37 protein-coding genes, 2 tRNA genes, 3 rRNA genes and 3 pseudogenes (1 of these 45 running past the window's edge) are annotated in these 46473 nt (G+C 40.0%); 27 read left to right on the top strand and 18 right to left on the bottom strand.

Going from position 1 to position 46473, the window contains the following annotated elements; translation table 11 throughout:
- The 6 genes from INQ00_RS01885 to mazG form a co-directional block, all read left to right on the top strand.
- Positions 1–2203 (top strand): 23S ribosomal RNA (locus tag INQ00_RS01885); it begins 697 nt to the left of the window's first position.
- Between the two features lie 147 nt (positions 2204–2350).
- Positions 2351–2466, top strand: a 5S ribosomal RNA gene (gene rrf, locus INQ00_RS01880).
- Positions 2467–2516: 50 nt separating this feature from the next.
- Positions 2517–2632 (top strand): 5S ribosomal RNA (gene rrf, locus INQ00_RS01875).
- Between the two features lie 14 nt (positions 2633–2646).
- A tRNA-Asp gene (locus INQ00_RS01870) sits at positions 2647–2723 on the top strand.
- A 15-nt stretch (positions 2724–2738) separates the two neighbouring features.
- Positions 2739–2814 (top strand) — tRNA-Trp (locus INQ00_RS01865).
- A 99-nt stretch (positions 2815–2913) separates the two neighbouring features.
- On the top strand, positions 2914–3702 hold the full coding sequence (gene mazG, locus INQ00_RS01860; protein ID WP_197547134.1) for a nucleoside triphosphate pyrophosphohydrolase: 789 nt from the start codon (positions 2914–2916) through the stop codon (positions 3700–3702).
- Between the two features lie 36 nt (positions 3703–3738).
- On the opposite strand, the gene INQ00_RS01855 is transcribed toward mazG, so the two are convergent.
- On the bottom strand, positions 3739–4533 hold the full coding sequence (locus INQ00_RS01855) for a sulfite exporter TauE/SafE family protein (protein WP_197547133.1): 795 nt from the start codon (positions 4531–4533) through the stop codon (positions 3739–3741).
- Positions 4534–4746: 213 nt separating this feature from the next.
- Here INQ00_RS01855 and INQ00_RS01850 point away from each other — a divergent pair, with 213 nt between their 5' ends.
- The 9 genes from INQ00_RS01850 (at position 4747) to INQ00_RS01810 (ending at position 15062) form a co-directional block, all read left to right on the top strand.
- On the top strand, positions 4747–6459 hold the full coding sequence (locus tag INQ00_RS01850; RefSeq protein ID WP_197547132.1) for a solute:sodium symporter family transporter: 1713 nt from the start codon (positions 4747–4749) through the stop codon (positions 6457–6459).
- Between the two features lie 49 nt (positions 6460–6508).
- On the top strand, positions 6509–7954 hold the full coding sequence (locus INQ00_RS01845; RefSeq protein WP_197547131.1) for a sulfatase family protein: 1446 nt from the start codon (positions 6509–6511) through the stop codon (positions 7952–7954).
- A gap of 39 nt (positions 7955–7993) precedes the next feature.
- A complete protein-coding gene (locus INQ00_RS01840) occupies positions 7994–8581 on the top strand; it encodes a Crp/Fnr family transcriptional regulator (RefSeq protein ID WP_197547130.1) in 588 nt (195 codons plus the stop codon).
- Between the two features lie 21 nt (positions 8582–8602).
- Positions 8603–9748: an anaerobic sulfatase maturase gene (locus INQ00_RS01835; RefSeq protein ID WP_197547129.1), complete on the top strand. Its 1146-nt coding sequence runs from the start codon at positions 8603–8605 to the stop codon at positions 9746–9748.
- 37 nt (positions 9749–9785) lie between these two features.
- Positions 9786–10115 (top strand): DMT family transporter, encoded by a 330-nt coding sequence (locus INQ00_RS01830; RefSeq protein ID WP_197547128.1) that lies wholly within the window; start codon positions 9786–9788, stop codon positions 10113–10115.
- Positions 10116–10247: 132 nt separating this feature from the next.
- Positions 10248–11912: a bifunctional metallophosphatase/5'-nucleotidase gene (locus INQ00_RS01825; protein WP_197547127.1), complete on the top strand. Its 1665-nt coding sequence runs from the start codon at positions 10248–10250 to the stop codon at positions 11910–11912.
- A 173-nt stretch (positions 11913–12085) separates the two neighbouring features.
- Positions 12086–13558, top strand: coding sequence for a subtype B tannase (locus INQ00_RS01820; protein ID WP_420026375.1), 1473 nt, complete (start codon positions 12086–12088; stop codon positions 13556–13558).
- A gap of 145 nt (positions 13559–13703) precedes the next feature.
- Positions 13704–14375, top strand: coding sequence for a ribulose-phosphate 3-epimerase (rpe, locus tag INQ00_RS01815; protein WP_197547125.1), 672 nt, complete (start codon positions 13704–13706; stop codon positions 14373–14375).
- A 12-nt stretch (positions 14376–14387) separates the two neighbouring features.
- On the top strand, positions 14388–15062 hold the full coding sequence (locus tag INQ00_RS01810; protein WP_197547124.1) for a phosphoglycolate phosphatase: 675 nt from the start codon (positions 14388–14390) through the stop codon (positions 15060–15062).
- Positions 15063–15119: 57 nt separating this feature from the next.
- Here INQ00_RS01810 and deoC read toward each other — a convergent pair whose 3' ends face one another.
- Positions 15120–15794, bottom strand: a complete 675-nt coding sequence (gene deoC / locus INQ00_RS01805) for a deoxyribose-phosphate aldolase (RefSeq protein ID WP_014064305.1) — start codon at positions 15792–15794, stop codon at positions 15120–15122.
- A 110-nt stretch (positions 15795–15904) separates the two neighbouring features.
- Here deoC and INQ00_RS01800 point away from each other — a divergent pair, with 110 nt between their 5' ends.
- The 9 genes and pseudogenes from INQ00_RS01800 to INQ00_RS01760 all read left to right on the top strand — a co-directional run.
- On the top strand, positions 15905–16408 hold the full coding sequence (locus INQ00_RS01800) for a protein disulfide oxidoreductase (protein ID WP_197547123.1): 504 nt from the start codon (positions 15905–15907) through the stop codon (positions 16406–16408).
- A gap of 52 nt (positions 16409–16460) precedes the next feature.
- Positions 16461–17384, top strand: coding sequence for an ADP-glyceromanno-heptose 6-epimerase (rfaD, locus tag INQ00_RS01795; RefSeq protein ID WP_065244080.1), 924 nt, complete (start codon positions 16461–16463; stop codon positions 17382–17384).
- Between the two features lie 98 nt (positions 17385–17482).
- Positions 17483–18526, top strand: a complete 1044-nt coding sequence (gene waaF / locus INQ00_RS01790; RefSeq protein ID WP_197547122.1) for a lipopolysaccharide heptosyltransferase II — start codon at positions 17483–17485, stop codon at positions 18524–18526.
- Between the two features lie 17 nt (positions 18527–18543).
- A complete protein-coding gene (locus INQ00_RS01785; protein WP_197547121.1) occupies positions 18544–19128 on the top strand; it encodes a YcxB family protein in 585 nt (194 codons plus the stop codon).
- A gap of 28 nt (positions 19129–19156) precedes the next feature.
- Entirely contained in the window at positions 19157–20062 is a 906-nt protein-coding gene (locus INQ00_RS01780) for a DMT family transporter (RefSeq protein ID WP_197547120.1), read from the top strand.
- The gene (gene rfaC / locus INQ00_RS01775) at positions 20059–21012 is read left to right on the top strand and encodes a lipopolysaccharide heptosyltransferase RfaC (protein WP_197547119.1); all 954 of its coding nucleotides are present in this window, start codon (positions 20059–20061) and stop codon (positions 21010–21012) included. Before INQ00_RS01780 ends, rfaC begins: the two co-directional genes overlap by 4 nt.
- A 164-nt stretch (positions 21013–21176) precedes the next feature.
- Positions 21177–22256: a porin gene (locus tag INQ00_RS01770; protein ID WP_197547118.1), complete on the top strand. Its 1080-nt coding sequence runs from the start codon at positions 21177–21179 to the stop codon at positions 22254–22256.
- A gap of 197 nt (positions 22257–22453) precedes the next feature.
- A complete protein-coding gene (gene hslO, locus INQ00_RS01765) occupies positions 22454–23320 on the top strand; it encodes an Hsp33 family molecular chaperone HslO (RefSeq protein ID WP_197547117.1) in 867 nt (288 codons plus the stop codon).
- A 192-nt stretch (positions 23321–23512) separates the two neighbouring features.
- Positions 23513–23736 (top strand): annotated as a pseudogene (locus INQ00_RS01760) (transposase); the annotation flags it as partial.
- A gap of 54 nt (positions 23737–23790) precedes the next feature.
- Here INQ00_RS01760 and putP read toward each other — a convergent pair.
- From putP to INQ00_RS01735, 5 genes and pseudogenes are all read right to left on the bottom strand, one after another.
- Positions 23791–25281 (bottom strand): sodium/proline symporter PutP, encoded by a 1491-nt coding sequence (gene putP, locus INQ00_RS01755; protein ID WP_197547116.1) that lies wholly within the window; start codon positions 25279–25281, stop codon positions 23791–23793.
- Between the two features lie 13 nt (positions 25282–25294).
- Complete coding sequence (gene putA, locus INQ00_RS01750) at positions 25295–28747, bottom strand: bifunctional proline dehydrogenase/L-glutamate gamma-semialdehyde dehydrogenase PutA (protein WP_197547115.1); 3453 nt, start codon at positions 28745–28747, stop codon at positions 25295–25297.
- A 235-nt stretch (positions 28748–28982) separates the two neighbouring features.
- Positions 28983–29099, bottom strand: a pseudogene (locus tag INQ00_RS01745) (radical SAM protein); the annotation flags it as partial.
- Positions 29100–29192: 93 nt separating this feature from the next.
- Positions 29193–29342: pseudogene (locus INQ00_RS01740) on the bottom strand (7-cyano-7-deazaguanine synthase); the annotation flags it as partial.
- A complete protein-coding gene (locus tag INQ00_RS01735; protein WP_197547114.1) occupies positions 29339–30163 on the bottom strand; it encodes an alpha/beta hydrolase in 825 nt (274 codons plus the stop codon). The pseudogene INQ00_RS01740 and the gene INQ00_RS01735, both read right to left, overlap by 4 nt.
- Positions 30164–30420: 257 nt before the next feature.
- Here INQ00_RS01735 and pckA point away from each other — a divergent pair, with 257 nt between their 5' ends.
- On the top strand, positions 30421–32037 hold the full coding sequence (pckA, locus tag INQ00_RS01730; protein ID WP_197547113.1) for a phosphoenolpyruvate carboxykinase (ATP): 1617 nt from the start codon (positions 30421–30423) through the stop codon (positions 32035–32037).
- Between the two features lie 299 nt (positions 32038–32336).
- On the opposite strand, the gene INQ00_RS01725 is transcribed toward pckA, so the two are convergent.
- The 9 genes from INQ00_RS01725 to INQ00_RS01685 all read right to left on the bottom strand — a co-directional run bounded on the left by INQ00_RS01725 (position 32337) and on the right by INQ00_RS01685 (position 43020).
- A complete protein-coding gene (locus INQ00_RS01725; protein WP_178161704.1) occupies positions 32337–32612 on the bottom strand; it encodes an HmsD in 276 nt (91 codons plus the stop codon).
- Positions 32613–32615: 3 nt separating this feature from the next.
- A complete protein-coding gene (gene pgaC / locus INQ00_RS01720; RefSeq protein WP_197547112.1) occupies positions 32616–33857 on the bottom strand; it encodes a poly-beta-1,6-N-acetyl-D-glucosamine synthase in 1242 nt (413 codons plus the stop codon).
- Positions 33858–33866: 9 nt separating this feature from the next.
- Positions 33867–35783, bottom strand: coding sequence for a poly-beta-1,6-N-acetyl-D-glucosamine N-deacetylase PgaB (gene pgaB / locus INQ00_RS01715; RefSeq protein WP_197547111.1), 1917 nt, complete (start codon positions 35781–35783; stop codon positions 33867–33869).
- 21 nt (positions 35784–35804) lie between these two features.
- Positions 35805–38222, bottom strand: a complete 2418-nt coding sequence (gene pgaA / locus INQ00_RS01710) for a poly-beta-1,6 N-acetyl-D-glucosamine export porin PgaA (protein WP_197547110.1) — start codon at positions 38220–38222, stop codon at positions 35805–35807.
- Between the two features lie 210 nt (positions 38223–38432).
- Positions 38433–39200, bottom strand: coding sequence for a Fe(3+) dicitrate ABC transporter ATP-binding protein FecE (gene fecE / locus INQ00_RS01705; RefSeq protein ID WP_197547109.1), 768 nt, complete (start codon positions 39198–39200; stop codon positions 38433–38435).
- Positions 39200–40183: a Fe(3+) dicitrate ABC transporter permease subunit FecD gene (gene fecD, locus INQ00_RS01700; RefSeq protein ID WP_048953924.1), complete on the bottom strand. Its 984-nt coding sequence runs from the start codon at positions 40181–40183 to the stop codon at positions 39200–39202. The genes fecE and fecD overlap by 1 nt, the downstream gene beginning before the upstream one ends.
- Positions 40183–41172, bottom strand: coding sequence for an iron-dicitrate ABC transporter permease FecC (gene fecC, locus INQ00_RS01695; RefSeq protein WP_005695169.1), 990 nt, complete (start codon positions 41170–41172; stop codon positions 40183–40185). Before fecC ends, fecD begins: the two co-directional genes overlap by 1 nt.
- Entirely contained in the window at positions 41172–42062 is an 891-nt protein-coding gene (locus INQ00_RS01690; RefSeq protein ID WP_014064285.1) for a Fe(3+) dicitrate ABC transporter substrate-binding protein, read from the bottom strand. Before INQ00_RS01690 ends, fecC begins: the two co-directional genes overlap by 1 nt.
- Positions 42063–42153: 91 nt before the next feature.
- Entirely contained in the window at positions 42154–43020 is an 867-nt protein-coding gene (locus INQ00_RS01685; RefSeq protein ID WP_197542497.1) for a DMT family transporter, read from the bottom strand.
- 112 nt (positions 43021–43132) lie between these two features.
- On the opposite strand from INQ00_RS01685, the gene msrAB reads away from it, so the two are divergent.
- Positions 43133–44194: a bifunctional peptide-methionine (S)-S-oxide reductase MsrA/peptide-methionine (R)-S-oxide reductase MsrB gene (msrAB, locus tag INQ00_RS01680; protein WP_197547108.1), complete on the top strand. Its 1062-nt coding sequence runs from the start codon at positions 43133–43135 to the stop codon at positions 44192–44194.
- 9 nt (positions 44195–44203) lie between these two features.
- Complete coding sequence (locus tag INQ00_RS01675) at positions 44204–44680, top strand: redoxin family protein (RefSeq protein ID WP_197547107.1); 477 nt, start codon at positions 44204–44206, stop codon at positions 44678–44680.
- 43 nt (positions 44681–44723) lie between these two features.
- On the opposite strand, the gene INQ00_RS01670 is transcribed toward INQ00_RS01675, so the two are convergent.
- Positions 44724–45269, bottom strand: coding sequence for a carboxymuconolactone decarboxylase family protein (locus INQ00_RS01670; RefSeq protein WP_005695174.1), 546 nt, complete (start codon positions 45267–45269; stop codon positions 44724–44726).
- A gap of 104 nt (positions 45270–45373) precedes the next feature.
- Positions 45374–46447, bottom strand: coding sequence for an MBL fold metallo-hydrolase (locus INQ00_RS01665; RefSeq protein ID WP_197547106.1), 1074 nt, complete (start codon positions 46445–46447; stop codon positions 45374–45376).
- Between the last annotated feature and the right edge of the window lie 26 nt (positions 46448–46473).

Genomic DNA, 46473 nt, shown 5'->3' with positions numbered 1-46473 from the left:
AGGTTGAAGGTTGGGTAACACTAACTGGAGGACCGAACCGACTAATGTTGAAAAATTAGCGGATGACTTGTGGCTGGGGGTGAAAGGCCAATCAAACCGGGAGATAGCTGGTTCTCCCCGAAATCTATTTAGGTAGAGCCTTGAGCGGACACCTTCGGGGGTAGAGCACTGTTTCGGCTAGGGGTCCATCCCGGATTACCAACCCGATGCAAACTACGAATACCGAAGAGTGATACTCAGGAGACACACGGCGGGTGCTAACGTCCGTCGTGGAGAGGGAAACAACCCAGACCGCCAGCTAAGGTCCCAAAGTCTATATTAAGTGGGAAACGAAGTGGGAAGGCTTAGACAGCTAGGATGTTGGCTTAGAAGCAGCCATCATTTAAAGAAAGCGTAATAGCTCACTAGTCGAGTCGGCCTGCGCGGAAGATGTAACGGGGCTCAAATATAGCACCGAAGCTGCGGCATCAGACGAAAGTCTGTTGGGTAGGGGAGCGTTCTGTAAGCGGATGAAGGTGAATCGAGAGGTTTGCTGGACGTATCAGAAGTGCGAATGCTGACATAAGTAACGATAAAACGGGTGAAAAACCCGTTCGCCGGAAGACCAAGGGTTCCTGTCCAACGTTAATCGGGGCAGGGTGAGTCGGCCCCTAAGGCGAGGCTGAAAAGCGTAGTCGATGGGAAACGGGTTAATATTCCCGTACTTGGATAAACTGCGATGTGGGGACGGAGCAGGTTAGGTTATCGCACTGTTGGATATGTGCGTTTAAGTTTGTAGGTGGGAAGTTTAGGCAAATCCGGACTTCTATTAAACACTGAGAGATGATGACGAGGCTCTACGGAGCTGAAGTAACCGATACCACACTTCCAGGAAAAGCCACTAAGCTTCAGGTTTATCTAAACCGTACTGAAAACCGACACAGGTGGTCAGGTAGAGAATACTCAGGCGCTTGAGAGAACTCGGGTGAAGGAACTAGGCAAAATAGCACCGTAACTTCGGGAGAAGGTGCGCCGGCGTAGATTGTAGTCCCTTGCGGGCGAAGGTTGAACCGGTCGAAGATACCAGCTGGCTGCAACTGTTTATTAAAAACACAGCACTCTGCAAACACGAAAGTGGACGTATAGGGTGTGATGCCTGCCCGGTGCTGGAAGGTTAATTGATGGTGTAATCGAAAGAGAAGCTCCTGATCGAAGCCCCAGTAAACGGCGGCCGTAACTATAACGGTCCTAAGGTAGCGAAATTCCTTGTCGGGTAAGTTCCGACCTGCACGAATGGCATAATGATGGCCAGGCTGTCTCCACCCGAGACTCAGTGAAATTGAAATCGCCGTGAAGATGCGGTGTACCCGCGGCTAGACGGAAAGACCCCGTGAACCTTTACTATAGCTTGACACTGAACATTGAATTTTGATGTGTAGGATAGGTGGGAGCCTTAGAAGCAGTCACGCCAGTGATTGTGGAGGCGTCCTTGAAATACCACCCTTTAACGTTTGATGTTCTAACGAAGATTACGAAACGTGGTCTCGGACAGTGTCTGGTGGGTAGTTTGACTGGGGCGGTCTCCTCCCAAAGAGTAACGGAGGAGCACGAAGGTTTGCTAATGACGGTCGGACATCGTCAGGTTAGTGCAATGGTATAAGCAAGCTTAACTGCGAGACAGACAAGTCGAGCAGGTACGAAAGTAGGTCATAGTGATCCGGTGGTTCTGAATGGAAGGGCCATCGCTCAACGGATAAAAGGTACTCCGGGGATAACAGGCTGATACCGCCCAAGAGTTCATATCGACGGCGGTGTTTGGCACCTCGATGTCGGCTCATCACATCCTGGGGCTGAAGTAGGTCCCAAGGGTATGGCTGTTCGCCATTTAAAGTGGTACGCGAGCTGGGTTTAGAACGTCGTGAGACAGTTCGGTCCCTATCTGCCGTGGGCGTTGGAGAATTGGTTGGGGCTGCTCCTAGTACGAGAGGACCGGAGTGGACGCACCACTGGTGTTCCGGTTGTGTCGCCAGACGCATTGCCGGGTAGCTAAGTGCGGAAGAGATAAGTGCTGAAAGCATCTAAGCACGAAACTTGCCAAGAGATGAGTTCTCCCAGATTTAAAATCTGTAAGGGTTGTTTAAGACTAAGACGTAGATAGGCATGGTGTGTAAGCGGTGCGAGCCGTTGAGCTAACATGTACTAATTGCCCGAGAGGCTTAACTATACAACGCTCAAGGGTTTTGGGTGTTGAGAAGACGAAACAAACTCAGAGAAGAAAGAGAAGAAAGTTTTGAAGGTTATCAGCTTGTTTGGTTGTGAGCGCTAGAGATAGCGGAACAGAGAGAAATAGAAAAGTTATTAAAGGAATAATCCTGGCGGCGATAGAGCGGTGGTCCCACCTGACCCCATACCGAACTCAGAAGTGAAACGCCGATGCGCCGATGGTAGTGTGGGGCTTCCCCATGTGAGAGTAGGACACCGCCAGGTACTTTTTATTTTGTTAGTTTATTTTTAGAGTAAATTAACAAAATAAAAATTTTGGCAGCAACAGTGCAATGGTCCCACCTGAATCCATATCGAACTCAGAAGTGAAACATTGTTACGCCGATGGTAGTGTGGGGCTTCCCCATGTGAGAGTAGGTCACTGCCAATTATACCTCATTTAGCGGAGTGGTAGTTCAGCTGGTTAGAATACCTGCCTGTCACGCAGGGGGTCGCGGGTTCGAGTCCCGTCCATTCCGCCAATTCTTAATACCAATAGGGGCGTAGTTCAATTGGTAGAGCACCGGTCTCCAAAACCGGGTGTTGGGAGTTCGAGCCTCTCCGCCCCTGCCATTATTCCATATCAAATTATCTCTAATTTTTGTAAGAATATTGTCTATTTTGCTATTCGTTTTATACTAATCACATTTTTAGTATTTCAGAGATATTCTTATGCATTATTCCATTCAAGATTTTATCCAATTAATTGCGCAATTACGTAATCCTAATGGCGGTTGTCCTTGGGATCTTAAGCAAAATTATGAATCAATGATTCCTTGTTTAACCGAAGAAACTTATGAAGTCATTGATGCTATCCAAAAGAAAGATATTGTTAATTTAAGAGAAGAGCTTGGCGATCTTTTATTACAGGTTGTATTTTTCAGTCAGCTTGCTTCTGAAGATGGTTATTTCACATTTGATGATGTTCTTGATGATATTTCTAAAAAGATCGTGCGTCGTCATCCTCATGTGTTTGGAGATGCTACAGCTGGAAATGAAGAAGAGGCATTAGCTCGTTGGAATAGTATCAAAGCACAAGAGAAATCAGTTCAAGAAAAACGTTCTATTTTAGATGATATTCCGAATTCTTTTCCTGCATTGTTAAGATCACAAAAAATGCAAAAACAGTGTTCAAAGATTGGATTTGATTGGGATGACGTTGAATCTGTATTAGCAAAAGTTGAAGAAGAATTGCAAGAAGTTAGGGATGAAATCAATCAAACTCCTCATAATCAGGAAAAAATAGAAGAGGAAATCGGGGATTTATTTTTCGCAACAGTTAATTTGTCTCGACATCTCAAATGTAATGCAGAAGAGGCTTTGCGTAAGGCGAATAATAAATTTGAACAACGTTTTCGTAAAGTAGAAGAAAAAGCATTGGAACGAGGTTCATCAGTTAAAGATCTTTCTTTAATTGAAATAGATATCCTATGGGATGAAGTGAAAAGAGAAGAAAAATAATTGAAATGGCAGAGGGCGTTTTCCTCTGCCATTTTTTTATTTTATAGCATGAATAAGTAACATATAGGCACTGATCACCAATAGAATAATGCCTAATAGTTTTTTGACTAAGTGCGGTGATAATTTACCTCGAATTTTCATCGAGAAAAATCCGGTCACAAAAGCGCTGAGTACGACAATAATCACGATCGAAAAATTAACGTAACCGATTTGCCAACCAAAGTGATGCGGTGAGCTTTTTGAAAGATAGCCATAAAGGCTACCTAATCCACCAATAAACATCATTGCATTGGTATAAGGGGCAATTTGATGGGCTTTAACGGATTTTAGCTGTCCAATTAAAGGTGCCATGATTGAGCCTCCTCCAATACCTGTCATACCTGCAATAAATCCGCCTACCGTTGAAAGACTGATTCCTTTGATCATTTCATCTGCTGTAGATTGCTGAGTTATTGCGGTTTCTTTACTAAAAATAGTACGAATTGCCAATAGGGAAAGCGTAATAACAAACACACTGATAATAGCAATATCAGGTATATAAAAACTGGATTCAAATCCTAGTTGTACGCCAATAATCATGCCAACAGACCAAATGAGTATCGCTTTGTAATTAATTGATACTTCTTGTTTGTAGAAATAAATTAAGTTAATAAAGGATGATCCCATTACAATCGTCAATGATGTTGCAGCAATCATTTGTAGAGGAAATTGTGGGAATAAAGTGTAGAGAATCGGCACCATCAATACACCGCCACCAATACCAAAGATGGCCGACATGATATTCGTCATGACACCACATAAAATCAAAATAAGAATTAACTGTAAGCTCATTTCAAACTCCTTTTGTGTGGGAGTACGGCATTATTATTCTTTTGGATAAATAAATAATTTATGATCTTGCTCATAATTATCTATAAAAATAGACTTTATTTTAATTTTGTGATCCTTCTCACACAATCAGTATGACAATTATCATATGCTCTTTATACACCTAGCAGTAGTCTATAAATGGAATTTAATAATGGCTTCTACAAGGAGGAGCGTATGCTATTAACAGTTTCGAGTTTCCTCATCGTAACGGCTTTAGTGGCCTATGTTTCATGGCTACGTACTAAAAACGATGATTTAACCACCTCGAAAGGTTATTTCTTAGCGGGACGAGGATTAAGCGGTATTGTGATTGGTTGCTCAATGGTGTTGACCTCTCTTTCAACAGAGCAATTGATTGGCGTGAATGCTGTTTCTTATCAAAACAACTTTTCTATTATTGCGTGGACTGTGCCAACGGTGATTCCACTTTGCTTCTTGGCACTTTATATGTTGCCGAAATATTTGCGTAACGGTTATACCACCATTCCAGAATTCTTTGAAAATCGTTTTGACCGACAAACTCGTTTGATTATGTCAGGGTTATTCTTAGTCTTCTATCTTTTAATCGTTATTCCGACCGCACTTTATACCGGAGCGATTGCCTTTAATAAAATCTTCAATCTAGAAACTATTTTCGGATTAAGTTATGCGCAAGCAATTGTCTATACTGTAATTGCTATCGGTGTAGTTGGGGCGATTTATGCGATTTTTGGTGGGTTAAAAGCGGTAGCGGTTTCCGATACTATCAATGCCGTGATCTTAGTGATTGGTGCGTTGCTTGTACCTGTATTTGCATTGCTTTATTTAGGTAATGGCAGCATTTCAGAAGGCTTGAATATTATCACTACCACTCACGTTGAAAAATGGAACGCTATTGGTAGTTCAACAGACTCCACCCCTTGGCCGACAATCTTTACTGGTATTATGGTTGTTCACTTCTTCTATTGGACAACGAACCAAGCTATCGTACAACGTTGTTTAGGGGCGAAGGATTTAGCATCGGGTCAAAAAGGGATTTTAATTGCAGCACTTTTCTTGCTCACATTACCGATTATTCTTAATTTACCGGGTTTATTGAGTTTCCATATTTTAGGTGAAGGCTTAAATCCAATTGATACCTCTTATCCATTATTGGTCAATAAAGTGATGCCGACCGCATTACAAGGCTTCTTTATTGCGGCACTTTTCGGTGCAATTTTAAGTACCTTTAACTCATTCTTAAACTCTGCAGCGACCATTTATTGTAAAGACTTATTACCATCTATCAGTAAAAAACAACGTACCGATCAAGAGTTGATCGTCTATGCGAAAAAAGTCTCAACTGTTATGGCGATTGTGACCATGATTATTGGCCCACTTTTGATGTTCGGTACAGATGGTATTTTCTTAATCACTAAACGCTTTGCTGGTTTTGTGAATATTCCAATCGTGGCGTTATTTGCTGTTGGTTTGTTCAATAAAACGGTTTCAGGTTTAGCGGCACGTATTGCTTTACTTGTACACGTAGTACTTTATTTCAGTATTGTTTGGGTGTTCAATGTGAAAATTAATTTCGTGTATGTCATGGGCGGATTATTCGTATTTGATGTTGTCTTCATGTTGATTCTAGGTCAATTCTTAAAACGTGAGCCTTATGTGGAAAATACCGTCAATAAAGGCGACGTGGACTTAACCAATTGGAAATATATTAAAGTGACGTCTGTTTCATTGATTCTTGGTTTAATTGCGCTTTATGCTTTCTTATCACCAGTGGGTATTGCTTCACCAGATGGTAATCCAATGTTAGTGTTGGAAGTGTATGCGGTATTACAACTCATCGTGTTGATTGTCTTTAGACCAAAAAATGAAAAAACAGAACATCAATTACATCTTTCTAACCAACATTAAGCAGTCGGGCGTACATCACGTACGCCCTTAAAATAGATAAGGATTGTGTATGAACATTATCTATATTTTACTCGACCAAGTTCGTAAAGATATGCTGGGTGCTTATGGTCACCAGATCGTTAAAACCCCGAATATCGATCGTCTAGCTAAAGATGGCGTGCGTTTTAATAATGCTTTTACACCAGCTTCCGTTTGTGGACCCGCACGGACTTCACTTTTTACTGGTTTAATGCCGTCCACACATGGCATCATTCGTAATGGAGAAAAAGGCGGTACAGGTGAAGTGAGTGAAGATGCACCGAATATCGGTAAACTAGACGGCTATAATACCTATGTTGTGGGGAAATGGCACGTTGGGACAAAATCCGTACCGGAAGATTATGGAATTAAAGGGCATAACTTTGACGGCTATGGTTATCCGGGCAGTGGCGTGTATCAAAATTTAGTGTTCAACCAACCGCCGACACATTCCAATCGTTATAAAGAATGGTTAGATGAAAAAGGTTATGAGATCCCTGAAGTGAGTCGTGCTTATTTCGGTGATAACCCACATTTGCGCGTGCAAGAACTTTGTGGTTTGCTTTCAGGCACAAAAGAACAAACCATCCCGTATTTCATTATTGATGAGGCGAAAAGCTATATCAGCCAATCGCTTACTGAAAATAAACCGTTCTTCACATGGATTAATTTCTGGGGACCGCATACGCCTTGTATCGTGCCAGAACCGTATTATTCTATGTATAAAAAAGAAGATGTGGTACTAGATGAAAGCTTCTTCAAACCACTAGAAGGCAAACCAGGACACTATCGTACTATCTCTAAAATGTGGGGGATGTGGGAGGCGAGTGAAGATCATTGGAAAGAGGTTATCACAAAATTCTGGGGCTATATTACCCTGATTGATGATGCGATTGGTGAGCTGTTTACTTTCTTAGAAAATAAAGGCATTTATGACCGCACTTTTATTGTGGCAACTGCTGATCATGGTGATGCGATGGGCGCTCATCGAATGATTGAGAAAGGGGAGTTCATGTTTGATACCACCTACAACATTCCGATGATTATCAAAGACCCGAATTCAAATCGTGTTAATCAACAAGATGATAATCTTGTCTATCTCCATGATTTAACCTCTACGGTTTATGATTTGGCTAATCAGCCGATTCCTTCCGCCTTTGAAGGGGAAAGTATTTTGCCGATCGTTCGTCAACATCAAGATAATCAACGAAAAGGGATATTGGCACAGTTAGCGGGGCATTTCGTTTACTTTGAACAACGTATGTGGCACCGTAAAGACTATAAATTGGTGTTTAATGCATCGGACATTTGTGAGCTTTATGACGTAAAAAATGATCCGGCTGAAATGCATAATTTGTTCTATAGGCCAGAATATGAAGCTGTTAAAAAAGAGATGCTAGAAGAAATGCGTCAAGAAATGAAACGCTTAAATGATCCGCTAGAAAACTGGGTATATCGAATTATTCATGAAGTATAAAAAACAAAGAAAAAACTGACCGCACTTTGAAGGACGTTTATGGAAAATTGCTCAATCAAGCCTACTGAGTTATCACATTGCCAGCTCACCGAGTTACATCACTTACCGAAAGGTTCCTTCTTGTATCAACAAGGTGAGTCGGCACATGAGTTTTATTATGTGCAAGCTGGCTTGATTGGCTTATTTCATACCCTTGAAAATGGCAAGGAAAGCTTGGTGCGGTTATATTCCAAAGGGGATTATTTTGGTTTCCGAACCTTATTCTCCATGACGGATAAACACTATCATTGCAATGCAAAAGTCTTAATTGATGCAGAGATTACTCGCATCAAGCCCAATGTAGTGAGCGAGTTTTTTACGCATAATACGGTGATGAGCCAATGTTTACTGCAGATCTTGGCTGATGAACTACGTGAAGCCGAAGAGCGTTTAGCAAAAAGTGCCTATTTACGCACCTTAGATCGTGTGATGGATAGTTTATATTTCCTCAAACAAAACTTTCCTGATTATAATTGGACGTATCGCGAAATTGCGGAATATGCGGGCTGTGAAACGGAAACCGCCATTCGTATTGCTAAAGAGCTCAAACAAAACGGGGCATTTGATCGAATATCAGGTCATAAATAATGTTGTAACAAAGGATGGTTGATGTCTGTTTTTCTACCACAAGCTCATTTTCACTTAATGGCGAAACCAAGCAGTTTTCACTGTAACATTCAGTGTGAATATTGCTTCTATTTGGAAAAATCAGAACAGTTTGGGCAACATGCGCCTTTTATGTCGAAAGACACCTTAAAACATTACGTCAAAAACTATATTCAATCTCACGCCGGTAATGTGGTTGAATTCGCTTGGCAAGGTGGTGAACCCACTCTTTTAGGCTTAGATTTTTATCGACAAGCCGTTGAATATCAGCAGGAATTTGCTCAAGGTAAACAGATCACAAATGCCTTTCAAACCAATGGTATTGCACTTAATCAGCAATGGGCAGCATTTTTCAAACAACATAATTTTCTTATTGGGCTTTCTATTGACGGCTTAAGTGCCGTACATAATCGTTATCGTATTTCGGGTAACGGCAATCCCACCTTTGAAAAAGTCGTGAAAGCATTAAATCTGCTTCAAGAATATGGCGTGGAATTTAATACGCTTACCGTCATTAATGATCAAAACTGGCAAAAAGGAAGAGAAACTTATTTAGCACTCAAACAGCTTGGCTCGACTTATATGCAGTTTATTCCTATTGTCGAACGTCATGCACAAACACAATCTGTCACCGATTTTTCAGTACCATCAGAAGGTTATGGACAATTTCTCGTGGATGTCTTTCATGAATGGTATGAGCATGATGTAGGGAAAATTTATGTGTCGCAGTTTGATAATCTGCTTGGACAATGGCTTGGTTATCCTTCCACAACCTGTGTTCATCAACCTACTTGCGGGCAATCGCTTATCACGGAAGCCAATGGCGATGTGTATACTTGCGATCATTTTGTGTATCCCGAATACAAGGTCGGAAATTTAACTCAGCAACCTTTAACAGAGATTGTGTTTTCCAGTAAACAGCAACAATTCGGTTTAGAAAAATCACAAAAATTGACCGCACTTTGCCGTCATTGTGAGTTTCGTAAACTCTGTTATGGCGGTTGCCCGAAACATCGTTTTGTTTCTCTCGAAAATGAACCCAATCCACATAATTATTTATGTGCTTCTTACCGTTATTTCTTTGAACAAACGGCGCCTTATATGCAAGCCATGGCTCGCCAAATTCGTTTACATCCATCTGCCGCTTAAGATATAATGACACTTTCTGTTCTACTTTTTTATTGATATGAATCCTTGGACATTACTTGCTATTTCGATTTGCTTTGAAATTGTGGCAACGAATTTATTAAAAGTCAGCGATGGCTTTACAAAACTTTGGCCTACAGTTGGCTCATTAACCTTATATTCCGTTTCATTTTATTTTATCTCTATTGTCTTCCGTACGCTTCCTGTTGGCTTGGTTTACGCCATTTGGTCGGGTGTTGGCATTGTTTTGACTGCCATCGTGGCGTATTTCGCTTTTGGTCAGAAAATCGATACCGCTGGGCTGATTGGTATGGCATTGATTATCAGCGGTGTTTTAGTAATTAACTTGTTTTCTCAAACAGGACATTAATCCTCCAAATGAAATGTAATCAAGCTCACAAATTTTATTTTTCTTCAAAATAAAATTATGTTGGTAATCAATTCATCGCTATAATTCTCCGGCATTTTTAACCGCACTTTGTGCAACTTTAAAGGAAATTTTATGAAAAAATTACTTTGCTCATTATTTGCGCTTTCTGCTGTGAGTACAGCAATGGCACAAGAAGTGAATATTAAATTATTAGGTACTTCAGACATTCACGGTCGCGTTGTACCTTGGAGCTATGGCGCAGACGTAGAAGATAAATCTGGTTCTTATGCGCAAATCGCAACTTATGTGAAAGATGTGCGTAAAAACAACAAAAACGTGGTATTAGTGGATGTGGGCGATGCGATCCAAGATAACCAAGTTGATGTGTTCGCAAAAGATAAAAAATATTACAAAGATCACCCAATTCCAAAAGTATTAAATGAAATGAAATACGACGTTTTCGTACTCGGTAACCACGAGTTTAACTTTGGGATGAAAGCATTAGATGAAATCTTAAAAGACATCAAAGCGAAAAAATTAACCGCAAACTTCTATTATAAGAAAAACGATAAACGTTATATTGATGCAACAACCATCATCGAAAAAGATGGCGTGAAACTAGGGATTATCGGTTTAAGTACCCCAATGTCAGCAAAATTTGAAGAAGACACGGGCAACTTAAAAGACATGAAATTTACTTCACCAACGGAAGAAGCACGTACACAAGTTGAGAAGTTAAAAGCGAAAGGTGTCGATGCAATTATTGTTATCGCTCACATGGGTATCGACAATGAAAACAAGATTCCAGACACTGGTATGCGTGATGTGATCAATGCGGTAGACGGCATTGATGTGGTGATTGCAGGTCACATGCACAAAGATGTGCCAAGTGAAACCATTAAAAATACACTAATCACCGAACCACACCGTTACGGTACCGTGGTATCTGAAGTGGATCTCACTTTTGATATTAACGATAAAAAAGAAGTGAAATTGGTGAAGAAAGAATCTAAAACCGTTCCAGTTAAAGAACTTGAAGCGGATAAGAAAATTGCGGAAATCTACAAACCTTATCACGAGAAATTACGTGAATTAAACAACGTGGTGATTGGTCAAACTGAAAACGAAATGGTGCCACAAGAAACCAAACACGGTGTATCTGCTGCATTCTCAAAAGATACTGGTTTATCTTCATTCATTAATGATGTTGAACAACATTACAGTGGTGCAGATGTGGTGACTTTCTCTTTCGACCACCAAAAAGCACGTATGAACAAAGGCGATATCAAGAAAAAAGACATCATCTTTAACTATCGTTATGCAGGTGGTGATGTCACCGTTTATGAACTGACCGGTAAACAATTAAAAGAATATATGGAATGGTCGGCTAACTACTTCGATACCATCCAACCAGGTGACACCGAATATCGTTATAATGCGGAACGTAAAAAATCAAAATATGTGACTTACGACATTTTCGGTGGCGTAAATTACAAAATTGACTTACGTAATCCACAAGGTAGCAAAATCGTTGATTTAACCCTTGCTGACGGTAAACCGGTAACTGATGATATGAAATTAAAAGTGGGCATGAACTCATATCGTTTCGCTCAATTAAACGGTAAAGGTGGTATTTGGGAAGGACAACAAATTCCTGTACTTTGGGAATCTAAAGTGGCAATGGGCCGTGAAAAAGGCACGATCCAAAATATGATGATCGATTACATCACCAACGTGAAGAAAGGTAAAATCGATGGTCAATCTCACAACCGTTGGGAAATCATTGGATTAAACTAATCTAAATAAAACACCGAAAGCACAAGCTTTTGGTGTTTTTTTATGCGCATCCCGAACTTTCGTTTTTCCTGATAGTCAGACGAACAAGATTTATCAGTAAGGATATTTTTATGAAAAAAGCCACTTTTCTTACAACCTTTATTGCACTTACACTTTCAACCTCAACACTTGCTATGCCAAATAAACCCGATCCTCTAGCCAATACCCCTTATTTTAATCAAACAGACAAGGGATTCGATCTTAAATTTACCCCAAAAAACTACCGCACTTTAGAGGTAAAAGTCGGAGATTCATCAGTTAAATTCCGTGCCTTTGAAAAGATTGTGTACGTAGCGAATCCAATAGAGCCTGATTATCAAACCTTAAATATTTACGTTCCAGAAGCTTATTTTAAGGGTGAAAAAATAAATGGTTATTCAGCTGAAACGGTGCCGATCTTTTTACCTAATGCCGTTGGTGGATATATGCCGGCTAAGGCGGCAACCTATGATGCCAAAGGTTTTGGTAGTGGCGATAAACCGAATGCCATTGTGACCGCACTTTCTAAAGGTTATGTAGTGGCGAGCGTAGGCGCGCGCGGCCGTACTTTAGAAAAAGACGGGAAATACACCGGTAAAGCACCTGCAGCAATTATTGATTTGAAAGCGGCTGTTCGTTATTTACACGCGAATGATAATGTGATGCCTGGGGATGCGAAGAAGATTATTTCTAACGGTACCAGTGCTGGAGGGGCATTATCTGCTTTACTGGGTGCGAGTGGTGATAGCAACGATTATGCTGATTATTTAAAACAAGCCGGCGCAGCTGAGGCAAGTGATGCTATTTTTGCGGTATCGGCTTATTGTCCGATTACCAATTTAGAGAATGCAGATAGTGCTTATGAGTGGGAATTTAACGGTGTAAATGAATATAGCCGTATGGATATGAGCCGTTTGAATGCCAATAGCTATAATGACCGTTCACAGGTAGAAAAAGCTAAAATTGAAGGGACATTGTCTGCAGATGAAATCAAGGTTTCTGATCAACTTAAAGCGGCGTTTCCAGCTTACTTAAATAGCTTAAATTTAAAAGATGAAAAAGGCAACGCCTTAACATTAGATGCACAAGGAAATGGCTCTTTCAAAGATTATATGCGTTCAGTGATTGCTTCATCTGCAGATAAAGCCCATAAAAACGATGCCTCTTTTGAGGGTAAACCTTGGGTGAAAGTCAGCAAAGATGGCGTAAGCGATATTGATTGGGATGGCTATGTTCACTCAGAAAAACGAATGAAATCGCCACCTGCGTTTGACGCATTGAATTTGAGTTCTGGCGAGAATAATTTATTCGGTACGGAAACGGTGAATAATAAACATTTTACTGAATATTCACTGCACCACAGCACTGAGAAAGGTGAAATGGCGGATAAACAAATCGTGAAACTCATGAACGCCATGAATTATCTCGATCAGAGTAAAACGCAGCATTGGCGCATCCGTGCGGGAACATCAGATCGTGATACATCTCATGCGATTAGTGCGATCTTAGCAGTAAAATTACGCATGAATGGCAAGCAAGTTGACTATCAAACGCCTTGGGGTGTACCTCATTCAGGAGATTATGATCTCGATGAATTATTTCAATGGATTGATAGCATTTCAAAATAACTGAAAAACCAACCGCACTTTGAGGCAATCGAATCAAGTGCGGTTATTTTTTTCTTTGTTTTCAGCTAAAACTTGTAAATAATCAAGGTAAAATTGAGCTCAACGTAGTAAACTACAAGCACTTTTATCCTTTAGGAGATGACAAATGAAACCTTATTTAATCGCCCCTTCTATCCTTTCTGCAGATCTTGCTCGTCTTGGTGATGATGTGCAAAACGTGTTGAATGCTGGTGCGGATGTGATTCATTTTGATGTAATGGATAATCACTATGTGCCGAATTTAACCTTTGGCCCAGCTGTGTGCAAAGCTTTGCGTGATTATGGCATTAAAGCACCTATTGATGTGCATTTAATGGTGAAACCGGTTGATCGTATCATTCCTGATTTTGCCAAAGCCGGTGCGGATTACATTACGTTTCATCCTGAAGCCAGTGAACATATTGACCGCTCTTTACAGCTCATTCGTGATCACGGTTGTAAATCAGGTTTAGTATTTAATCCTGCCACACCATTAAGTTATTTGGATTATGTATTAGATAAGGTGGATGTGATTTTGTTAATGTCCGTGAACCCAGGATTTGGTGGACAATCCTTTTTACCTTCCACATTGAAAAAATTACAACAGGCACGTCGTCTGATTGATGAAAGCGGTTTAGATATCCGTTTAGAAGTTGATGGTGGGGTAAAAGTGGATAATATTGCAGAAATCGCTGCGGCCGGTGCAGATATATTTGTGGCAGGCTCAGCGATTTTTGGTAAACCAGATTATAAACAAATCATTGATCAAATGCGTGCGCAGTTAGCTTCAGTTAAATAGATGGTAGTGAGAATGAAGACTCAATTTAAAGTTATCGGTTTTGATTTAGACGGTACGCTTGTGAATAGCTTGCCGGATTTAGCGTTATCTGTGAATTCTGCTTTAGCAGACTTTGATTTACCCCAAGCACCAGAAGAGTTAGTGTTAACTTGGATTGGTAATGGGGCGCCTGTATTGATTGCACGAGCTTTAGAATGGGCAAAAGGGCAAACAGGTAAAGACTTTTCAGATGCAGAAATGGAGCAAGTGAAAGAGCGTTTTAACGTGTATTACGCAGAGAATCTTTGTAATGTGAGCCGTTTATATCCAAATGTAAAAGAAACATTGGAAACCTTGAAGGCTCGTGGTTATACCTTAGCCGTGGTAACGAACAAACCAACTCGTCACGTTCAGCCAGTATTAGCCGCATTTGGTATCGATCATTTATTCAGTGAAATGCTTGGTGGACAATCATTACCGGCGATTAAACCACATCCAGGCCCATTGTATTATTTATGCGGTAAATTTGGCGTAGAACCTCGCCAAGTGTTATTTGTAGGTGATTCTCGAAATGACATTCTCGCTGCTCATTCAGCAGGTTGTCCAGCTGTGGGTTTAACTTACGGTTACAACTACAACATTCCAATTGCGGAATCAAATCCAGATTGGGTGTTTGATGACTTTGCGAAGTTATTAGAGATTCTTTAATTGATGATTAAAAAAGGAGATTGAAGCATACACTTCAATCTCCTTTTTTATTATCGATTAGTAATTGCTTGAGGTATTAGCAGAAACACCTGTTACAATCGCAATGCCTGCGCTTGCGCCAATTCGAGTAGCTCCCGCTTTAATCATCGCTAGTGCGGTTTGAGTATCACGAATACCGCCAGAGGCTTTCACGCCAATGTTGCCTACCGTTTTCTTCATTAATGCCACATCTTCTACGGTTGCGCCGCCTTTATTGAAACCCGTTGAGGTTTTAACGAATGCTACACCTAATGCTTTACAGATTTCACAGGCTTTTACGATTTCTTCTTTAGTGAGTAAGCACGTTTCTAAAATCACTTTAAGTGGCACGCCATGACAAGCCGTTAATACAGCTTGAATATCATCTTTTACGGCATCCCATTTATTGGATTTAATTAAGCCAACATTAATCACCATATCGATCTCACCTGCACCCGCTTTGATGGCTTCTTGGGTTTCAAACGCTTTGACAGAGGATAAGTTGGCGCCAAGAGGGAAACCAACAACCGTACAAATTTTGACGTTTGAGCCAGCGAGTTTTTCTTTGGCTAAAGGAATATAACCTGAATTAATGCAGACAGAATAAAAACCGTACTGAATTGCTTCATCACAGAGTTTAAGAATATCTTGTTCTGTTTTTTCTGCGGTGAGCGCGGTGTGATCAATATATTGTGCTAATTGTTTACTATCCATATTTTTTCTCCTTATAAAATGATGTGATTATCATAACAAAATATCTGTAATTTTGACCGCACTTTTCTGATCGATTACAATCCATTTATCCTAGATCATGACATTTTATTGTGAAACTTAACACCTTATTAAAAAATACGATTTCGCTCCTGCTGACATTGATTATCGTGAGCAGTATTCTCGATTTTATTCGTAAACCCAATATTCCACCTGAAATCAATGCGACTGCACTTTATGATTTACAGGGGAATGCCTTCTTTTTACCCCAATTAGATCAAGCTAAGCCGACGATCATTTACTTCTGGGGAAGTTGGTGTGGTTATTGTCGTTATACTTCTCCAGCAATTAATTCACTTTCAGAAGAAGGCTATCCGGTAGTCTCTGTTGCGCTGCGTTCGGGGACAAATAAGGACGTGGAGGATTATTTACAAACGCATCACTATCAGTTTACAACGGTGAATGATCCTCAAGGCAAGATTGCGGATCAATGGCAGGTGAATGTGACACCAACAATTATTATTTTAAATAAAGGAAAAATGGATTTGGCCACAACGGGCTGGACAAGTTACTGGGGCTTAAAAGTGCGGTTGTTTTTCACAGAGTTTTTTGGCTAAGCGGTACAAAATCTATTACAATACACAGGCTTATTTTAAAGAGGACAGAATTATGATTATCGTAACAGGTGGCGCCGGTTTTATCGGCAGTAATATCGTTAAAGCATTAAACGATATGGGACGCAAAGATATTTTAGTGGTGGATAACTTAAAAGACGGGACTAAATTCATTAACTTAGTGGATCTTGATATCGCAGATTACTGTGATAAAGAAGACTTCATTGCGTCAATTATTGCAGGTGATGATTTAGGTGATATCGATGCGGTATTCCATGAAGGAGCTTGCTCAGCGACTACTGAATGGGACGGTAAATACATCATGCACAATAACTACGAATATTCAAAAGAGTTATTGCATTATTGCTTAGATCGTCAAATTCCGTTCTTGTATGCGTCAAGTGCGGCGACTTATGGCGACAAAACTGAATTCCGTGAAGAGCGTGAATTTGAAGGCCCATTGAATGTGTACGGTTATTCTAAATTCTTATTCGACCAATATGTGCGTGCAATTTTACCTGAAGCGCAATCACCGGTATGTGGTTTCCGTTATTTCAACGTTTATGGTCCGCGTGAAGGTCACAAAGGCTCAATGGCGAGTGTGGCATTCCACTTAAATAACCAAATCCTGAAAGGCGAAAATCCAAAATTATTTGCAGGCAGTGAACACTTCCGCCGTGATTTCGTTTATGTAGGCGATGTGGCACAAGTCAACATTTGGTGCTGGCAAAATGGCATTTCGGGTATCTTCAACTGTGGTACCGGCAATGCAGAGTCTTTTGCAGAGGTAGCAAAAGCGGTAATTAAATTCCACGGCAAAGGCGCAGTGGAAACGATTCCATTCCCAGAGCATTTGAAATCTCGCTATCAAGAATATACGCAAGCAGATTTAACGAAACTTCGCGCAACTGGCTACGACAAACCATTTAAAACTGTCGCGGAAGGTGTGGCTGAGTACATGGCGTGGTTAAATAAATAAAAATATTGAACAAATAATGTCGTTCAATACTAGAAAATGAATAAAGTGCGGTTAAAATTAGTCTTATTTTTAGCCGCACTTTTGTTATAAGGTCAAACATGAGGATTTTAATTATCGGCCCGTCTTGGGTCGGCGATATGATGATGTCGCACAGTTTGTATCAACAACTCAAACAGCAATATCCAAATTGCCAAATTGATGTGATGGCACCGAATTGGTGTAAACCACTTTTAGCCCGTATGCCAGAAGTGCGTCATGCCATTGAAATGCCGCTCGGACACGGCAAATTTGCCTTGTGTGAACGTTATCGTTTAGGTAAGGCATTGCGCAATCAATATGATATGGCGATTGTGTTACCAAATTCCTTGAAATCAGCCTTTATTCCCGCTTTTGCAAAAATTGCGGTACGTCGTGGTTGGAAAGGGGAAAGCCGTTATTTCTTGCTTAACGATTTACGCAATAATAAACGTGATTATCCTATGATGGTGCAACGTTATGTGGCGTTAGCTTTTGAGCAAAATGCGGTACCGAAAGCGGCTGATATTACTGTTCTAAAACCTTATTTAACCGTTGACTCAACTCAACAGGCGGAAACCTTAAAAAACTTTGAAAAACAGACCGCACTTTTAGGCGAGCGTCCGATTATCGGTTTTTGTCCTGGAGCAGAATTTGGTCCAGCTAAACGTTGGCCGCATTATCATTATGCTAAATTGGCTGAAATGCTCATTGAAAAAGGCTATGCGGTAGAATTATTTGGTTCACCAAAAGATGTGGAAGCAGGTGAGCAAATTCGCAATGCGTTGCCTGCCGAGCTACAACCATTCTGTTTGAATTTGGCAGGGCAAACAAACCTGAATCAAGCGGTAGATTTAATTGCTAATTGTACGGCAGTGGTAAGCAATGACAGTGGCTTAATGCATATTGCGGCCGCGACAGATCGCCCATTGGTTGCACTTTATGGTCCAACGAGCCCAATTTATACGCCACCATTATCAGATAAAGCCGTGATTATTCGTTTAATTGAAGGCGATTTAATTAAGGTGCGTAAAAGTACAGATAGCTCGGAAGGGTATCATCAAAGTTTGATTGATATTAAACCTGAAAATGTGGTAGAAAAACTGACCGCACTTTTAGACGTTTAAGAAAGAGAGAATATAAAATGGAAATTACCTATCAACCCATATTAGATAAAAATTATACTAAGGCAGTAAAAAAAATAAGCCGTGATATTTATAAGCACAATAAATTTCGCAAGATGATGAGTATTGGCGATTTCTTATTATCTTTATTCTTCTTGCTGCCAAGTATTTTTCTTGCTTTTGAACTGATGGATTGGGGAGAGTATTTGTATGATTGCTATGAAAATATCTTGGCCTATTATGCGGGATATATATTATTTGCTATCTCAATGCTTTCTTTTTTCTATGCAGTTTTGATACGACCTTATTTAAATACCAAAGCTTTTCAAAGCCAAGTATATGGGGAAGTTAATAAGGAAAAAAAAACCATACGAATTCAAGAAGATGGGTTATATTCTGAAATAGCTCTCTGCCAAACCTTATATAATTATCGGTACATTCATCATATCGAAAATCATTATGGTTACTTAATGATTCGAGTTGATACGGGCTTGTTTTTCTTAATTCCTCATTCAGCCTTTCAAGATAATGCTCATCGAGAAGCATTTGAAGCCGCTTTACGAGAAAAAATAAAAGCTTACCAAGCAGAGCCTTTAAGTAAATAGAAAAGGCCTAACAGGATATGTTAATGATATGAACCCTCTCCGCATACATTTACAATTAATTGGAATGGTGATTTTATGGGGCGCCTCTTGGCCTTGGGGACGAGTGGTTGCCCAAGCTATGCCGACATTTGTTGCTTCAAGCGTGCGCTTTTTTTTCGCCATTATTCCACTCATTATTTGGCTATATGCGGCAAATCGCTTCAAATATGCTAAACAACTAAACGCTAATCAGTGGATGGGGTTGTTTGTAACTGCCTTTTTCGGTGTTTTCGCCTATTCCACATTTTTTATCTGGGGGTTGAAATATCTTCCCGCGGGACAAGCGGCTGTTATTGTGGCGACAAACCCTGTATTTACCACGCTTTTGGCGATTTTTTTATTTAAAGAAAAATGGAATCGTTGGGTAATAATCGGAATGGTTATTGCCATGAGTGGAACATTATTGGCTCTCACAAAAGGGAATTTTTTACAAATGATGGATTCCTTTGGATTTGGGCAAATATTATTAATTGGTGCACTAATTTGTTGGGTCGTTTACACCTTATTGGCGAGAAAAGTACTCGCGGGCATTGATTCTCTCACCGCAACCACATTATCTTCCATTTTTGGTTTTTTATTGTTGTTTATTAGTGCTCTATGCGTGGAAAGCTCGGACGGTTGGCTGACAGTACTTAATTTATCACAAGGTGAGTGGATAAGTTTACTTGGTCTTGCATTTGGTGCAACGGTATTAGCCTATGCATGGTATTTTGATGGTGTGAAACACTTAGGGGCAGGCAATGCCTCGGCTTATATTATTCTTGTGCCTATTTTAGGCATTTTATTTTCAGCCGTTTGGTTGAATGAACAAGTAGATTCCTCCTTAATTATTGGAGGCATTTTAGCCGTATCAGGGCTTGGAATTATGCACTGGGGAAGAAGGTTAATTAAATGAAAGTATGTGTGATTAAGACTTCCTCTATGGGCGATGTGATTCATACTTTGCCGGCATTGACTGATGCACAGCGTGCTATTCCTAATCTCTCTATTGATTGGGTGGTGGAAGAGAATTTTGCAGAAATTCCACGTTGGCATTCGGCAGTGAATCAAATCATTCCAATTGCTTTAAGACGTTGGCGAAAATCGCCTTTTTCAGCTCAAACAAAAAACGAATGGAAATCTTACCGCACTTTATTACAAGCCAATCAATATGATGCCGTGATTGACGCTCAAGGGCTTTTTAAGAGCGCTTTTTTTGCGACACGATTAGCTAATGGCGTCAAACATGGCTATGATCGCAAGAGTATCCGTGAGCCGATAGCTTCCTTGTTCTACGATAAAAAATACGCGATTTCCTATCAACAACATGCGGTAGAACGTATTCGTCAACTTTTTGCACAAGCCTTATCTTATCCATTACCGAAAGAGAAAGGGGATTACGATATTGCGCGTCATTTTATTTCCGCAGATTTTATCGAACCTTACGTGATCTTTTTTCATTCTACGACAAGAGATGAAAAGCATTGGCTAGAACATGAATGGCGAAATTTAATTGAAAAACTGACCGCACTTTCTGTTCAAGTTCGTTTACCTTGGGGAAATGAAAAAGAAAAGGCGAGAGCAGAGCGATTAGCAGTCGGTTTATCTCATGTAGTCGTTTTGCCTAAACTTTCATTAAATGAATTGGCTTACCAAATAGCTAATGCGAAAGCCGTGGTATCGGTAGACACAGGGCTTGCTCATTTAACGGCCGCACTGGACAAACCCAATATTACGCTTTATGGCGCAACTGATCCGACCTTAATTGGTTGTTATGGTCAAAATCAGTGTTATTTAATTGCCAATTCGATGGAGAAAATTACCTCAGAGCAGGTCTTTTCTAGCCTAAATACATTAATTAAATAGTTTGTAGAATAATTGGAAATGTATTGATCTAGATTAATTTTAGTTAAAATATTGTCTATTTTCTGATAGTTGGGAAAATTTAAGATTGACACATTCAGGTTCTGGTGTATAGACTAAAAAAGTTCAATTTTTTATTAACTTCATTAAATCATAAGGAAAGCGTTATGAAAAAAACACTTCTTGCTTTATCTGTAGCTGCATTAGCAGCAGGTTCTGCACAAGCTTATAACTTCCATGTTGACCAAACTGGTACGGATGTCGATTTCTATGGTTCTTTACGTGTTAAGTGGGAAAGCACCTCTAACAAAACCAACTATGTAGCGGGCGGTGAAAGCAAAGAGCACATCAACCACGCAGTAGACAACAATGGTTCACGTTTTGGTATTAAATTAAAACAAAGTTTAGGCGGTGATTTCTACGCTTTAGGCCGTGCTGAATGGCGTATGCGTGGTGAAGCACCTTCACAACATGATTTTGACCATGTTTATACACACTTCCTTTACGCAGGTATTGGCCACAAACAATTTGGTGAGTTAACTTACGGTAACATGCCAACTATCACTGATGAAGTAAAACAAACCGACTTAGCAAATACTTACAGCTTATCTGATGGCTTATTAGATGGTTCTGCTCGTCGTGTAACTCAATACGTGTACAACGGTAACTATGGTGATAACAAAGTTAAATTTGGTGCGTACTACGGTGGTTCAAGCAAACGTAGCATGAAAAACCTTGATTTAACAAACAAACGTAAAAATGCTTGGGGTACAGGTCTTATCTTCAACCATGCAATTGATAGCATTCAAAATGTAACTGTAGCAGCAGGTTTTACTCGTGAAATTTCCGAAAATGCAAACAACACGTCATTATTCCGTAATGCTTATGGCTTAGGTTTAGCATATAACTTCGTTCACACCACTTATGGCTTAGATTTGGAGCGTCAAGTAACCAAAAACCAAGGTGACAAACGTACTAAAAATGAAGTGCGTGCGATTGTTCGTCAAGGTTTAAACGAAGATTGGAACGTTTATGCAATGTATGCATATAAAACAGATAAACACAGTAATAATACAGACAGAACTCGCCAATTCATGGTTGGTACTGAATACTATGTGTTTAACCAAGGTTCTTTAAAAGTGAAACCATTCTTAGAATGGCAAGCGACTCGTACTAAATACGAAAATAGCACTGTAGATCGTAGCCGTGATTTCAAAACTGTTATCGGTTTACGTGCATACTGGTAATTTATCAGTTTAATCTTATAAAACGAGCGGATAGTGAAAGCTATCCGCTTTTCTTTTTGGCTTGTAATTTTGATTTTCACCCCCATAATATCGCACAGGCACAAAGTGCGGTAACAAAACGACATCTTTTTTGAACGTTTACAATTTATTTTCAAAATTGACCGCACTTTTACTCAAAGAATAAATAGGAACAAATAATGAATTGCACTCAAGACAATGACAAACTTTACCGTTACCTTTTCCAAAACCGTGCTGTTCGTGGTGAATGGGTACGATTAAACCAAACCTTTACGGATACATTGAATACCCACCATTATCCAAAAGCGGTACAAAACTTATTGGGTGAGATGATGGTGGCGACTAATTTGTTGACCGCAACATTAAAATTTAACGGTAATATTACTGTTCAAATTCAAGGTGACGGCCCATTAAAATTAGCTTTAGTAAATGGTAATGACCAACAACAGATCCGTGCATTAGCCCGTGTGCAAGGTGATATTCAAGATGGCATGAGCTTGCATGATATGATCGGCAAAGGTGTGTTAGTGATTACGATTGCTCCTACTGAAGGCGAGCGTTATCAAGGCGTTATCGGTTTAGATAAACCAACGATTACGGAATGTTTAGAAGACTATTTTGTCCGTTCAGAGCAGCTACAAACTCAGCTTATTATTCGCACGGGTGAATATGAAGGCAAACCAGTTACTGCAGGGATGTTGTTGCAAATCATGCCTGATGGGCAAGGTACGCCAGAGGATTTTGAGCATTTAACCACTTTAGCTGCAACCGTAAAAGATGAGGAGTTATTTGGATTGCCAGCGGAAGAATTGCTGTATCGTTTATATCATGAAGAAGTGGTGGAAGTCTTTGAACCGCAAACTGTTTCTTTCTTCTGCGGTTGCTCACCTGAACGTTCAGGAGCCGCATTATTACTGATTCCAGAAGCTGAAATTGATGAAATCTTAGAAGAGCATAAAGGCAGTATTGATATGCAGTGTGAATGTTGTGGCACACATTACTTCTTCAATAAAGAAGCCATCAATAAACTCAAACAAGCACAATAAGAAAAATTCCCGTTCATGATCTGCACCCCAAAAGTTAGACTAAACTTCTAACTGATTAAGGTGCAGATTTTTTATGACTAAATATAATCAACTTTTCAAACAACAAGTCGTGAATTTCTATTTCGAACACACGAAAATCTTGCTTTAACATTAAAGCATTTCAACTTAGCGGCAAAAACCGTTAGATATTGGATTTCTCAAAGTATGTCACGAAAAGGAAATAGTTTGGATAATGCAGCAATGGAAAGCTTTTTTGGGCGAATGAAAACGGAGTGTTTTCAGGAAAATCGTTTACTGGCATTGATGAACTTGAAAAGGTTATCAATGATTATTTCCGGTACTATAATGAAGAACGAATCCAATTAAAATTAAAAGGACTGAGTCCGATACAATATCGAAAGCAGTCCTTTAAATAACAGTCTAACTTTTTTTGGTCAGATCATTTTGTTTAGGTTTTTTGTTAAATAAAGTTAGCATCTTGTTTCAAATTCTGCTAGGGCTTCATCAAATTGTTGTTGCACTTTCGGATGAACAGGTGCAAAGACAGATGATGTTAAAGTAATAAATGAGCAAACTAAGAAACCGGGAATAATCTCATAAAGTTTGGATAAATCGTCCCAGCCTAGATAGCGCATGAGTGGGCTCCATGCAACGACGGTGATAGAGCCAGATAGCATTCCCCATAATGCAGCTTTTGAGCTAATGTTACGGTTAAAGAGAGAAAGAATCACAACTGGTCCAAATGCAGCACCAAAGCCAGCCCAAGCGTACGAAACTAATCCCATCACTTTTGAGTTAGGGTCATGTGCGATAACGATAGCAATGACAGAGATGAGTAACACCATTAAGCGACCAACCCAAACTAATTCTGTGCTAGAGGCATTTTTACGGAAGAAACCTTTATAGAAATCTTCTGTAATAGCCGCAGAACACATCAATAATTGCGCTGATAAGGTACTCATAATTGCGGCAAGAATTGCAGATAATATGATGCCGACAATCCAAGGGTTAAACATGACTTTGGATAATTCAATGAATACAGATTCTGCATTCGCAAGGTCAATGTTTCTTTCAGTGAAATAAGCTAGTCCAAAATAACCGACAGCAACTGCACCACCTAAGCAAAGGATCATCCAAGTAATACCGATTTGGCGGGCTTTATTTAAAGAAGCAACAGAGTCTGCAGCCATAAAGCGAGCCAAAATATGTGGTTGCCCGAAGTAGCCTAAACCCCATGCCAAGGCAGACACTACACCAATACCAGAAACGTTGTGCAACCAGTTACTATAAGGAATACCTGTTACAGCAGATTTTGCTTCAAGTGCCATTTTGAGATCATCCCAACTGATCGTGAGAATAACCATCACAGGAGCAAGAATTAGAGCAAAAATCATCAATGAAGCCTGAATGGTATCACTCCAAGAAACTGCTAAGTACCCACCAATAAAAGTGTAGCTAATGGTTGCAATCGCACCAAACCAAAGCGCGGTAGTGTAATCCATGCCTAATAGGCTTTGGAATAATTTCGCACCAGCCACTACTCCAGAGGCACAATAGATGGTAAAGAAGAACAAGATAATACCTGAAGAGATGATTTTCAGTGCTTTTTTCTGACGTGGAAAACGTTGTGCAAAGAACTCCGGTAACGTTAAGGCGTTGCTATATTTTTCAGTAAAAATACGCAAGCGACCAGCAACAACACGATAGTTCAAATAAGCCCCAATAGTTAACCCAACAACAATCCAAGCTTCGGATAAACCAGAGAGAAAAATTGCTCCAGGTAATCCCATTAATAACCAGCCGGACATATCTGATGCACCAGCAGACATGGCAGTAACAAAACTGCCCATTTTGCGACCACCTAGAATATAGTCGTCAAAATTCTGCGTGGAACGGTAGGCATATAATCCAATGCCTAAAATAACGAGCAAATAGAGCCCAAAGGTAATGTAGATTTGCATAAATTACTCCTTCTTAATGTTCTTCAGAAGACATTAACGAGGTGTTCCCGCCAGCAGCTGTGATGTTGTAACTGCGAGAGAACTCATCGTATAACGGTAAAATATCTTGGGTAGTTTGCCAATCATAGCATTTAAAAATAGCTGAGCTGTTTTCAGCTAACCATTGGCGTCGTTCTTTACTTAATTCTGCTAAGTAGATACCTTTTTGGCAGTGGCCTAGTTTAGTATCAACTCGTACGCCCGCTTTACCAGATTTAGCTAATGGATGACTTGGCTCAACTAAAATCGTAAAGCCTTTTGCCAATAGTTTATTGGCAGCTTTTTCTGATGTAGCTAAATCGCCATTTAGAATTGCTACTTCAGAAGGCAAGTAAGCTAAAGAGTTGCGTTCACCAGTAATACTGTCTAAAACAGGTTGTGCATTACCTAGACTGTTTTCATCCCCAAATTGGCTGTAGTAGCGGTCTGTTTTTGTTAAACGTTGCAAATAGAATTCGCCACCGGCTTTCGGGCCTGTACCAGATAAACCATGACCACCAAATGGTTGTACGCCCACAACTGCACCAACAATATTACGGTTAATATAGAAGTTACCGCAGTGGAGGTGTTTTTCAACTAAGTCCATCTGTTTACGGATACGGCTATGGCAACCACCAGTGAGGGCATAACCTTTCGCATTAACTTCATTGAGTACGTTAACTAAGTTCTCTTTTTTATAACGCACGATGTGTAAGATTGGGCCAAACACTTCACGTTGTAATTGGTTAAGATTATCTAAAAGATAGACTGCTGGTGCGACAAAATGACCATTGGTTGGTGCCTCTAATTCGACATAAGCACGAGCGACTTTCCGCATATTCGCTTTATGATTTTCTAGATTTTGTTTCGCTTCTTGATCAATTACAGGGCCAATGTCTGTTGAGAGTAAACGAGGGTCGCCAAGGCTAAATTCGTTAATCGCTTCTGTAATCATTTTATAGTAATGATCTGCGACATCTTCTTGCAATAACAAGATACGTAGTGCAGAACAGCGTTGACCAGCAGAGTCAAATGCAGAGCTTAAAACGTCTGCAACAACTTGTTCTGGTAATGCAGAGGAGTCAGATACTAATACGTTTTGTCCACCAGTTTCAGCGATTAAAACAGGATCGTTATCCGCTTGTGCAATTCGTTTTTCAATCAATTTTGCAACTTCAGTTGAGCCAGTAAACACAACGCCATCAAAAGCTTGTTGTACTAATGCCGCCCCTAAATCGCCTGCCCCAAGCACCAATTGTAATGCCTCTTTTGGTACGCCTGCTTGGTGTAAAAGTTTTACTGCTGCATATGCAATAAGAGAAGTTTGTTCTGCTGGTTTAGCAATTACCGCATTTCCTGCTGCAAGGCTTGCAGCGACTTGTCCAGTAAAGATAGCTAAAGGGAAGTTCCAAGGCGAAATACAGAGAACTTTTCCGCGTGGTGCACCCAAGTGTTGATCTTTTGCGAGATATTCAAGCTGATTTGCATAATATCTGAGAAAATCGACCGCTTCTCGTAGCTCTGCAATTGCATTTGGTAATGTTTTACCAGCTTCAACAATGGCAAGTTTCATCAATAAGCCGAAGTTTTCTTCGTATAAATTGGCGGCTTTTCGTAATACATTTGCTCGTTCAGTTGCGCTTTGTGCTGCCCATGTCTCATTATTTGCCGCGTTAAACACAGCTTGTGCTTCAGTTGGGTTTAAGAAAGCAACTTCTGCTAAGTTCTCTTTCAGATTAGCTGGATTGACCACGGTATGCGCAGCTAAGTTTTCTGCATTAGCCAGCACCGTGAGTGATTGCGCATTTTCGATAGGTGCTTCGTTTAATGCTTGTTCTAATTTAGCTAACTCAAATTCGTTGCTTAAATCAAAACCTGCAGAGTTTCTACGATCATTAAATAGCTCAAGTGGATTGCGTACTAATTTATTCGGTTCACCATTAGATTTCTCATAGAGTTTCCAAGGCGGAATCACTAATTGTTCTACCGGAATATTTTCATCGACCAATTGATGAACAAATGATGAGTTTGCCCCGTTTTCTAATAAACGGCGAACTAAGTAAGCTAATAAGGTCTCGTGTGTGCCTACGGGGGCGTAAACACGGACTTGGCGATTAAAATTCTCTTTGCCAACAATGTTGTCGTATAAGCTTTCACCCATGCCATGTAAGCATTGGAATTCAAATTGTTTGCCTTGACCTAATTCGTGGATCGTACACATGGTTTGTACGTTATGAGTCGCAAATTGAGGGTAGATCACATCTTGAGCAGCAAGTAATTTTTTCGCACAGGCAATATAAGAGATATCGGTATGATTTTTGCGAGTATAAAGCGGGAAACCATCTAAGCCATCCGCTTGCGCCCATTTTACTTCGCTATCCCAATAAGCTCCTTTTACAAGGCGAATCATTAAGTAACCGTCTTTTTCTCGGGCAAGATTGATTAAGTAATCCAACACAAATGGGCAACGTTTAGAGTAGGCTTGAACAACATAGCCAATACCTTTGTAACCTTTGAGTTCTGGCTCATCTAGTAATTTTTCTACTAAATCTAGAGATAGCTCTAAGCGGCTAGCTTCTTCAGCATCAATGTTTACACTGATGTTATATTTTTGGGCGAGTAAGAAAAGTTCTTTTACGCGCGGATAAAGCTCGTCGATAACACGATCATATTTCGCACGCCAATATTTTGGATGGATAGCAGAAAGTTTAACGGAAACACTGTTACCATTATAGATAGTGCGACCTGCAGCATCTTTCCCCACACTTTCAATGGCATGGAGATAATCATTAAAATAACGATCTGCATCCGCTTGGGTCATGGCTGCTTCACCAAGCATATCAAAAGAGAAGGTAAAGCCTTTTTCATAACGAGGTTTAATGTTCGTTAGCGCTTCTTGCATGGTAACGCCAGCTACGAATTGTTTCCCTAAGATTTGCATGGATTTTACAATGAGCGTACGCATAATCGGGGCAGAGAAGCGAGCAAAGCTACGGCTTAACGCATTTGCGAGGCTTTTTTCGTCTAAATTTTCACTAATTTTTTTACCGAAAACTAAGCCATAACTAGCTGCGTTGATAAAAAATGAGTTAGCGTTACCAATGTGAGATTTCCAGTTACCATCACGTAATTTTTCATAAATCAAATCATCGCGGGTTTCTGCATCAGGAATACGTAACAGCGCTTCAGCTAAGCACATTAGTGCGACACCTTCTTCACTGCTTAATGAGAATTCTTGCATTAAGGCATCTGCGCCATATTGTTTTTGTTTAAGATGGCGAAGTTTGTTAATAAGTTTGATCGCATTGTTAGTAATGCGTTTTTCTTGTTCTTGGGTAAAATCTAAGGTTTTAAGCAAGTTATCTACTGCCGTTTTCTCATCTAAGCGATAGTTTTCGGTGATGAGTTGGCGTTCAGGACGGTAGGTTTTAGAAAGTTGGAAGGACATAGTAATCACCCCTTGTTACTTTGTTACAAGATTGTTAATGAACATAAAATCAACAGAGGGAAAAGTAAATGCTTTTTTCTCGAATTTGTGAATCACTTCACAGAATTGTGTGAAAATAATGCAAAATTCACGAAAATACTGAATAAATAGCGATATTTTTTAGTTTTTGAAGAAAATAGAAAAGCAAATTTGAGAAGAATCGCCTGATTCTTCTCAGAAAGATGTTAATAAGATATTACTCGATACCAATAATCTTATGAGTTTGGAGGCTTAACTGCCATTTAGGTTTATTAGCACGAAGATTTAATTGACCTAATTGAGTGATAGTTTCTAATAAATTCATTTTGTCATCATGCCCATTAAGCATATGTGCCGTATCAAAACTGAATTCTTTTGCAATTTTAAACATTTGCTAGTCCTTTTTCTGCTAATTATTCGTAAGCCCTTTTTCTAGCTCAATTGCATGACGTTGTCCGTATTGAAAGGTCATTACTTCGACATTTTCTTTGCCGAATTCTGCGATGGCCTGAAATAGGCAAGTTGTAGAGTCTTGGCCGCCTGAAAAAATCACAAGGACTTTTTTTGGACGTTTTATTGTTGCACTTGTTCCAAGCTATGTTTGATTGCGTCAGGAATTGAGCCACCGTGGTTTTTATTGGGAATGGAAATAAACGCCACGGAATTTCCTTGTTTGGTTAATATTTCCGCCAGTTGATGCGCATTGATTGTTCGCATTTGTTTCCGTTGATTAATACGCTGTAATTGCTCTTCAGTGATATTCGGATCCTGTTCAGGATGTTCTTCGTAAGAGCCTAATGTAATCAGAATATGTGATGGTTTTTGGGTAATCCAAGGTTCATGTTGAGGTAAAAATGAGCCATTTCCCCACCAAAGAGAAGGGCTTGCCAATGTGTAATGTTGAAATAAATCCGGTTGATGGAAGAGCACGTATAATCCAAACAACCCACCAAAAGAATGGCCAAAGAAATATTGTTTTTCCTTATTGATATCAAAATGCTGTTCAATATAAGGCTTTACATCTTCTTGAATAAAACGTAGAAAATCAGCGGCTTTCCCTCCTTTGGCAAATTCAGCTCCTTCTACAGGAAACGTGTAGTCTCTCATTCGTTCCTCAATAACGTAAGCTTTATCAGATACATAACCGATACCGACAATAAGAGGAAGCGGTTTATGAGGATTGACAGCATTCACTGCTATTGGAAATTGTGCATTGCCATCCAACGTGTAAAGTGCGGTCAGTTTTTGCGATGTTTTTGGTGGAACAGCAATAAACAAACGGTAATGTTTGTCTTCAAAGGTAAAATCTTTTTGTTGAATTTGATACATTTTTTTCATGCTTTCTTGAATAGGAGGAATCTTAAAGTCGGGTTCTGCTTGCGTACTTTGCGTAAACATCAGCAGGAAAAATAAAAAGGGTAAACGCAGAAATGAGAACATGGTTATCCGGTCTTAATTTGAGAATGGTTATCACTATATAGGAAAAGTAAAGGTGAAATCAACCGCACTTCATCTTGGCTCCCCAAAACACCCTAAAAATAGGTAGAAATTTTCAATGAATGTTCAAAAATTTGATCTAGTTAACATTTTTTTTCTGGTAATTCCCCTACAATAACCATAGGAAAAATTTTTAAACTTTAATCAAGAGGTGAACTATGACTGACATTAAAAATGTAATTAAAGAACTTGAAGCCATTGGTATTCATGATGTAAAAGAAGTGGTTTATAACCCAAGCTATGAACAACTTTTTGAAGAAGAAACCAAACCTGGCTTAGAAGGCTTTGAAAAAGGTACACTTACCACAACTGGAGCGGTGGCTGTTGATACAGGGATCTTTACCGGTCGTTCGCCGAAAGATAAATACATCGTTTTAGATGATACCACAAAAGATACTGTGTGGTGGACTTCTGATGTGGCGAAAAACGATAACAAACCAATGACTCAAGAAACTTGGTCAAGCTTGAAAGGTCTTGTGACTAAACAACTTTCTGGTAAACGTTTATTCGTGGTTGATGGTTTCTGTGGCGCAAGTGAACAAGACCGTATCGCAGTACGTATCGTGACTGAAGTAGCATGGCAAGCACACTTTGTGAAAAATATGTTCATTCGTCCGACAGAAGAACAATTAAAAACCTTTAAACCTGATTTCGTGGTAATGAATGGTTCTAAATGCACCAACCCGAACTGGAAAGAACAAGGTTTGAACTCTGAAAACTTCGTTGCATTCAACTTAACTGAGCGTATCCAATTAATCGGTGGTACTTGGTACGGCGGTGAAATGAAGAAAGGTATGTTCTCAATGATGAACTACTTCCTACCACTTAAAGGTGTAGGTGCAATGCACTGTTCTGCTAACGTAGGTAAAGACGGTGATGTAGCAATCTTCTTCGGTTTATCAGGTACAGGTAAAACCACCCTTTCCACCGATCCAAAACGTGAATTAATCGGTGACGATGAGCACGGTTGGGATGATGTAGGTATCTTCAACTTCGAAGGTGGTTGCTACGCGAAAACTATCCATCTTTCTGAAGAAAATGAGCCAGATATCTATCGTGCAATCCGTCGCGATGCGTTATTAGAAAACGTAGTGGTTCGTGCTGATGGTTCAGTTGATTTCGATGATGGTTCTAAAACTGAAAATACTCGTGTGTCTTACCCAATTTATCACATTGATAATATTGTTAAACCAGTATCTCGTGCTGGTCACGCAACGAAAGTAATTTTCTTAACTGCGGATGCATTCGGTGTATTACCTCCTGTGTCTAAATTGACACCAGAGCAAACTAAATACTACTTCTTATCTGGTTTCACTGCTAAATTAGCTGGTACAGAGCGTGGCATTACTGAACCAACTCCAACCTTCTCAGCATGTTTCGGTGCGGCGTTCTTAACTCTCCACCCGACACAATATGCTCAAGTGTTAGTTAAACGTATGCAAGCTGCTGGTGCAGAAGCTTACTTAGTTAATACTGGTTGGAACGGTACAGGTAAACGTATCTCAATCAAAGATACTCGTGGTATTATCGATGCAATCCTAGATGGTTCTATCGAAAAAGCAGAAATGGGCAAGTTACCAATCTTTGATTTAGCGATTCCAAAAGCATTACCAGGTGTAGATTCTGCGATCTTAGATCCACGTGATACTTATGCGGACAAAGCACAATGGCAAGCTAAAGCTGAAGATCTTGCAGGTCGTTTCGTGAAAAACTTCGAAAAATATGCGACTAATGCAGAAGGTAAAGCACTTATTGCAGCAGGTCCAAAAGCTTAATTAGATAAACAGCATCTAATTAAACATCTCTAAAAATAACCGCACTTTGGTTTTTAAATCAAAGTGCGGTTTTCTTTATCTTCAATTTTTTATGTGAATGACATCTTTCGATATGGGGGAATAGCAATTAAGCCAATATTACAGGGTTAATACAGAAAGTATTATGCTTTACGATAAATGAAGAACGTCTGTTTAGAGATGATGTATTCTCTGGTCTATTTAGTTAAAACTCCCATAAAAATAACCGCACTTTGATTTGAAAACTAAAGTGCGGTTTTTTTATATTAAGTTTTTGCGAGTTATTCTTTTGCTACGGTAAGAATAGACCAAATATAAGCCAATATAACCAATACCGCAGAAACAGAAAACATTATGCTTATCACATCAACGAAAAAGAAACTTTCCAGAATCGGTTTAGTGAAGATGCGTTCCGCATATCTCGCGACAAAAGTGATGATATAAGCCCATAAAGCCCAGGTGACTATATCTAGTACAAAGCTTTTGGCTTTAATCAGCAAGGGAAGGCTGCTACCTTTATTAATAACCATCAATTGTTGTAAAGTGGCGGTTGCCATTATTTAAACTCCTCTGTCAGGGCTTGTCCATACAGCTAGCTTGGACTTGTTTCTAAAAATCGCTTTTGGGATTCCAACGAGTAAGGTTACTGTATTGAGTAACCAATAAACGTAGGGATACCAAATGCAAGAAATTCCATATTGGATCAATCCTTTTTCATAACGAGAGTCGATGTATAAGCTCAAGAGACACTGTAAGAAGAAGGAAAAAAACATGAGCGAGATATTTGTTTCAAACAATTCCATGTTTTGAATGCCTATACCCAAAGTAATCTTGCGGTATAGTGCAAGCGCAACCAGTGCAACCAATAAGATTGCCCAAGTTGCGGTAACAAAATATTCGGCATACATTGGCCATAGACGGCGGTTTTTCCAGCGCCAGACCTGAGGAAAATATTTGATGATGGTTTCAGCGCCACCTTGCGCCCAGCGTAAACGCTGTTTGTATAAACCATAAAGACGTTCAGGCATTAATACCCAACATAAAGCACGGGGTTCATACATGATGTTGTAACCGGCTGTTTGAATTTTCCAACTGACATCAATGTCTTCCGTGATCATATTGGTGCTCCAGCCACCAATTTCTTCCATCACATCTTTGCGGAATAGACAACATACGCCGGATACGGTGAAAATGGTTCCCATTAGGCTTTGAGCGCGTTTGATTAAACCGATAATGGAACTAAATTCAGACACTTGTAAGCGACCTAAAATCGTACTGCGGTTACGTACGCGTGGGTTGCCTGTAACACCACCATAAGTGCGGTTTAATTCAAGGGATTGCACCATATAGTCGATCGCATCAAAATCTAATACCGCATCGCCATCAATACAGGCTACATATTCTCCTTTAGCGACCAATAAGCCATGGTTTAATGCGCTGGCTTTACCTTGATTTTCTTGATGAAGAGCTACAATTCGCTCATCTTCTTTCGCCCAACGTTCAATAATTTCGCCAGTGTTATCTTTACTCCCATCATTGATAAAGATGAGTTCATAGTTTGGATATCTGAGTTGAAGCAAGTAAGGAATGGCTTCATCTAAGTTGTCGCCTTCGTTATAGCAAGGCACCATAATGCTGACCATAGGAACGCGTTCTTTAGGCATTTGTTGGAAGGTTGGTTGCCCAAGTTTTCCTTCCATAAAAAGGTAATAGCAGAGGCTTGCACTGACCCAATATATTGCCATTCCAGCAGGATACATAAATACGAAGATACTAATTGCCTCTAAGAATTGTTGGTTCATAGTCAATCCTTAAGGTTTTCCCACATTAGTATTTACCGAAAAATACGGTTTCATTTTGTTCAGATCCGGTTGATTAGTTAAAAAGTTATCCGGATAGTAGCCATAGCTATAAATATGATTTTTTTGCAATAGCTTCATCCAATCAATCAACTCGGATTCAGGAATTGGTTTTTGAGTTCGCCAATTCACCGCTTGGAATTCAAACAAGACTTTATCTAATGGTGCTTGAGCTTTCACATTTTCAATGAGAGAGGAAAACCATTGATAGGCTTCTTCTTGTGAAATTGGCTGCTCATTTTCCATATATGGCATCGCCATGATGGCAGTGGTATCGTAATTATCAGTGAGCGTTTTTAAGTTCTGTGCCAACCATTCTTCTGCATTTGGATTGGTGATCACTGATGCATAAAGATTACGAGCTGTTTTAAGAGAATATGAACCACGCAAGAAATAAGGTTTTAACGCATCAGTGAGCTGATGGGTTAATTGGATTAAATCTTGTGTTTTTTGTTTTGCTTGTGGGCTAACCATACCTTCAGCATGATCACCTTCTGCGCCCTCAAAATCGGTTAGGAACACATCATCGTGGAATAAAATGCCATTAAATTTGGCGTAGAATGACAAATCGTTATAAATAGATTTAATGATTTCAACATTCTGTTTGTTATAAGGTGAAAGGCGTAAATAAGCCTTTGTTGAAGGCTTGCCCGTGCGGCTATCAATGACATATTCCGCCTCTTTTACGCCTTTTCGTAAATCAAAGGCGAGTACAGGCATCCAAGCGTAGACTTGTACGCCCGCGCGCGTTTGCAATTGCCAGGCAATTCGGCCAAAAATATCATCTCGTACAGGAAGGTATTTATTTGGAAAATACAAGGCATCCGCTACACCATCCCCATCGGGATCAGAGAATGCTTGAAGATAAACTGTCGTCACACCATAGCGATAGATGCGGTCGATTAACTTATCAAGGTTTTTGGCTTGCTGAGCTTTATCCGCATCATAGACATAATCTAAATCGACATGCAGTACTCGTTGAATTTGTTTGCTTTCATCAATGCCATCAAGATAGTTTTTAACGGTATTTAGATCGGTTTCTGCATTAAGTAATAAGCGTCCAATATGTTTATCGCCAACTTTATTGATGATTTTTTCACCTAATGAGAAGTAGTGTGGCATTCCTGCTTGTCGTGCAAGTTGCACAGCAACATCATTAAATTGTCCATACGGCCACACCATTACACGTGGTTTCTTACCGATATGATTGACTAACGTTTGAACAGAACGAGTGAAATCAGATTTCAATCTGTTTTTGTAGGCATCTTCAGTTTCATATTTTCCATTTTTATATTCAGGTGCAATCACTGAGGGTAATTGACCACCAGATGGGTTGGCATTTATACCGTTATGAAGATTATGAGTATGTGAGGCAACTTCAACGAGCCCACTTTGTTCCATTTCTTTGACTTGCGACCAAGTGGCAAAAACAGAACGATCCAGCATTTTATCGGCATAAGCGATTTTTTGATCTGCCGGCGTATCTAACCAGCCTGTCACTGGCGCAAAAACAGCAGGGTAGTTATAGGCCTTTAATAGAGGGAAGACCACGTTATACATAGTCTCATAGCCATCATCGAAGCTTAGCAACACCGCATTATCAGGTAATGTGCCTTTACCATTTTCAGCATCGATAACTTGCTGCCAACTGATCACGTTGTATCCGTTTTCTTTTAGCCAATTAAAATGGTTAATTAAGGTTTGGGCAGAAATCGTTTGAGGAAAATAATGTTTTTGATTTTCAGCCGCACTTTCATCTACAACAGAGTGATAAGCTAATACGCCATAACGATCTTGCGCAAAGGCAAAAGCCGAAAAAAGGGAAAGCGTGCAAATAATGATTTTTGCAAAATGTTTTAGAGATCTCATAAAGTTATACCGCTTAAGTATTTAATAATAAATAGAGAAGTTTAAATTTCCGAAATTGTTGAATTCAGCATTGCCGTCATAAATATTCTTTTTACGACCAATTTCATAAGACACGCCAAATTTTTTACCAACACGCCATTGATGTCCGTAGCTAATTGACCACATTTTTTCTCGACTGAGTTCAGCCTGTTTATAAGCACCCACACTGGCTTTCAGGTGATGATTTAAGACTAAGCCATAATTAAGTGGTTGGTAGTAACTTAAATCCGCACCAAATTCCAAGCTTGTCGCTTTTGATGGGTTGTAATATTCAGCAGAATCAATGGTTTTATTTTTGCTGTAATCGACTCTGAAATTGTTGGTTAGCGCCCAACGGTCATGTTTAAATGTATTGAGATTCAACCAGAAATTGGCTTCTTTTCTTAAGTTGCCGTCATCAAATTTCATGACGCCACCACCTAGTCCTGCTTGGAAAATATCGGAATAGGAATACGTGGTAGAGAAACCAATATCTTTGGTATACACACCCTTATTGATGGCTTTAACTGGAGTGCCACTACCATTAATATTGGCGTCTAAATTAAATGACCAATGCTGGTTGAGGGTATAATTTGCCTCTGTAGAGAAATAGGCTTTATCATTAAGCTTAATGCCTTTCCCACCTTCCATTTTTACTTGGAGTGGATAGAAATTGAGTTCAGTGCCTACACCGATTCGACGCGAAATAAGACTTTCTTTGTCATAAGGGGAGCGAGTTTCTAAGTAATGAACGTAGAGATCGTGCCCATTTGCTGTTTTAGGTGTGTAAATCGCATAATCTTGACTACTTTCATTGCTATAACTTATTGGTGAGGTGCGATGCTGTAAGCCGACACTCCCTACAATTTTGCCAGAACGTGCTTGTTCATAATGCTTAATAAGGGATTGCGCTGACTGACGTTGTTCTTCATTCATTGCATCAATCGTTTTTGAAACTGTTGGTAAATCATTTTGACTTAAGGCGGTTTCAGCCAGGTTATTACGAGCTTCTTGCTGATCATTTTTACTCAAAAAATAACCGGCTTTTTCCGCCCATAATTTAGCATCATCATAGTTGCCACGATTTCGCTCAAGTTCTGCTTTTTGCAACATCACCCATGGATCACCAGGCGTTTTGTTAAATAGACGATCATCAATAAGTTGCTGAGCTAATTTGCTGTTACCACGCCATAAAGCTAAACGTGCCAAACCAAAATAGCGAGAATCGTAGCCTGGATTCAGAATTTTTGATGTTCGGGTATAGTCATTGATATAAACATTTGAATTCATACGCTCTAAATATTGTTGCGCCAATTCAAATTTGCCCGCATCGCTTGCGGAGAGAGAGAGTTTATGAAGTAAACCATCACTCACAGCGAGTTTATTGGTTAAGGCTTGTTGTTCAATTGCTTGATAAATCGCTAATGCTTTGTGTGGTGAGCCTTTTGCTGCCCAATAATCCCCAAAGGCTTCTTCTAAATACGCAGGCACATTAGATTGAGCCTGTAATGTATTGAAGTCATCTTCTATTTCATCAAATTTATTCAAGCGAACACCCATCACAAAACGATCTTGCAATGCTTGTTGATACAGAGGATGCTCAGGATTAATTTTGCTCAAAAGTGCGGTCAATTCTTCAAATGATTTTTCTTGTTGTGTAGGCGTCGTCGCATTTTTTGAGGAGGTAATCGTCTTACCATGCTCAAACCACATCATATCTTTTTGATTGAATTGATCAGGATAGGCTTTTTGTAGTTTCTCTTGTAATGGTTGAAGGTTGTATTTCGATGCTAAACGATACAACTCTCTCATTAAGGTGATATTTTTCGGATTTTGTTCTAACTGACGTTGCCAACGGCCAAGTTTAGCCATGTCGGGTTCGGTGAAATCAAGCAAATAACTTTCTGCATCAAGATAAGCATTATCTTGTCCAAAATGTTGTTTATAAACATTCAGTGCATTTTTTGCCGCAGTGTAGTCTTTAGTTTCAGTGGAGGCTAATGCGCCACCAAGCCATCCATTTGGATTATCAGGGAATTGCTTTTGCAATTGGGAATAGAATGCAACGGCACGGTCGTATTGTTTTTCATTTCGAGCGGCTTTGCCTAAATTTTCCAGTTCATTTTGGGAAAATTGCGCTGGTGCGCAGCTTTCGCAAAGTGAAAGTGCTTTAGCGGATTGATTCGTCCTCAGATAGAGTGTAATTAAATCATCGCGCACTTTCACATCGTGCGTCCTCTTAAATAAGGCCTCAAGTTTTGGAATAGCTTGATTTAATTGGGCCTCTCCTTGACGAGAGAAAATGATGATATTTTCTCGTTCGGTATCAATAGAGGAATTTTGGGCATAGGCAACCTGTACTACTGAGGTGCTGATACCTACTAATAGCACTGCCTTAAAGACATGGGATAGAGACTTCATATTAACTTCTACTATGTTTAATTATAATTATTTATTGTGGACTCCATATTTATGACAATGTAAGGAAAGTATAAGTTTCGTAAAGTGGTCCGACCTCAAGTTGAGCTATAAAAAGTATTAGTTATGTATAACATCGAGTGTTTTAGGTGAAAAAATAGGCATTTTAGTAAAATAAAACGCCTATTTGATATTTAGAGAAGTGATTGAAAGTTATTTCAAAATAAACATCGGTGTGTTACTGATAGGATCACGATAAATGATGACATCCAAATCAAACACATCCTTCAGCAACTCTTCGGTCATGACCTCATCAGGTGTGCCTTGTGCCATTACGGCACCTTTTTTCATGACGATTAAGTAATCGCAATAGCGGCAGGCTTGGTTGAGATCATGCAATACCGTAATCACGGTTTTTCCGTTTTGTTGCATTTGTCGCATCATGCCCATGAGTTCAGCTTGGCGGTTTAAATCCAGATAAGTAGTGGGCTCATCGAGTAGCACTAATTCAGCATCTTGCGCAAGAGTCATGGCTAAAAATACCCGTTGTTGTTGACCTCCAGATAAATCAGAAACTAACTGTTCGGCGAGTTCGGCAGTTTGTGTTTGTTCCATCGCCCAATTAACCAATTCTTCATCTTTTTGGCTGAGTTTGCCCCAGAGATTTAAGTAAGGCGAACGCCCGTAGGCGATCAATTCCCGCACTTTAATCCCTTCTGGTACTAGGTGTTGCTGCGGGAGAAAAGCCAATTCTTGGGCATATTCTTTAGGGCTTTTTTGCCAAATGTCCTTGCCTTTATGGGTGATTGAGCCTTGCTTTGGCTTAAGCAAGCGAGCCACCGCTTTTAATGTGGTGGACTTACCGCAACCATTTGGGCCGATTAATGCAATCACTTTATTTCTCGGGAATTTTAGCGACAGATTTTTAACCACGAGTTTATCTTGATAACCTAAAGATAAATTATTGATTTCAATGCTCATTATTTAGTTCTCATCAATAAGTAGAAGAAATATGGCGCACCGATAATCGCGGTCAGAATACCCGCTGGTAGTTCAGTTGGTGGGTCAATCACCCGCGCCAAAATATCCGAAAGTTGTAATAAGAGGGCACCAATAATCAAGGCCGCCGGTAATAGAGTGCGATGTCTGCCGCCGACTAAACGACGAGCAAGATGCGGAGCAACTAAGCCTAAAAAGGCAATTGGACCACAAATTGCCACGGCTGTAGTAGAAAGGGCTACCGCTAGCACTAAAACGCTGATTTGCACTTTATTTACGGTCACGCCAAGGGTTGAGGCTTTGTTTTCACCTAAACCAAGGGTGTCGAGATCGCGACAGAAAATAAATGGTAAGGGTAGCAATACTACTAACCATGGCAATACCACATTCAAATAAGACCAGCTACGTCCCCATAGACTGCCGGTAAGCCATAACATAGCCGTGTTGATCTCGACCGGATTGGTAAGCATCAGATAATGACTAATCGCTGCCCATAACGCGGATAGTGCGACCCCAATGATTGCCATTTTGATAGGACGGAAGTTAAAACCGCACACGATCCATAAAATGACAAAAGAGAGCACACCGCCTAAAAAGGCAAAAATTGGCATCCAGTAAAATGCTAAGTTTGGTAAGAACATCAATACCGAAACAGCAACCAACCCTGCCGCATTGTTAATTCCTAAAATATCGGGAGAGGCAAGCGGATTACGCACCACACTTTGCACTAATACACCAGAAATCGCTAAGGCGCCACCCAATAAAATCGCTAACACTGCTCGCGGTAGGCGATATTCCATCAAGGTAAAATAGTTTTTATCGTCAGGCTGAAAGGCCGCCCAAATTTCCTCAAAAGAAAGCGTATAAGTGCCGAGGCGAATACTCAATCCAAAGAGTAGTACCATCAGGCTAAGCGTAATAACATAAAAGCCGATAGCGCGAAAAGATACATGAGAGGTTCGCATTAGTGTCTTCCTCTGGCAAATAATACAAAGACTGGTGCACCAATTAAGGCAAGCACCGCACCAGCAGGCACTTCACTAGGGAAGTTGACCGCACGGGCAATGGTATCTGCAGCGAGCATTAAAATTGCACCGAGTAACATCGCCATGGGAAGCGATTTTCGCAAGTCATAACCAATCCAATAGCGAGCAAGATGGGGCACGAGTAAGCCGATAAAGGCAACAGGGCCAGCAACACTCACGCTTGAACCCACAATCAATAATGCCATGATGTTAGCGTACCAGCGTAAACGGAAGAGATTGATGCCTAACGAACGCGCAGATTCATCGCTTAAATTGAGTAAATTCAAACGACTAGCAAAGAATAGACAGAAAAGTGCGGTCAAAATAAAGAATGGAAATAACGTCAATAATTCATTCCAACGCGCATGCGCAATGCCACCCGCTAGCCAACTCATAATACCAAAGGCATGATCTTCCGCGATAATGAGCACTAATTTCGTGAGGGCGGCACAAAGTAGTGATACCGCAATCCCCGCTAAAATCACTCGGCTACGATCTCCACTGTTGTCTTTCCAACCATTACTGATCAGCATTACCACAAACCAACTCAGACCGCCGCCGATACTGGCCACTAAGGCAATGCTATAACCAGAAAGAATCAAGGGGCTAAACGCACTGGCGGTTACCATGGCAAGACTAGCGCCTGAGTTCACGCTGAGTAGCGTAGGTGAAGCAAGCGGGTTGCGCGTAATGGTTTGTAACAACGCCCCCGCCACCGCAAGATTGGCCCCTAAAATCATGCCAACTAATGCGCGCGGCAGGCGTAAATCGGTTACGGTAATTTTGGCAATTTCATCGCCATCGGGGAGGAACGCTTGTAACGCTGCAAGCGGTCGAATTTCGATGGGATAATACAAAAACAGGCTTCCCCATAATAGGAAAGCCAGAATGATAAGGGGAAGTCCCCAACGGAAAGTGGACTTCATCATTATTTTTGTTTCACGAAACCTTCAATTTGTTTTGCCATAATTTTGCTTGCTTCTAAGCCGCGACCACGCGCCCACATGTCCGAGTCAACGCTGTAAACATGGTTTGCTTTGACGGCAGGAATGGCTTTCCAAAGTGGCTCAGCTTCCCATTTGCGGGCAATACTTTCATCACGATAATGGGCGATGAACAAGTATTCCGGTTTTTCCATTACTAATTGTTCAAGGTTGATTTCTACGAAAGCTTGATCACTATTGAGTTTAGTTGGGGCAAAACCTAATGTCGTTAAGAAACTACCCACATAGCCATTGTCATTTTGGATATTAAATTTATCTTCTCGGGAAGTACCAAATGAGGCTTTTTTGCCTTGCACACCTAAATTTTTTGCGATGTTGGCAATGTAATCATTATGTTCATTGATTTTTGCTTTCATTTCGCTACTTTTACCGACTAAATCACCAATTTTTTGCGCGGTTTCAAGATTTTCTTGATAACTTTCATGACGAGAATCGAACATCACCGTTGGCGCGATTTTTTTCAATTCTTCAAATACTGCAGTATGGCGAGATGGATCAGCAATAATTAAATCGGGTTTGAGAGAAGCAATCACTTCAAGACTCGGTTGAGAACGCGTGCCAACGGATTGCCATGCAGCAATTTTTTCGCGCACTTGCGGCAAAATACGATCGATTTTGTTATCGTCAGCCACACCCACTGGGCTTACACCGACTTGGGCTAAAGCATCCACAAAAGAATATTCCAATGCCACAACACGGCTTGGGGTTTTATCAAGGGTAAATTCACCTTTCGCATCTTTAACCGTCACTGCACTAGCAAATGCGGATACCATTAATAATGCAGAAGCTAAAGTGGTTTTGAATAATTTTTTCATATTGTGTCCTCAATAATAAAAAGCATTAGGATTATACATTCAAACAATGTTATTGGGAATAGTTATATTTTAGCTATTTGGTCGGATTTCTCTATTTTGCCCGCATTCTAGCAAGCAAGCTGACAGCGATAATGATGACTAATGAACCAATCCAGAAATTTAGGCTTGGTACGTTATCCCAGAAGAGCCAGTCACAGATGCTGGAGAAAATTACGCCAGTAAAAGCAAAAGGCGTAATGACATTGGCAGGGGCGTATTTAAAGGCACGAGTGAGTAATAATTGGAAAATAAGTCCGAATCCGCCTACTAAAAGTAACAGCGTAAACCCATGCAGTGTTGGCATTTTCCACTGTGCAATGAAAAAGAGCGGCAACAAAATCGAGCCTAATAAGTGAAAGTAAAACACGATATTTTTAGGTGAATTGTGTTTATTGAGTTCTTGTAAACTGATAAACGCCATCGCAGCCAAGACAGCAGCACCTAAGGCATAGCCTACATGGATAGGGTTGATATTCATTGAGCCGTTGGTCAGCATAATGATGGACACACCGACAAACCCCATAAAACTGCAAGCTAATACTTTTAATGGTGTTCTGACTTTAAAGAAAAACAGCAATAAAGGCACAAAAAGTGCGGACGTATTCATCAATAAAATTGCAATGGAAATCGGTAAATATTTAATGGCGTAGAAGGTTAGCAACATACTGGCAATGCCGGCGAGGTTGCGCAAAACGAGAAATTTCCATTGCGACATATCGACTTTGAAATCTCCATCTTTAATTAAAAAGGGGAGGAGAAACACAAAACCAATAAAGAAACGGGAAAATAAAATTTCACTGGACGGTAATTCATCAGAGGCGTATTTTACAAATACACCCATTAAGGCAATGCTGATGTAAGCTAACACCATACAAACAACAGCTTTTTGATAATTATTGCGGAGATGTATGTTTGGCATAAAGGTTCCTTGCACAAAGTGCGGTAAAAAAATTGCCTTATTTTGTAAGAAAATGGTTTTGTCTTCGTCTAATGAAATGTAGTTGAAGATTTTTCTATAATAAGGAAAGAAAATGAAATATACAAAAACATTTCTCATATTGACCGCACTTTTTGGCGGTTTGCAAAGTAGTTTAACGTATGCTGATAATCCAACCTCATCAAAGGAGCAAAAAATGACAATGGAAAGCAAACAAGAACAACGTATTATTTATCTTGCTGGTGGCTGCTTTTGGGGATTAGAAGCTTATATGGAACGCATTCAAGGCGTGACTGATGCGGTTTCGGGCTATGCTAATGGAAAAGGTGATACCACGAACTATCAATTATTGCATGCGACAGATCATGCTGAAACCGTGAAAGTCACTTACGATCCAAATAAAATTTCGCTAGATAAATTATTGCAATATTATTTCCGCGTTATCGATCCAACCAGTATTAATAAGCAAGGTAATGATCGTGGCAGACAATATCGAACCGGCATTTATTATCAAAATGAACAAGATAAAGCGGTTATTGAGGCAGCATTGAAAACCTTACAAAGTAAATATCAGGCACCGATTCAAATTGAAGTAGAACCGCTGAAAAATTATGTGGAGGCGGAAGAGTATCATCAGGATTATCTCAAGAAAAATCCGAATGGCTATTGCCATATCGACATCAAAAAAGCCGATGAGCCATTAATTGATGATAAAAAATATCCCAAACCTAGTGATGCAGAATTAAAGCAAAAACTGACCGCACTTCAATATGATGTGACGCAAGGCAAACATACCGAACGCTCTTTTAGTAACGAATATTGGGATAATTTCGCGCCGGGTATTTATGTGGATATCACCACGGGAGAACCGTTATTTTCTTCTAAAGATAAATTTGAATCGGGTTGCGGCTGGCCAAGCTTTACTAAACCGATTGCCGCTGAAGTGGCGGAGTATCAAAGAGACAATAGCTTTAATATGACTCGCATTGAGGTGTTAAGTCGCAGTGGTCATGCCCATTTAGGCCATGTGTTTGATGATGGTCCACGCGATAAAGGTGGCTTGCGTTACTGCATCAACAGCGCATCGATCAAGTTTATTCCATTAGATGAAATGGAAAAACAAGGTTATGGTGATTTGATTCCTTTTGTGAAATAAGAGGGCAAAATGAGAAAAATATTGACCGCACTTTTAGTGTTTTTGAGTCCATTGAGTTTTGCACAAGAAAAGGTGTCTTTGGCTGATGTTCCCTTGAAAACGTTGGATAATCAAACCGTCTCTTTATCACAATATCAAGGCAAACCGCTTTATATCAAAATGTGGGCATCTTGGTGTCCAATTTGCTTGGCAGGTTTAGCGGAAATTGACGATCTCAGTGCTGAAAAGAATCTTGATTTTAATGTGGTTACGATTGCCTCACCAGGACAAAAGAACGAACAAAATAGCCAAAAATTTATCAATTGGTATAAAGGCTTGGACTATAAAAATATCACCGTATTATTGGATGAAAAGGGTGAAATCATTAAACGAGCCAATGTATTAGGCTATCCATTTAATTTGCTATTAGATAAGGATTTAAACCTTATCAAAGCACAACCAGGACATTTGAATTCAGATCAAATTAAACAATTTGTGAAGGAATAAAAAAGTGCGGTCATTTTTGACCGCACTTTTAATATTGGCTTGATTATGCAAATGCCTGTAATTCAGGATTGATTGGGGTTTCAGCAATGTTGTTCACATAGTTACATAATGTGGCGAGGCTGACACCTAAAATCACATCAATAGCATTTTCTTGGGTATAACCTGCATCAAAGAATGCTTTAAGCTGCGCTTCCGTTAATTTTGCTTTTTGTAAAATAACAGCAAGGGTGAAACGTGCTAAAGTATCCAGTTTTTTATCACTTTCAATACGAGCTGTCGCACGAATTTGGTTTACAAGCTCTTCTTCAAGTTTTAGCACTTTTAACGCGATCTTCGTGTGGCCAGCTACACAGAAACCACATCCATTGACTACAGCCGCGGTAATTTGCACCACTTCGCGTTCTGTTGCCGTTAGGCTATTACGACCATTAATGCCGCCCACTGTGCGATAAGTTTCAAGTGCAGTAGGGGCATTCGCAAGAACACCAATTAAATTTGGAATAAACCCATTGGCATTTTGTACGGCTTTTAAAGCTTCTTGTGCCGCTTCAGGGGCTGATTCAATGGTGTGAATTTTAAATTGAGACATAAACTACTCCTAAGTGATAAATCATAAATTTCCGCTTGATAATACCTTTCTAACTTAAGTAAGAAAAAGAAGAAAAGCTTATTTCATATAGCTAAAAGTTATGATTATTCTTGGGTAAACCAATCTTCTGTTTTTGTATTTACGTCAAATACTTGCCCTAACAATGGCGTAAGTGTATTTACGCCCAGTGTTCTTGCCATTGGTATGCTTTTAAGTACAGGCTCATTCCATGTATGTAAGGCCAGCGGATAAGCTCCCCAGTGAATGGGCATAAATCTTGTTGGTTGTAGTTTTGCCGCAAGTTGTGCGGTTTGCTCAGGGAAAAGATGGTTATTGGGCCATCTTTCGTCATATTGTCCGTTCTCGATAAACGCAATATCAATTTTGCCAACACGGCTGGCAATTTCATCAAAATGTTTGCCTTGGGCGGAATCACCATGGAAGTAAAAACGTTCTTCATTTTGACCGCGCTGATGCTCTATTAAAAAGCCAGACCACAATGCTTTGTTCTGATCAAACAAATTACGGCTAGAATCATGTCTTGCGGGTAATGCGGTATATTTTACACCATTGCGTTCAGTGCTTTGCCACCAGTCTAATTCAGTAATTCTAGCTGCATCTATTCCCCATTTTTGTAATATCACGCCCATTCCTAAAGAAACCACAAAATGACTTTGCGTTTTCATTAATTTTTCGATGCTTTCTTGTTCAAGGTGATCGTAATGGCTATGTGAAAGCAACACGACATCTACAGGTGGTAATTCTTCAATTTCTGCCACGGGTGGTTGAAAACGGTGCATCATTATTGGCACTGGAGACGCACTATTTCCAAAAAGCGGATCGGTAATAATGGTTTGATTGCCAATGCGCATAAGTAGCGTCGAATGTCCAAACCACATAAAGCGACTCTGTTCAGTTGGTGCTAAAAACTCAGTCCAATTTGGTTTGACTGTTGGCAACGGTTTTTTCGGGTGAAAATCTTTTTCATGAAATGTCATTTCCCAAAGCGCACTTGCAACATTTGTTGGTGCGCGTTGAGGTTCTGCATTATAGAAAGTTTGTGTATCAGGATCATAATGATCACTCTTCGGATATACCGGATAAGTTGGCAGATAAAACCAATAGCTGACAAATGCGGCAATTCCCGCAAGAGTAATGAGTTTCTTTGTATGTCTCATCTTTAAAGGATATTTTCCAAATATAA

Origin of the sequence: Haemophilus parainfluenzae, assembly GCF_014931275.1 — a bacterium.
Lineage (GTDB): Bacteria > Pseudomonadota > Gammaproteobacteria > Enterobacterales > Pasteurellaceae > Haemophilus_D.
The sequence above is the reverse complement of the archived record's forward strand: the minus strand, read 5'-3'. Positions and strand labels throughout refer to the sequence as shown.

Excerpts from the sequence above, each read along its gene's own strand:
- mazG (WP_197547134.1), top strand. The coding sequence starts at position 2,914 with ATGCATTATTCCATTCAAGATTTTATCCAATTAATTGCGCAATTACGT.
- INQ00_RS01855 (WP_197547133.1), bottom strand. The coding sequence starts at position 4,533 with ATGAGCTTACAGTTAATTCTTATTTTGATTTTATGTGGTGTCATGACG.
- INQ00_RS01850 (WP_197547132.1), top strand. The coding sequence starts at position 4,747 with ATGCTATTAACAGTTTCGAGTTTCCTCATCGTAACGGCTTTAGTGGCC.
- INQ00_RS01845 (WP_197547131.1), top strand. The coding sequence starts at position 6,509 with ATGAACATTATCTATATTTTACTCGACCAAGTTCGTAAAGATATGCTG.
- INQ00_RS01840 (WP_197547130.1), top strand. The coding sequence starts at position 7,994 with ATGGAAAATTGCTCAATCAAGCCTACTGAGTTATCACATTGCCAGCTC.
- INQ00_RS01835 (WP_197547129.1), top strand. The coding sequence starts at position 8,603 with ATGTCTGTTTTTCTACCACAAGCTCATTTTCACTTAATGGCGAAACCA.
- INQ00_RS01830 (WP_197547128.1), top strand. The coding sequence starts at position 9,786 with ATGAATCCTTGGACATTACTTGCTATTTCGATTTGCTTTGAAATTGTG.
- INQ00_RS01825 (WP_197547127.1), top strand. The coding sequence starts at position 10,248 with ATGAAAAAATTACTTTGCTCATTATTTGCGCTTTCTGCTGTGAGTACA.
- INQ00_RS01820 (WP_420026375.1), top strand. The coding sequence starts at position 12,086 with ATGCCAAATAAACCCGATCCTCTAGCCAATACCCCTTATTTTAATCAA.
- rpe (WP_197547125.1), top strand. The coding sequence starts at position 13,704 with ATGAAACCTTATTTAATCGCCCCTTCTATCCTTTCTGCAGATCTTGCT.
- INQ00_RS01810 (WP_197547124.1), top strand. The coding sequence starts at position 14,388 with ATGAAGACTCAATTTAAAGTTATCGGTTTTGATTTAGACGGTACGCTT.
- deoC (WP_014064305.1), bottom strand. The coding sequence starts at position 15,794 with ATGGATAGTAAACAATTAGCACAATATATTGATCACACCGCGCTCACC.
- rfaD (WP_065244080.1), top strand. The coding sequence starts at position 16,461 with ATGATTATCGTAACAGGTGGCGCCGGTTTTATCGGCAGTAATATCGTT.
- waaF (WP_197547122.1), top strand. The coding sequence starts at position 17,483 with ATGAGGATTTTAATTATCGGCCCGTCTTGGGTCGGCGATATGATGATG.
- INQ00_RS01785 (WP_197547121.1), top strand. The coding sequence starts at position 18,544 with ATGGAAATTACCTATCAACCCATATTAGATAAAAATTATACTAAGGCA.
- INQ00_RS01780 (WP_197547120.1), top strand. The coding sequence starts at position 19,157 with ATGAACCCTCTCCGCATACATTTACAATTAATTGGAATGGTGATTTTA.
- rfaC (WP_197547119.1), top strand. The coding sequence starts at position 20,059 with ATGAAAGTATGTGTGATTAAGACTTCCTCTATGGGCGATGTGATTCAT.
- INQ00_RS01770 (WP_197547118.1), top strand. The coding sequence starts at position 21,177 with ATGAAAAAAACACTTCTTGCTTTATCTGTAGCTGCATTAGCAGCAGGT.
- hslO (WP_197547117.1), top strand. The coding sequence starts at position 22,454 with ATGAATTGCACTCAAGACAATGACAAACTTTACCGTTACCTTTTCCAA.
- putP (WP_197547116.1), bottom strand. The coding sequence starts at position 25,281 with ATGCAAATCTACATTACCTTTGGGCTCTATTTGCTCGTTATTTTAGGC.
- putA (WP_197547115.1), bottom strand. The coding sequence starts at position 28,747 with ATGTCCTTCCAACTTTCTAAAACCTACCGTCCTGAACGCCAACTCATC.
- INQ00_RS01735 (WP_197547114.1), bottom strand. The coding sequence starts at position 30,163 with ATGTTTACGCAAAGTACGCAAGCAGAACCCGACTTTAAGATTCCTCCT.
- pckA (WP_197547113.1), top strand. The coding sequence starts at position 30,421 with ATGACTGACATTAAAAATGTAATTAAAGAACTTGAAGCCATTGGTATT.
- INQ00_RS01725 (WP_178161704.1), bottom strand. The coding sequence starts at position 32,612 with ATGGCAACCGCCACTTTACAACAATTGATGGTTATTAATAAAGGTAGC.
- pgaC (WP_197547112.1), bottom strand. The coding sequence starts at position 33,857 with ATGAACCAACAATTCTTAGAGGCAATTAGTATCTTCGTATTTATGTAT.
- pgaB (WP_197547111.1), bottom strand. The coding sequence starts at position 35,783 with ATGAGATCTCTAAAACATTTTGCAAAAATCATTATTTGCACGCTTTCC.
- pgaA (WP_197547110.1), bottom strand. The coding sequence starts at position 38,222 with ATGAAGTCTCTATCCCATGTCTTTAAGGCAGTGCTATTAGTAGGTATC.
- fecE (WP_197547109.1), bottom strand. The coding sequence starts at position 39,200 with ATGAGCATTGAAATCAATAATTTATCTTTAGGTTATCAAGATAAACTC.
- fecD (WP_048953924.1), bottom strand. The coding sequence starts at position 40,183 with ATGCGAACCTCTCATGTATCTTTTCGCGCTATCGGCTTTTATGTTATT.
- fecC (WP_005695169.1), bottom strand. The coding sequence starts at position 41,172 with ATGATGAAGTCCACTTTCCGTTGGGGACTTCCCCTTATCATTCTGGCT.
- INQ00_RS01690 (WP_014064285.1), bottom strand. The coding sequence starts at position 42,062 with ATGAAAAAATTATTCAAAACCACTTTAGCTTCTGCATTATTAATGGTA.
- INQ00_RS01685 (WP_197542497.1), bottom strand. The coding sequence starts at position 43,020 with ATGCCAAACATACATCTCCGCAATAATTATCAAAAAGCTGTTGTTTGT.
- msrAB (WP_197547108.1), top strand. The coding sequence starts at position 43,133 with ATGAAATATACAAAAACATTTCTCATATTGACCGCACTTTTTGGCGGT.
- INQ00_RS01675 (WP_197547107.1), top strand. The coding sequence starts at position 44,204 with ATGAGAAAAATATTGACCGCACTTTTAGTGTTTTTGAGTCCATTGAGT.
- INQ00_RS01670 (WP_005695174.1), bottom strand. The coding sequence starts at position 45,269 with ATGTCTCAATTTAAAATTCACACCATTGAATCAGCCCCTGAAGCGGCA.
- INQ00_RS01665 (WP_197547106.1), bottom strand. The coding sequence starts at position 46,447 with ATGAGACATACAAAGAAACTCATTACTCTTGCGGGAATTGCCGCATTT.